The sequence below is a fragment of the Streptomyces sp. NPDC093795 genome, from assembly GCF_044764665.1.
GTDB lineage: Bacteria > Actinomycetota > Actinomycetes > Streptomycetales > Streptomycetaceae > Streptomyces.
Map to the genome: position 1 here is coordinate 209,675 of NZ_JBIWIO010000010.1, position 57,671 is coordinate 267,345.

General features: G+C 71.4%; 46 protein-coding genes (2 of these 46 running past the window's edge). 27 read left to right on the forward strand and 19 right to left on the reverse strand.

Annotation, left to right across the window (positions count from 1 at the left end; genetic code table 11):
- On the reverse strand, positions 1–862 hold the 5' portion of the coding sequence (locus ACIRB7_RS26050) for an aldo/keto reductase (protein ID WP_403603073.1). Its footprint begins 149 nt before the window's first position; the window shows 862 of its 1,011 coding nt (coding positions 1–862); the start codon lies at positions 860–862; its stop codon lies beyond the left edge, outside the window.
- Between the two features lie 75 nt (positions 863–937).
- Between ACIRB7_RS26050 and ACIRB7_RS26055 the strand changes: the two genes are divergently transcribed.
- The 7 genes from ACIRB7_RS26055 (at position 938) to ACIRB7_RS26085 (ending at position 11,686) form a co-directional block, all read left to right on the forward strand.
- Positions 938–1,903, forward strand: coding sequence for a 2-hydroxyacid dehydrogenase (locus ACIRB7_RS26055; protein ID WP_403603075.1), 966 nt, complete (start codon positions 938–940; stop codon positions 1,901–1,903).
- A gap of 682 nt (positions 1,904–2,585) precedes the next feature.
- Positions 2,586–5,426 (forward strand): putative bifunctional diguanylate cyclase/phosphodiesterase, encoded by a 2,841-nt coding sequence (locus ACIRB7_RS26060; RefSeq protein ID WP_403603271.1) that lies wholly within the window; start codon positions 2,586–2,588, stop codon positions 5,424–5,426.
- Between the two features lie 229 nt (positions 5,427–5,655).
- Positions 5,656–7,506 (forward strand): acetolactate synthase large subunit, encoded by a 1,851-nt coding sequence (locus tag ACIRB7_RS26065; protein ID WP_403603077.1) that lies wholly within the window; start codon positions 5,656–5,658, stop codon positions 7,504–7,506.
- A 41-nt stretch (positions 7,507–7,547) separates the two neighbouring features.
- On the forward strand, positions 7,548–8,075 hold the full coding sequence (gene ilvN, locus ACIRB7_RS26070) for an acetolactate synthase small subunit (protein ID WP_030216183.1): 528 nt from the start codon (positions 7,548–7,550) through the stop codon (positions 8,073–8,075).
- Positions 8,076–8,194: 119 nt separating this feature from the next.
- Positions 8,195–9,196 (forward strand): ketol-acid reductoisomerase, encoded by a 1,002-nt coding sequence (gene ilvC, locus ACIRB7_RS26075; RefSeq protein WP_403603079.1) that lies wholly within the window; start codon positions 8,195–8,197, stop codon positions 9,194–9,196.
- Positions 9,197–9,433: 237 nt separating this feature from the next.
- Positions 9,434–11,023, forward strand: coding sequence for a phosphoglycerate dehydrogenase (serA, locus tag ACIRB7_RS26080; protein WP_403603081.1), 1,590 nt, complete (start codon positions 9,434–9,436; stop codon positions 11,021–11,023).
- Between the two features lie 81 nt (positions 11,024–11,104).
- Positions 11,105–11,686, forward strand: coding sequence for a TetR/AcrR family transcriptional regulator (locus ACIRB7_RS26085; protein WP_403603083.1), 582 nt, complete (start codon positions 11,105–11,107; stop codon positions 11,684–11,686).
- 36 nt (positions 11,687–11,722) lie between these two features.
- Here ACIRB7_RS26085 and ACIRB7_RS26090 read toward each other — a convergent pair whose 3' ends face one another.
- From ACIRB7_RS26090 to ACIRB7_RS26100, 3 genes are read right to left on the reverse strand one after another with little or no spacing between them, the layout of a single operon-like run.
- The gene (locus ACIRB7_RS26090; protein WP_403603084.1) at positions 11,723–12,895 is read right to left on the reverse strand and encodes a DUF1266 domain-containing protein; all 1,173 of its coding nucleotides are present in this window, start codon (positions 12,893–12,895) and stop codon (positions 11,723–11,725) included.
- Positions 12,892–14,040 (reverse strand): DUF1266 domain-containing protein, encoded by a 1,149-nt coding sequence (locus ACIRB7_RS26095; RefSeq protein WP_403603086.1) that lies wholly within the window; start codon positions 14,038–14,040, stop codon positions 12,892–12,894. The genes ACIRB7_RS26090 and ACIRB7_RS26095 overlap by 4 nt, the downstream gene beginning before the upstream one ends.
- A 37-nt stretch (positions 14,041–14,077) precedes the next feature.
- A complete protein-coding gene (locus ACIRB7_RS26100; RefSeq protein WP_403603088.1) occupies positions 14,078–15,190 on the reverse strand; it encodes a PucR family transcriptional regulator in 1,113 nt (370 codons plus the stop codon).
- A gap of 183 nt (positions 15,191–15,373) precedes the next feature.
- On the opposite strand from ACIRB7_RS26100, the gene ACIRB7_RS26105 reads away from it, so the two are divergent.
- The 3 genes from ACIRB7_RS26105 to ACIRB7_RS26115 all read left to right on the forward strand — a co-directional run bounded on the left by ACIRB7_RS26105 (position 15,374) and on the right by ACIRB7_RS26115 (position 18,326).
- Positions 15,374–16,300, forward strand: a complete 927-nt coding sequence (locus ACIRB7_RS26105; RefSeq protein WP_403603090.1) for a proline dehydrogenase family protein — start codon at positions 15,374–15,376, stop codon at positions 16,298–16,300.
- A 33-nt stretch (positions 16,301–16,333) separates the two neighbouring features.
- Complete coding sequence (gene pruA, locus ACIRB7_RS26110; RefSeq protein WP_351214999.1) at positions 16,334–17,965, forward strand: L-glutamate gamma-semialdehyde dehydrogenase; 1,632 nt, start codon at positions 16,334–16,336, stop codon at positions 17,963–17,965.
- Positions 17,966–18,089: 124 nt separating this feature from the next.
- Positions 18,090–18,326, forward strand: a complete 237-nt coding sequence (locus ACIRB7_RS26115) for a hypothetical protein (RefSeq protein WP_403603093.1) — start codon at positions 18,090–18,092, stop codon at positions 18,324–18,326.
- Here the strand turns inward: ACIRB7_RS26115 and ACIRB7_RS26120 are convergent.
- On the reverse strand, positions 18,316–19,203 hold the full coding sequence (locus ACIRB7_RS26120; protein ID WP_403603095.1) for an alpha/beta fold hydrolase: 888 nt from the start codon (positions 19,201–19,203) through the stop codon (positions 18,316–18,318). The two genes, ACIRB7_RS26115 and ACIRB7_RS26120, sit on opposite strands and share 11 nt — an antisense overlap.
- 106 nt (positions 19,204–19,309) lie before the next feature.
- On the opposite strand from ACIRB7_RS26120, the gene ACIRB7_RS26125 reads away from it, so the two are divergent.
- Positions 19,310–19,846, forward strand: coding sequence for a GNAT family N-acetyltransferase (locus ACIRB7_RS26125; RefSeq protein WP_403603097.1), 537 nt, complete (start codon positions 19,310–19,312; stop codon positions 19,844–19,846).
- A gap of 7 nt (positions 19,847–19,853) precedes the next feature.
- On the opposite strand, the gene ACIRB7_RS26130 is transcribed toward ACIRB7_RS26125, so the two are convergent.
- Both ACIRB7_RS26130 and ACIRB7_RS26135 read right to left on the reverse strand, forming a co-directional pair.
- Positions 19,854–20,588 (reverse strand): hypothetical protein, encoded by a 735-nt coding sequence (locus tag ACIRB7_RS26130; RefSeq protein ID WP_403603099.1) that lies wholly within the window; start codon positions 20,586–20,588, stop codon positions 19,854–19,856.
- Positions 20,585–20,926, reverse strand: coding sequence for a PadR family transcriptional regulator (locus ACIRB7_RS26135; RefSeq protein ID WP_403603101.1), 342 nt, complete (start codon positions 20,924–20,926; stop codon positions 20,585–20,587). Before ACIRB7_RS26135 ends, ACIRB7_RS26130 begins: the two co-directional genes overlap by 4 nt.
- A 263-nt stretch (positions 20,927–21,189) precedes the next feature.
- Between ACIRB7_RS26135 and ACIRB7_RS26140 the strand changes: the two genes are divergently transcribed.
- The 3 genes from ACIRB7_RS26140 to ACIRB7_RS26150 all read left to right on the forward strand — a co-directional run bounded on the left by ACIRB7_RS26140 (position 21,190) and on the right by ACIRB7_RS26150 (position 23,829).
- The gene (locus ACIRB7_RS26140) at positions 21,190–21,321 is read left to right on the forward strand and encodes a hypothetical protein (RefSeq protein ID WP_256341282.1); all 132 of its coding nucleotides are present in this window, start codon (positions 21,190–21,192) and stop codon (positions 21,319–21,321) included.
- Between the two features lie 104 nt (positions 21,322–21,425).
- A complete protein-coding gene (locus ACIRB7_RS26145) occupies positions 21,426–22,466 on the forward strand; it encodes a 3-isopropylmalate dehydrogenase (protein WP_403603103.1) in 1,041 nt (346 codons plus the stop codon).
- Between the two features lie 256 nt (positions 22,467–22,722).
- Complete coding sequence (locus tag ACIRB7_RS26150) at positions 22,723–23,829, forward strand: branched-chain amino acid aminotransferase (RefSeq protein WP_403603105.1); 1,107 nt, start codon at positions 22,723–22,725, stop codon at positions 23,827–23,829.
- Positions 23,830–23,964: 135 nt separating this feature from the next.
- Here ACIRB7_RS26150 and ACIRB7_RS26155 read toward each other — a convergent pair whose 3' ends face one another.
- The 4 genes from ACIRB7_RS26155 to ACIRB7_RS26170 form a co-directional block, all read right to left on the reverse strand.
- The gene (locus ACIRB7_RS26155; RefSeq protein ID WP_403603107.1) at positions 23,965–24,621 is read right to left on the reverse strand and encodes a response regulator; all 657 of its coding nucleotides are present in this window, start codon (positions 24,619–24,621) and stop codon (positions 23,965–23,967) included.
- Positions 24,618–25,760, reverse strand: coding sequence for a sensor histidine kinase (locus ACIRB7_RS26160; RefSeq protein WP_403603109.1), 1,143 nt, complete (start codon positions 25,758–25,760; stop codon positions 24,618–24,620). The genes ACIRB7_RS26155 and ACIRB7_RS26160 overlap by 4 nt, the downstream gene beginning before the upstream one ends.
- 63 nt (positions 25,761–25,823) lie before the next feature.
- A complete protein-coding gene (locus ACIRB7_RS26165) occupies positions 25,824–27,875 on the reverse strand; it encodes an MMPL family transporter (protein ID WP_403603111.1) in 2,052 nt (683 codons plus the stop codon).
- Between the two features lie 212 nt (positions 27,876–28,087).
- Positions 28,088–29,509 carry a cytosine permease gene (locus tag ACIRB7_RS26170; RefSeq protein WP_403603113.1) on the reverse strand — a complete coding sequence of 474 codons (1,422 nt, stop codon included), beginning with the start codon at positions 29,507–29,509 and terminating at the stop codon, positions 28,088–28,090.
- Positions 29,510–29,643: 134 nt separating this feature from the next.
- Between ACIRB7_RS26170 and ureA the strand changes: the two genes are divergently transcribed.
- The 5 genes from ureA (at position 29,644) to ACIRB7_RS26195 (ending at position 35,127) form a co-directional block, all read left to right on the forward strand.
- The gene (ureA, locus tag ACIRB7_RS26175; RefSeq protein ID WP_403603115.1) at positions 29,644–30,330 is read left to right on the forward strand and encodes an urease subunit gamma; all 687 of its coding nucleotides are present in this window, start codon (positions 29,644–29,646) and stop codon (positions 30,328–30,330) included.
- Positions 30,330–32,012, forward strand: coding sequence for an urease subunit alpha (locus ACIRB7_RS26180; RefSeq protein ID WP_403603117.1), 1,683 nt, complete (start codon positions 30,330–30,332; stop codon positions 32,010–32,012). The genes ureA and ACIRB7_RS26180 overlap by 1 nt, the downstream gene beginning before the upstream one ends.
- Positions 32,013–32,040: 28 nt before the next feature.
- The gene (locus ACIRB7_RS26185) at positions 32,041–33,057 is read left to right on the forward strand and encodes an agmatine/peptidylarginine deiminase (RefSeq protein WP_403603119.1); all 1,017 of its coding nucleotides are present in this window, start codon (positions 32,041–32,043) and stop codon (positions 33,055–33,057) included.
- Positions 33,058–33,171: 114 nt separating this feature from the next.
- Complete coding sequence (locus ACIRB7_RS26190; RefSeq protein ID WP_403603273.1) at positions 33,172–33,717, forward strand: TetR/AcrR family transcriptional regulator; 546 nt, start codon at positions 33,172–33,174, stop codon at positions 33,715–33,717.
- Positions 33,718–33,792: 75 nt separating this feature from the next.
- Entirely contained in the window at positions 33,793–35,127 is a 1,335-nt protein-coding gene (locus ACIRB7_RS26195; RefSeq protein WP_403603121.1) for an MFS transporter, read from the forward strand.
- Positions 35,128–35,137: 10 nt separating this feature from the next.
- Here the strand turns inward: ACIRB7_RS26195 and ACIRB7_RS26200 are convergent, their stop codons facing one another.
- Complete coding sequence (locus tag ACIRB7_RS26200) at positions 35,138–35,845, reverse strand: hypothetical protein (protein WP_403603123.1); 708 nt, start codon at positions 35,843–35,845, stop codon at positions 35,138–35,140.
- A 565-nt stretch (positions 35,846–36,410) separates the two neighbouring features.
- Between ACIRB7_RS26200 and cimA the strand changes: the two genes are divergently transcribed.
- Together cimA and ACIRB7_RS26210 are read left to right on the forward strand one after the other, a co-directional pair.
- Positions 36,411–38,027 carry a citramalate synthase gene (gene cimA, locus ACIRB7_RS26205; RefSeq protein WP_403603125.1) on the forward strand — a complete coding sequence of 539 codons (1,617 nt, stop codon included), beginning with the start codon at positions 36,411–36,413 and terminating at the stop codon, positions 38,025–38,027.
- Between the two features lie 96 nt (positions 38,028–38,123).
- Positions 38,124–39,470, forward strand: coding sequence for a hypothetical protein (locus tag ACIRB7_RS26210; RefSeq protein ID WP_403603127.1), 1,347 nt, complete (start codon positions 38,124–38,126; stop codon positions 39,468–39,470).
- 8 nt (positions 39,471–39,478) lie between these two features.
- Here the strand turns inward: ACIRB7_RS26210 and dnaN are convergent, their stop codons facing one another.
- Complete coding sequence (gene dnaN / locus ACIRB7_RS26215; RefSeq protein WP_403603129.1) at positions 39,479–40,582, reverse strand: DNA polymerase III subunit beta; 1,104 nt, start codon at positions 40,580–40,582, stop codon at positions 39,479–39,481.
- A 140-nt stretch (positions 40,583–40,722) separates the two neighbouring features.
- On the opposite strand from dnaN, the gene ACIRB7_RS26220 reads away from it, so the two are divergent.
- A complete protein-coding gene (locus ACIRB7_RS26220) occupies positions 40,723–41,874 on the forward strand; it encodes a serine hydrolase domain-containing protein (RefSeq protein ID WP_403603131.1) in 1,152 nt (383 codons plus the stop codon).
- Between the two features lie 78 nt (positions 41,875–41,952).
- On the opposite strand, the gene ACIRB7_RS26225 is transcribed toward ACIRB7_RS26220, so the two are convergent.
- Positions 41,953–42,564: a YceI family protein gene (locus ACIRB7_RS26225; RefSeq protein ID WP_403603133.1), complete on the reverse strand. Its 612-nt coding sequence runs from the start codon at positions 42,562–42,564 to the stop codon at positions 41,953–41,955.
- A gap of 246 nt (positions 42,565–42,810) precedes the next feature.
- On the opposite strand from ACIRB7_RS26225, the gene ACIRB7_RS26230 reads away from it, so the two are divergent.
- From ACIRB7_RS26230 to ACIRB7_RS26250, 5 genes are all read left to right on the forward strand, one after another.
- The gene (locus tag ACIRB7_RS26230) at positions 42,811–43,320 is read left to right on the forward strand and encodes a hypothetical protein (RefSeq protein ID WP_403603135.1); all 510 of its coding nucleotides are present in this window, start codon (positions 42,811–42,813) and stop codon (positions 43,318–43,320) included.
- 128 nt (positions 43,321–43,448) lie between these two features.
- On the forward strand, positions 43,449–47,354 hold the full coding sequence (locus ACIRB7_RS26235; RefSeq protein ID WP_403603137.1) for an endo-alpha-N-acetylgalactosaminidase family protein: 3,906 nt from the start codon (positions 43,449–43,451) through the stop codon (positions 47,352–47,354).
- A 144-nt stretch (positions 47,355–47,498) separates the two neighbouring features.
- A complete protein-coding gene (locus tag ACIRB7_RS26240) occupies positions 47,499–49,835 on the forward strand; it encodes a polysaccharide lyase 8 family protein (protein WP_403603275.1) in 2,337 nt (778 codons plus the stop codon).
- A gap of 165 nt (positions 49,836–50,000) precedes the next feature.
- Entirely contained in the window at positions 50,001–51,584 is a 1,584-nt protein-coding gene (locus ACIRB7_RS26245; protein WP_403603139.1) for an acyl-CoA carboxylase subunit beta, read from the forward strand.
- Positions 51,585–51,598: 14 nt separating this feature from the next.
- Positions 51,599–51,793, forward strand: coding sequence for an acyl-CoA carboxylase subunit epsilon (locus tag ACIRB7_RS26250; RefSeq protein ID WP_351214956.1), 195 nt, complete (start codon positions 51,599–51,601; stop codon positions 51,791–51,793).
- 65 nt (positions 51,794–51,858) lie between these two features.
- Here the strand turns inward: ACIRB7_RS26250 and ACIRB7_RS26255 are convergent, their stop codons facing one another.
- The 5 genes from ACIRB7_RS26255 to ACIRB7_RS26275 form a co-directional block, all read right to left on the reverse strand.
- Positions 51,859–52,440 (reverse strand): ATP/GTP-binding protein, encoded by a 582-nt coding sequence (locus ACIRB7_RS26255; RefSeq protein WP_015036414.1) that lies wholly within the window; start codon positions 52,438–52,440, stop codon positions 51,859–51,861.
- A complete protein-coding gene (locus ACIRB7_RS26260; protein ID WP_403603277.1) occupies positions 52,421–52,972 on the reverse strand; it encodes a DUF742 domain-containing protein in 552 nt (183 codons plus the stop codon). Before ACIRB7_RS26260 ends, ACIRB7_RS26255 begins: the two co-directional genes overlap by 20 nt.
- 92 nt (positions 52,973–53,064) lie before the next feature.
- Entirely contained in the window at positions 53,065–53,478 is a 414-nt protein-coding gene (locus tag ACIRB7_RS26265; protein WP_026057603.1) for a roadblock/LC7 domain-containing protein, read from the reverse strand.
- 7 nt (positions 53,479–53,485) lie between these two features.
- Positions 53,486–56,776, reverse strand: coding sequence for a nitrate- and nitrite sensing domain-containing protein (locus tag ACIRB7_RS26270; RefSeq protein ID WP_403603141.1), 3,291 nt, complete (start codon positions 56,774–56,776; stop codon positions 53,486–53,488).
- Positions 56,777–57,115: 339 nt separating this feature from the next.
- Positions 57,116–57,671, reverse strand: partial view of an ATP/GTP-binding protein gene (locus ACIRB7_RS26275; RefSeq protein WP_351214952.1) — the 3' portion only. 26 nt of this gene lie beyond the right edge of the window; 556 of the gene's 582 nt are visible here — the last part of the coding sequence; its start codon lies beyond the right edge, outside the window — the gene reads right to left on this strand; it ends in the stop codon at positions 57,116–57,118.

Here is a 57,671-nt window from a genome sequence, read left to right on the forward strand (position 1 = left end):
GCACCCACGCCAGCGCCACCTGCGCCGGGGTGACGTCCGTCCCGTGCCGCGCGGCCACCCGCCGCAGGCCCGCCACGAGCGGCTGGTTCGCCGCCATCATCTCGGCCGTGAACCGGGGGTGCCGAGCCCGTGGATCGTCCCGCTCGAAGCCGCCGCCCGGCGTCAGCGTCCCCGTGAGGAAACCGTTCCCCAGCGGCATCGCCGCCAGGAACCCGACGCCCCGCGCCGCGCACCACGGCAGCAGCCGGACCAGCGCCTCCTGCGACCACACCGACAGCTCGGCCTGCACCGCCGCCACCGGGAAGACCTGCTGGACCCGCTCCAACTGGCGGATCGTTCCCTCATAGCCGTCGCGGCTCGCGCCCGTCGCACCCCGGCGGGCCGACCGCGCGCCGACGGCGCACAGGCCGAGCGCCCGGACCTTGCCCGCGGAGACCAGCTCGGCCATCGCGCCCCAGGTCTCCTCGACCGGCACCTCGGGGTCCGCGCGGTGCAGCTGGTACAGGTCGATCACATCGGTCTGGAGCCGCCGCAGGGAGGCGTCGCAGGCCCGACGCACGTACCCCGGCCTGCCGTTGGCGACCACGTGCTGGTCGCCGACGAGCAGTCCGCACTTCGTCGAGACGAAGGCCTCCGCCCGTCGCTCCTTCAACGCCCGCCCCACGAGCAGCTCGTTGGTGAAGGGTCCGTACATGTCGGCGGTGTCGAGCAGGCTCACCCCGGCGTCGAGCGCCGCGTGCACGGTCCGCAGCGAGCGGTCCCCCCGCTGTTCCGAACGGCTGTACGCCCAGTTCATCGGCATGCACCCCAGGCCGATCGCACCCACGTCGAGCGCCGTCGCCCCGATTGTCCTGCGCTCCACCTGCCGGTACCCCTCCCTGTGCCGTCCCCCAAAGTAACCAATGGCGCCAGGGATTCTTCGCATAGCCTCCCGGTCATGAGATGCGAAGACACCACCGCTGACGTGTGGCTTCCGATTCCCGCGGACGAGATCGAAGGTCTCCCCGAACCGGGCACGTCGGGCCTGAACTACCGCTTCTGGGACGGCGGACCGGAGTTCCCGGCCGACCCGGCGCACTGCGCCTTCTACGTCGTCCCGTACATGAAGGGCACGGAGATCGCCGTCCGGCCGCTGGCCGCGATGACCTCGGTCCGGGCCGTGCAGACGCTGTCCGCCGGCATCGACCACGTCACGCCCGGCATCCCCTCCCTGCCGCCGGGCGTCGCCCTCTGCAACGCCAAGGGCGTCCACGAGGCCAGCACCGCCGAGCTCACGCTCGCGCTGATCCTGGCGTCGCTGCGGGGCATCCCGGGCTTCGTTCGCGGCCAGGACGCCGAGGAGTGGCGGGCCGGCTTCTACCCGGCCCTCGCCGACAAGTCCGTCCTGATCGTCGGGTACGGGTCGATCGGCGCCGCCATCGAGGACCGGCTCGCGCCCTTCGAGTGCGCGCGGGTGGCGCGCGTCGCGCGCTCCGCGCGCACCACGGCGCGCGGTCAGGTCCACGCCCTGACGGAGCTGCCCGCGCTGCTTCCGGAGGCGGACGTCGTCGTGCTCTCCACCCCGCTCACGCCCGGGACCACGCATCTCGCCGACGCCGGCTTCCTGGCCAGGATGAAGGACGGGGCTCTCCTCGTGAACGTCGCCCGGGGGCCGGTCGTGGACACGGCCGCCCTGCTCAAGGAGGTCGAGAGCGGCCGGATCACGGCGGCGCTGGACGTCACCGACCCGGAACCGCTGCCGGCCGGGCACCCGTTGTGGCACGCTCAAGGTGTCCTGATCAGTCCCCATGTGGGGGGTTCCACCTCGGCCTTCATGCCGCGCGCGAAGCGGCTGATCGCGGGGCAGTTGCGGCGGCTGGTGGCGGGCGAGGAGCTGGCGAACGTCCTCCTCACCACCGACTGAGCGACAGCCGCCCCGCACCACGGCTGACCGACCGCGGCCGCCCGCCCCGGTGTGACGGGAGCGCGCCGGGGAAGGCGGTCGGGAGCGGTCGCGGTTGGGCCGGTCGGGTGGTGCGCGCCCCCGACACGCGCTGCGTACAAGCCTCTGACCGTCACGGAGAGTACTGCGACCCTGTCCCTGAGTGACGGTCCTGGTGTATCGTCCCGGAGCGGGGGGCTGCGTCGAGTACGGGCTGACGCCGGGGAGCACAGTGACGGGTCATCAGATTCCGAGGGGGGCGACGGGTGAAGCACGGCCGGAGGACCGACGAACCGACGTGGCGACGCCGTCACCGGCGAGCCTTCCACGCCTCGCCACCGGCCTCGCGCGTTCCGTGCCGGACCAGGCCGAGCCCCACAGCGCGCCCCGCACCGCCGGACCCCCGGACATCGAGCGGGACTCCGAGCGGGACTCCGAGCCGGGCGCCCTCGCGGCGACCGGCGCCTGCGAGGTCTGCGGTGCCGCCGTACCGGAGTCGGTCCCCGCTGCCGTGCGGGACCACGCCGGCCCCCACGACCACCTCGGCCCCCACGACCACGCCGGCCCCCACGACTGCGACGGGCACGCCCCCGGGCGCACCGACGAGCCGCCGGCGCGCCCGCACGACGCGGCCGGGTGCGGTGGTGCGGTACCGGAGGGCCCGGTGAGCGCCCCCGGGGCGGTCCTCGCGCGCCGCCCCGTCAGCGACGACGGCGGCGACCCCGGCCGCCCCGCCCCCGAGCGCACCGGGGCCGGCGGAGTCGTCGCCCAGATCACCCTGGGGCTGATCTGCGCGGGCTACACGACCGGCGCCTCGCTCGGCTGGGGCTCTCCGGAACTCGCGCTCTTCATGGGCGACTTCGGACTCAGCGCCGCCGCTCTCGCCGCCGCGGTCTCCTGCTTCCTCTACGGTCGCACCCACCGCGGCAGCGCCCGCCCCGCCTGGCTGCTCTTCGCCTTCTCCTCCTTCATGGCCGCCGCGGGCAACGCCGTGTGGGGCTGGTACGAGGTCGTGCTCCGCACGGAGGTGCCCGACTCCTCCGTCGCCGACCTCTTCTTCCTACTCTTCGCACCGCCCGCCATCGTCGGGCTCCTCGTCCTCGCCAAGAAGCCCGTCACCCGGGCCGGCTGGGTCTGCCTGGGGCTCGACGCCTGGCTCATCGGGGGCTCCCTGCTCACGCTCTCCTGGAGCCTCGCCCTCGCCCGCACCGCCCACGTCCAGGACGAGTCCGTCGCCCACTCGGCGCTGTCACTGGCGTACCCGCTGCTCGACATCGTCCTCGTGAGCATGGTCCTGGTCCTGCACTTCCGGCGCTCGCAGGCGAACCGCTCGGCGACCAACACCGCCATAGCCGCCCTCGCCCTGACCGTCCTGTGCGACGCCCTGTTCACCTCGCCGCTGCTCCGCGAGAACTACGCCTCGGGCCAGCTGCTCGACGCCGGCTGGTTCGCCGGCTCCCTGCTGCTCGCCTACGCCCCCTGGGGGGTGCGCAGGCTCCCCGACAGCGCGGCCCCCGCGCGCGGACCGTGGCTCCACAGCCGCCCGGTCGCCGGCTCGCTCGCCGCCCTCACCCCGTACCTCGCCGCGGCGGTCTGCACCCTCGGCATCCTCTACAACGTCGTCGAGGGGCGCAGAGTCGACCGTGTCGTCGTCCTCACCGGCTGCACGGTGGTCCTCGCCCTGGTCGTACGGCAGGGCATCATGCTCCTCGACAACATCGCCCTCACCCATGAACTGGCCCAGAAGGAGAATCACTTCAGGTCACTCGTGCAGGGGTCGAGCGACGTCATCATGATCGCCGCGCCGACCGGCATCCTCCGGTACGTCAGTCCGGCGGCCACCGGCGTGTACGGGCGGGACGCCGAGGAGCTGATCGGTTCCGAGCTCTCCTCGCTCATCCACCCCGAGGACCTCGGCGCCGTCGTCCACGAGGTACGGCGCTTTCTGGCCGCCTCACCCGCCGAGGAGCCCACCACCCGGATCGAGTGCCGTTTCCGCTCGGGCCGCGGAGACTGGCTCAACGTCGAGTCGACCGTGAACCGGCACCAGGGCGGCCTGATCTTCAACAGCCGGGACGTCACCGAACGCGTCCGACTCCAGGCCCAGTTGCAGCACAACGCCGAGCACGACCCGCTCACAGACCTGCCCAACCGGGCGCTCTTCACCCGGCGCGTCCAGCAGGCGCTCGGCGGCCGCCGCGCCTCCGACCCCGGCACCGCCGTGCTCTTCATCGACCTCGACGGCTTCAAGGGGGTCAACGACCGCCTCGGCCACCAGGCGGGTGACGACCTCCTCGTCCAGGCCGCCCGTCGCCTCCACGACTCCGTACGGGCCGGGGACACGGCCGCCCGGCTCGGCGGCGACGAGTTCGCCGCCCTCATCCTCGGCGACGGCGGCCGCGACCAGGCGGCCCGCCGCAGCCAGGTCCAGGAGATCGCCGACCGGCTCCGGCTCACCCTCTCCCGGCCATACCGTCTCGACGGCGGCAACGAGGTGCGGGTCGCCGCCTCCATCGGGGTCGCCTTCGCCGAGCCCGGCATCGAGGCCGGCGACCTCCTGCGCAACGCCGACCTCGCCATGTACCGGGCCAAGGCGGCCGGCAAGGACCGCGTCGAGCTCTACGCACCCCAGATGCAGGCCGAGGTGGTACGCAGGACGGAGCTGGCCGCCCGGCTGCGCACCGCCCTCCACGACGGCGAGTTCGCCCTCCTCCACCAGCCGGTCGTCGACCTCTCCACCGGCCGGATCTCCGCCGTCAGCGCCCAGGCGCGCTGGCGCTCCGCCCAAGGCATCCTCTTCACCCCGGCCGAGTACCTCAGGGTCACCGACGACGGCGACCGCACCGCCGAGCTCGGCCGATGGCTGCTCGAAGCGGCCGTGGAGCAGGCCGCCGAGCGGGCCGGGATCGGCCACCGCGTGCCCGTGTCCATCCGGCTCTCGGCCAGCAGGCTCCTGGACCGCTCGCTGCCGCTCGGCTCGATCGAGTCCCTGCTGACCCGGCACGGCCTGCCGTCCGGCTCGCTGATCATCGAGGTGGGCGACAGCGACCCCCGGATCTCCCTCGACGAGCTGGAACAGCGCCTCATCACCCTGCGACGGCTCGGGGTGCGGATCGCGCTCGACGGATTCGGCAGCGGACATGTGGCGATCAACGCGCTGCGACGGCTTCCCGTCGACATACTGAAGCTGGACCGGGCCCTCGTCGAGGGCGTGGTCGAGTCGGCGCGGCTCCGCAAGATCACCCGCGGGGTGCTCCGTATCGCCGGTGAGCTCGGCATGCAGACCGTCGCCGAGGGCGTCGACGTACCGGAGCAGGTCATCGCCCTGCGGGCGATGGGCTGCAGCCACGCCCAGGGCATGGCCTTCTCGGGCCCGCTGGACGAGTACCGGCTGCGCAGAGCCCTGGTCAGGGACGAGTACCCGCTGCCCGGCGGGGTCCCCGTACGGGTCGGAAACCGTCCCCCGTTTCGCTCAAATACTGAGACGCCCGTCCCACCCACTTGACAGTGATGAGGCCTGAGAGGGAGGGTCAGTGCCATGCGCACCCGAATTCTCGTACTTGGAAAGCGCGTCGGCTGAAGCAGGGCCCCCCTCCGGACCCCGCTGAAAAGCACCCGACGCGCTCCCCTCGCTTGCCTCACGGCACGAGGGGTTTTTTGTTGCACCGGCTCCCCTCAAAGTCGACGCAAACCCTCGTAAAACACCTCGCAAAAACCCTCTGCTTCGAGAAGAGATGCTGATGACCGACCAGGCCACCGGGCACCATCCGCAGCCGCGGCCCCGTAGCGGCGCGCAGCCCGCCACCACCGTCGAGCACGTCACGGGTGCGCAGTCCCTCATCCGTTCTCTCGAGGAAGTGGGCGCCGACACCGTCTTCGGCATCCCCGGCGGCGCGATCCTCCCGGCCTACGACCCGATGATGGACTCGCAGCGGGTGCGCCACATCCTGGTCCGCCACGAGCAGGGCGCGGGACACGCGGCCACCGGCTACGCCCAGGCGACCGGCAAGGTCGGCGTCTGCATGGCGACCTCGGGGCCCGGTGCGACCAACCTCGTCACCCCGATCGCCGACGCGCACATGGACTCCGTCCCGCTCGTCGCGATCACCGGCCAGGTCGCCTCGAAGGCGATCGGCACGGACGCCTTCCAGGAGGCGGACATCTGCGGCATCACGATGCCGATCACCAAGCACAACTTCCTCGTCACCAAGGCCGAGGACATCCCGCGGACGATCGCCGAGGCCTTCCACATCGCCTCCACCGGCCGCCCGGGCCCGGTCCTGGTCGACATCGCCAAGGACGCCCTCCAGGCGAAGACGACGTTCAGCTGGCCGCCGCAGACCGACCTGCCCGGCTACCGCCCGGTGACCAAGCCGCACGCCAAGCAGATCCGCGAGGCCGCCAAGCTGATCAGCGCGGCCAAGCGCCCCGTCCTGTACGTCGGCGGCGGTGTCCTCAAGGCCGGCGCCACCGGCGAGCTGAAGATCCTCGCCGAGCTGACCGGTGCCCCGGTCACCACCACCCTGATGGCCCTCGGCGCCTTCCCCGACAGCCACCCGCTGCATGTGGGCATGCCCGGTATGCACGGTGCCGTCACCGCCGTCACCGCGCTGCAGAAGGCCGACCTGATCGTCGCCCTCGGCGCCCGCTTCGACGACCGCGTCACCGGCAAGCTCGACAGCTTCGCCCCGTACGCCAAGATCGTCCACGCGGACATCGACCCGGCCGAGATCGGCAAGAACCGCGCCGCCGACGTCCCGATCGTCGGTGACGCCCGCGAGGTCATCGCCGACCTGATCCAGGCCGTCCAGGCCGAGCACAGCGAGGGCAACAAGGGCGACTACACCGCCTGGTGGAGCGACCTGAGCCGCTGGCGCGAGACCTACCCGCTCGGCTACGACCTGCCGGAGGACGGCAGTCTCTCGCCGCAGCAGGTCATCCAGCGCATCGGGCAGCTCGCCCCCGAGGGCACGATCTTCGCCGCGGGCGTCGGCCAGCACCAGATGTGGGCCGCCCACTTCATCGACTACGAGCAGCCGGCCACCTGGCTGAACTCCGGCGGCCTCGGCACGATGGGCTACGCGGTCCCGGCCGCGATGGGCGCCAAGGCCGGCATGCCCGAGCGCACGGTCTGGGCGGTCGACGGCGACGGCTGCTTCCAGATGACCAATCAGGAGCTCACCACCTGCGCCCTGAACAACATCCCGATCAAGGTCGCCATCATCAACAACGGCGCTCTCGGGATGGTCCGCCAGTGGCAGACCCTCTTCTACAACCAGCGTTACTCCAACACCGTCCTGCACTCCGGACCGGACGACGTCCAGGCGAACAAGGGCACCCGCGTCCCCGACTTCGTCAAGCTGTCCGAGGCCATGGGCTGTGTCGCCCTGCGCTGTGAGAACCCGGCCGACCTGGACAAGGTCATCGCCGAGGCCAACGCCATCAACGACCGGCCGGTCGTCGTCGACTTCATCGTCCACGAGGATGCCCAGGTCTGGCCGATGGTCGCCGCCGGCACCTCGAACGACGAGGTCATGGCCGCCCGGGGCGTCCGCCCCGACTTCGGCGACGGCGAAGACGACTGAAGCGCGGAACGAAGCAGAGCGAAAAGGAAGAGACCCAGACCATGTCCACCAAGCACACGCTCTCCGTTCTCGTCGAGAACACGCCCGGCATCCTCGCCCGGATCGCCGCCCTGTTCTCCCGCCGCGGCTTCAACATCGACTCCCTCGCCGTCGGCATCACCGAGCACCCCGACATCTCCCGCATCACCATCGTGGTCAATGTCGAGGACCTGCCCCTCGAGCAGGTGACCAAGCAGCTCAACAAGCTGGTCAACGTCCTGAAGATCGTCGAACTCGAGCCCAGCGCCGCGATCCAGCGCGAGCTCGTCCTGGTGAAGGTCCGCGCCGACAACGAGACCCGCTCCCAGATCGTCGAGATCGTGCAGCTGTTCCGCGCCAAGACCGTGGACGTCTCGCCCGAGGCGGTCACCATCGAGGCCACCGGTTCGAGTGACAAGCTCGACGCCATGCTCAAGATGCTGGAGCAGTTCGGCGTCAAGGAGCTCGTGCAATCCGGCACGATCGCCATAGGGCGTGGTTCCCGGTCCATCACGGACCGGTCCCTGCGGGCCCTCGACCGCAGCGCCTGAGAGTCGTCGACGGTCGACCGCCGGTCCATCCGGCGGTCCGACTGACGAGACCCGAAAACCTTCCTCCCGCTCCCCGCCGTACGGTGGGACGCACCACCAGCACCTCAAGGAGATTCCCAGTGGCCGAGCTGTTCTACGACGACGACGCCGACCTGTCCATCATCCAGGGCCGCAAGGTCGCGGTGATCGGATACGGCAGCCAGGGCCACGCCCACGCGCTGTCGCTCCGTGACTCCGGTGTCGACGTCCGCGTCGGTCTCCAGGAGGGCTCGAAGTCCAAGGCCAAGGCCGAGGAGCAGGGTCTGCGCGTCGTCTCCGTGGCCGAGGCGGCGGCCGAGGCCGACCTCATCATGATCCTCACGCCGGACCCGATCCAGGCCCAGGTCTACGAGGAGTCCATCAAGGACAACCTGAAGGAGGGCGACGCGCTCTTCTTCGGCCACGGCCTCAACGTGCGCTACGGCTTCATCAAGGTGCCCGAGGGCATCGACGTCGCCCTGGTCGCCCCGAAGGGCCCGGGCCACCTGGTCCGCCGTCAGTACGAGGAGGGCCGCGGCGTTCCGTGCATCGCCGCCGTCGAGCAGGACGCGACGGGCAACGCCTTCGCGCTGGCGCTCTCGTACGCCAAGGGCATCGGCGGCACCCGCGCCGGCGTCATCAAGACGACCTTCACCGAGGAGACCGAGACCGACCTCTTCGGCGAGCAGGCCGTTCTCTGCGGTGGCACCGCGGCGCTGGTCAAGGCGGGCTTCGAGGTCCTGACCGAGGCCGGGTACCAGCCGGAGATCGCGTACTTCGAGTGCCTCCACGAGCTGAAGCTCATCGTCGACCTCATGTACGAGGGCGGCCTGGAGAAGATGCGCTGGTCGGTCTCCGAGACCGCCGAGTGGGGCGACTACGTCACCGGCCCGCGGATCATCACCGACGCCACCAAGGCCGAGATGAAGAAGGTCCTCGCGGAGATCCAGGACGGCACCTTCGCCAAGGAGTGGATGGCCGAGTACCACGGCGGTCTGAAGAAGTACAACGAGTACAAGACCCAGGACGAGAACCACCTCCTGGAGACCACCGGCAAGGAGCTGCGCAAGCTCATGAGCTGGGTGAACGACGAGGAGGCGTAAGCCTTCAGGGCCGGGGCCGGACACTGTGTCCGGCCCCTTCCCGCATCGTTGGACACCCCGTCCAACCACGGACGGGTGATCCTTCCAACGAGGCGCATGAACCGCGCCCGAGCACCACTACACTTTCAACAACATTCGCGTTCAGGCCCACAGCGTCGTGCGCTTTCACGCGGCAAGCCCCCTCCACCGCCTGCGGCCGTCGGGACGGCCGTCCGCACTGGATCTGTGAGGACTCACGTGAGCTCGAAACCTGTCGTACTCATCGCTGAAGAGCTGTCGCCCGCCACCGTCGACGCGCTGGGCCCGGACTTCGAGATCCGGCACTGCAACGGCGCCGACCGCGCCGAGCTGATCCCCGCCATCGCCGATGTGGACGCGATCCTGGTCCGTTCCGCGACCAAGGTCGACGCCGAGGCCATCGCCGCCGCCGGGAAGCTGCGGGTCGTGGCCCGTGCCGGTGTCGGTCTGGACAACGTGGACGTCTCCGCCGCCACCAAGGCCGGCGTGATGGTCGTCAACGCTCCGACGTCGAACATCGTCACCGCCGCCGAGCTCGCCTGCGGCCTGCTCGTCGCCACCGCGCGCAACATCCCGCAGGCCAACACCGCGCTGAAGAACGGCGAGTGGAAGCGGAACAAGTACACCGGCGTCGAGCTGAGCGAGAAGACCCTCGGTGTCGTCGGCCTCGGCCGCATCGGTGTCCTGGTCGCGCAGCGCATGTCCGCCTTCGGCATGAAGATCGTCGCGTACGACCCCTACGTGCAGCCCGCCCGCGCCGCCCAGATGGGGGTGAAGCTGCTGGCCCTGGACGAGCTCCTCGAGGTCGCCGACTTCATCACCGTCCACCTGCCGAAGACCCCGGAGACCCTCGGTCTCATCGGCGACGAGGCGCTGCACAAGGTCAAGCCCTCCGTCCGCATCGTGAACGCCGCGCGCGGCGGGATCGTCGACGAGGCGGCGCTGTACACCGCCCTCAAGGAGGGCCGGGTCGCCGGCGCCGGCCTCGACGTGTACGCGAAGGAGCCCTGCACGGACTCCCCGCTGTTCGAGCTCGACCAGGTCGTCTGCACCCCGCACCTCGGCGCCTCCACGGACGAGGCCCAGGAGAAGGCCGGTATCGCCGTCGCCCGCTCGGTGCGTCTCGCGCTCGCCGGTGAGCTCGTGCCGGACGCGGTCAACGTCCAGGGCGGTGTCATCGCGGAGGACGTCAAGCCGGGTCTGCCGCTCGCCGAGAAGCTCGGCCGGATCTTCACCGCGCTCGCGGGCGAGGTCGCTGCCCGTCTCGACGTCGAGGTGTACGGCGAGATCACCCAGCACGATGTCAAGGTGCTCGAACTCTCCGCGCTCAAGGGCGTGTTCGAGGACGTGGTCGACGAGACCGTGTCGTACGTCAACGCCCCGCTGTTCGCGCAGGAGCGCGGCGTCGAGGTCCGGCTGACGACGAGCTCCGAGTCGCCCGACCACCGCAACGTCGTCACCGTGCGCGGCACCCTTTCGAGCGGCGAGGAGGTCGCGGTCTCCGGCACGCTCGCCGGCCCGAAGCACCTTCAGAAGATCGTCGCGGTCGGTGACTACGACGTGGACCTGGCGCTCGCCGACCACATGGTCGTGCTGCGGTACGAGGACCGCCCGGGTGTCGTCGGCACGGTCGGCCGGATCCTCGGCGAGGCCGGTCTGAACATCGCCGGGATGCAGGTCTCCCGCGCGGAGGAGGGCGGCGAGGCGCTCGTCGTGCTCACCGTCGACGACACGCTTCCGGTGCCCGTGCTCGCGGAGATCGCGGAGGAGATCGGCGCCACGTCGGCCCGTTCCGTCAACCTGATCTGACGCGGGCTCGCCCGTAGCCCCGTACCCGGTCATTAGACGCTCGTCTTACACAAGCGTCTGGCGGCCGGGTACGGTGCTGTCATGGGACACAAGGAAGACCTCCTCGAAGGCGCCAAGCGCTGCCTCCTGGAGAAGGGGTACGGGCGCACCACCGCCCGCGACATCGTCGCCGCGTCCGGCACCAACCTCGCCTCCATCGGCTACCACTACGGCTCCAAGGACGCCCTGCTCCAGCAGGCGTTCCTGGCGCTCACCGAGGAGTGGGGCGAGCGGGTCGGCCCCACCGGCACGGGCGAGGAGAAGCGGGAGCTGCCGGCCGAGCCGTACGCGCGCTTCCACGCCGTCTGGGAGCAGGTGATCGCGGCGGCCGAGGCCAGCCGGCCCCTCTGGAAGCTCCAGACGGAGGTCGTCACCCGGCTCGACGACGACGAGAAGCTGCGCGAGGCCATCAAGGAACCGCGGCGGGAGGGCCGGCTCGGCATCGCCGAGGGCATGCTCGGCATCGACCCGGAGGCGGACCCCGAGAAGGCCCGGGTGGCCGGACTGCTCTGCCAGGCCCTGGCGACCGGCGTGATGATCCAGTGGATGGTCGACCCGGACACGGCACCGAGCGCCGACGACCTCACGGAGGGGCTCAAGGTTCTGATGGGGGACGGGGCCTGACGGTTCGTCGGCCCTTCCCGGGGTCCACGCCCCGGCTCAGCGCCAGGGGATGTTCCGCCAGGGGCTGCCCTCGTGCTCCGTCAGGACGCGGTGCGCGGCCACGTTCTCCTCGTGGTACGGGCCGTACTCCTCCCCGTCGAACCGCAGCACCCGCCCCAGTGCGTACCCCGTCGAGTAGTCCTGCCACGATCCGTAGGCCGAGCGGGCCAGCGCCCCCGCGTGAACGATCGCCTGTTCTGCCTCGGGGGGCGTGCAGAACCGGGCCGAGAGGCCCCAGCGGGCCATGTTCACCGCACGGCCGTAGTCGTACGCGACGGTCTTCCGCACCCGCCCCTCCGGCGGGAGCAGCCCTTCGGCCCGGAACCGGGACTCGTAGCGCAGGATGCGGCGCACCAGCTCCTCGATGTGCCGCACCGACGAAGGGCTCGCGCCCAGGTCCTGGGCGTGCCCGGCGGCCGTCTCGCGCCACTCGTCGGCCGAAGGCACCGCGCCTCGGGCGATCCTCAGCTCCTCGCGGACCTTCAGGGCGAAGTCCGGCTCCGGCGGACTGTTCCGCCCGTCGAGCAGCGCGTCCAGCTGCTTCCGCCAGCCCGCCCGGTCCGTGACGCCCCAGCCGTCGCTGAGGGTGTCGAGGATGATGGTGTACCCCATGTAGGCCGAACCGACGTCGTTCCACGGGACGCCGTTGCCGAACGCCAGATGGGCGCCGCAGGCGAGGCCGAAGGCGAGCGGGCCGTGCAGCGGCCCGTGGCGGAGAGCGGTGAAACGGCCGTCACGACCCCGGCCGTGCTCGGCGTACACCCGCAGCCACCCCGCCCGGTGCTCGGGTGTGGCGGGCAGCAGCACCTGGCCCGGGGTGCCGCCGTTGACCGCGAGGAGCACCCGGGGGTCGGTCCACCGGACCTCGGCGGCCCACCTGAGGGTGACCTGGTGGAACACCCAGTCCGGATGCCACGGCGGCAGCATCCCCCGGGTGAGGACCTGCCGGACGACGAGCCCCTTCGCGATCTGCTGGGGTCGCCAGTGGACGTCGTCCGGCTCGGCGTCCACCTCGGCCTTGGGGGCGCCGATGAAGAGCTCGGCACCGGCGAGGACACGGACCTGTTCCGCGACGTCGCCGCGGAGCGTCGCCTCCTGCAGCAGCTGCTCGGTCTCGGACGGCGGGACCCACGGCACGGCGCGGGAGTCGGGGCGGGGGCTGGGGCTCATGACCACGGGATGTTCCGGTAGGGGCTCGAAGGGTCCTGGGTGAGGAGGCGGTGGATGGTCACGGACTCCTGGTACATCGGCTCGGGGTCGCCCTCGTCGAAGTGGATCAGCCGGGCGAGCAGGTACCCGAGTGAGAACGCCTCCCAGGAGTCGTACGCCTGCCGGGCGGGTCCGAGGACCCTCAGGACGGACTCCTCGGCCTCCTGCGGATCGCAGTACCGCGCGCCGAGCGCGAGCCGTACGACGTTCACGGCGCGGCCGTGGTCGAAGGCGGCGAGGGTGTCGATCCGGCCGCCCGGCGGGAGCAGCCCGTCGGCGCGGAACCGCTCCTCGTAGTGGGTGATCCGGCGCAGGAACTCCACCGCCTCGGCCGCATCGTCCCCGTAGGGGTCGTCCCGCTCGAAATTCACGGTGACCATCGAGGCCCACTGCTCGTCGGTCGGCGGGTGGCCGAGGCGTGCGGCGAGACGGCGCCGCATCCCCAGGACGGACTCGGGGACCCGGCCGACCAGCCGGGTGGCGATCAGGGTCCGCAGCTTGTCCCGGAAGTCCGCCCGGTGGTGGACGGCCCAGGGCCGGTGCAGCCGGGAGACGTCGGTGGGGTAGTCCTCGTACTGGGCGCCGAGCCCGTTCCATACGAGACCGTTGAGCACGGCGAGGTGCGCGCCGAGCGCGAGGGCGTGCGCGACAGGACCGTGCAGCGGCCCGCCGGCGTGGGTGAGCAGGCGGAGCCGCGCCGGTCCGCCGCCCCGGGTGCCGGCCTCCTCCCAGGCCCGCCGGTCGGCGGCCCGGGCGGGGAGCGCGGCCTCGAACGGGGTGTCCGGGTTGACCGCGAGCCACCACCGGTCGTTCGGCCAGGCCGCGGCGAGCCGGGCGAGGGTGGTCTGCTTGAACACCCAGTCCGGGTGCCACGCCGGCAGCATGCCCTCGGTCAGCACCGGTACGACGGTGCGCCGGGCGGTCGTGGCGCGCTGGGAGGGGAGGGGCGGGATGTAGCCGGGCGCGTCCGCGTGCACCCGTGCCTGGAGCACGTAGAGCCGTGTCCGCCCGAGGACGTCCAGGACGGCCGCCCGGTCGTCGCGCGCCCCCGCCTCGTACAGCAGCCGCTCGGTGTACGTAGGCGGCGCCCAACTCCCCGTCATCATAGGGTGATCCTACAAAGCGGCCCGGAGGGGTCGCTGCTCAGAGTCGCGCCGACTTCAGGGACATGTGGAGCAGCAGGCGGTCCTCGCCGTCGTCCAGGTCGAGGCCCGTGAGCTGTTCGACCCGGGACAGCCGGTAGTAGAGGGTCTGGCGGTGGATGCCCAGGGCCGCCGCCGTGCGGCCCGCCTGGCCCGCGTTGTCGAGGAACACCTCGGCGGTGCGGGCCAGTTCGGCGTGGCCGGGGGCGAGCAGGGGTGCGACGACGGGGTCGATCTCGGGGTGGTAGAGCGCCGCGAGCAGGCGGTACGGGCCGATCCCGGCCCACTCGGCGACGGGTCCGAGTGTCGGCTGCGCCGTGGCGGCACGGGCCGCCGTGTTGGCCTCGCGCCAGGCCGCCGCGAGCTCGGTGAGGCCCCGGCGGGGGGTCGCCACACCGGCCGGGGTCGTGCCGCGCAGCCGGTCCGCGGCCGTGTGGGCGGGGGAGAGGTCCTCGGCCGTGCGCAGCCGTACGAGGACGGCGAGGGACTCGCTCTCCGGGAGCGTGGCGACTGCCGCCGCGCCCGGGACCGCCCGGATCGAAGGGGCCTCGCCCTGCCAGGGGGTCACGCAGACGACGGTGTGGAGGCCGTCCGCGCTGGGGCCGAGGGCCGCCCGGAGCGCCGCGACGGCCATGTCGCTCTGCCAGCCGCGCCCGCTGGTCAGGACCGCGGCGAACTCGCGCGAGAGGTCGGTGTCCGCGCGCTCCTCGTCGGCGAGGAGGTCGCCGATCCGGGTGGCGACCTCCATCGCGGCCGTGAGCTGGGCGGGCGCGGGGCCGGGCTCGGCGTCGAGCAGCCAGACGTACCCGAGGACGACGCCCCGGTGGCGTACGGGCAGGCAGAGGCGGTCCCGGAACACCCCGGCGTCCGGGGCGGCCGGGATACGGACCGGGCCCGTCGCCCGGGTGATGCCGAAGCCCTCGAACCAGGCGCGGACCGCCGGGGTGGACTTCCGGGTCAGGATGGACCGCGTCCGGACCGGGTCCATCGCGGTGTCGTCGTCGCTGTCGTGGGCGCCGAAGGCGATCAGACCGAAATCGCGGTTCTCCAGCGTCGCCGGGGCGCCGAGGAGCGCCGAGATCTCGTCCACCAGTTCTTGGTAATCGCCCTTCACGGCGCCATTCTCGCACTCTCTCAGACATGTGTATGAGACGCCGTGCACGGATGCGTGACAGCTGTAGATGGCGGACGATCGGAGCGATCCATAGGTTTCACGGTGGTTCTTCGTGCTGTTCCCGCATTCTTACGAATGAGCGGGTACGGCATCCTTCGTCACCCTGTCCTTCTGGAGGTCCCCGTGCTGGGTCCCGTGATCCTCGCCGCGTCGCGCAGCGACAAGATGCGCCGTTTCGTGTCGGCCGCCCCCGGGACCAAGCAGGTCGTCGCCCGCTTCATCGCCGGTGAGACGGTCGACGACGTCGTCCCGATCGTCCAGGAGCTGAGCGACCGCGGCCTTGAGGTCACCCTCGACGTCGTCGGTGAGGACATCACAGGCGTCGAGCAGTCGTACGCCGCCCGGGACGCCTACCTGGAGCTCATCGGCCGTCTCAAGGAGCTGGGCCTCGGCGAGCGCGCCGAGATGTCCGTCAAGCTGTCGATGTTCGGCCAGTCCCTGGAGGGCGGCCACGAGCTGGCCCTGGCGAACGTCCGCCCGGTCGTCGCGGCCGCCGCCGAGATCGGTACGACCGTCACCCTGGACGCCGAGGACCACACCACCCTCGACTCGATGTTCGCCATCCACGAGGAGCTGCGGAAGGACTTCCCGCAGACCGGCTGCGTCATCCAGGCGTACCTCTTCCGCACCGAGGACGACGCCCGCCGCCTCGCCGAGAACGGCTCCCGCGTCCGGATCGTGAAGGGCGCCTACAAGGAGCCCGCCTCCGTCGCCATCCAGGACAAGCCCGGCATCGACAAGGCGTACGTCCGGATCATGAAGATCCTGATGGACGGCGAGGGCTACCCGATGATCGGTTCCCACGACCCGCGCCTCATCTCCGTCGGCCAGGAGCTCGCCCGCCGCGCCGGGCGCAAACTGGACGAGTACGAGTTCCAGATGCTGTACGGCATCCGGAGCGAGGAGCAGCACCGCCTCGCCGCCGAGGGACACCGCATGCGCGTGTACACCGCGTACGGCACCGACTGGTACGGCTACTTCATGCGGCGCCTCGCGGAGAAGCCGGCCAACCTCCTCTTCTTCGTCCGCTCCATCCTCACCAAGGGCTGAGCCCACCACCTCTCACAAGGAGTAACGCGACCCATGGACGCTGTCACCCAGGTCCCCGCTCCGGTCAACGAGCCGGTGCACAGCTACGCCCCCGGCTCCCCCGAGCGCCTCCGTCTGGAGACCAAGCTCAAGGAGCTGGCCGAGAACCCGCGCGAGCTGCCGATGACCATCGGTGGCGTCAAGCGCATGGGCGGCGGCGACGAGTTCAAGGTCGTCCAGCCGCACAACCACAAGGCCGTCATCGGCACCTTCCGCGGCGCCACCACGCAGGACGCCCAGGACGCGATCGACGCCGCCCTGGCCGCCGCCCCGGCCTGGCGCGCGATGGCCTTCGACGACCGTGCCGCGATCATCCTGCGCGCCGCCGAGCTGCTCGCCGGCCCGTGGCGCGAGACGCTGGCCGCGTCCACCATGCTCGGCCAGTCGAAGACCGCCCAGCAGGCCGAGATCGACACCCCGTGCGAGCTCGTCGACTTCTGGCGCTTCAACGTGGCGTACGCCCGCCAGATCCTGGCCGAGCAGCCGCCGGCGAACTCCCCGGGCGTGTGGAACCGTCTGGACCACCGCCCGCTCGAGGGCTTCGTCTACGCGATCACGCCGTTCAACTTCACGGCCATCGCGGGCAACCTGCCCACCGCCCCCGCCCTCATGGGCAACGTGGTGGTCTGGAAGCCGTCCCCGACGCAGACCCACTCCGCCGTGCTCCTCATGGAGCTCCTGGAGGAGGCCGGCCTGCCGAAGGGCGTCATCAACCTGGTGACCGGCGACGGCATCGCCGTCTCCGAGGTCGCCCTGAACCACCGCGACCTGGCCGGCATCCACTTCACCGGCTCGACCAAGACCTTCCAGCACCTGTGGAAGACGGTCGGCAACAACATCGAGAACTACCGCTCGTACCCGCGGATCGTCGGCGAGACCGGCGGCAAGGACTTCGTCGTCGCCCACCCGAGCGCCGACCGGGCCATCCTGAAGACCGCGCTGACCCGCGGCTCCTTCGAGTACCAGGGCCAGAAGTGCTCCGCGTCCTCCCGCGCGTACGTCCCGGCGTCCATCTGGAACGACGGCTTCAAGGAGGAGTTCGCGGCCGAGGTCGACGGCATCACCATGGGTGACGTCACCGACCTGTCGAACTTCGTCGGCGCCGTCATCGACGAGCGGTCGTTCGCCAAGAACAAGGCGGCGATCGACCGTGCCGCGGCCGACCCGAGCTGCACGATCATCGCCGGCGGCACGTACGACGACTCGGTGGGCTACTTCGTGCGCCCGACCGTCATCGCCTGCACCGACCCGGAGAACGAGGTCTTCACGACCGAGTACTTCGGCCCGATCCTCGCGGTCCACGTCTACGAGGACGAGAACTACGACGAGATGCTGACCCAGATGGAGTCGGCCTCGGACTACGCCCTCACCGGCGCGGTCATCTCCGGCGACCGCGCGGCCGCCGCGTACACGATGGAGAAGCTCCGCTTCGCCGCGGGCAACTTCTACATCAACGACAAGTCGACCGGCGCCGTCGTCGGCCAGCAGCCCTTCGGCGGCGGCCGCGCCTCGGGTACGAACGACAAGGCCGGCGCCCCGCAGAACCTGATGCGCTGGACGCTGACCCGCGCCATCAAGGAGACGCTGGTCCCGCCGACCGAGTACGGCTACCCGCACATGGGCTGACCCGCCCGCCGCGTGAGCGGCCCCTGATCACCGCCCCCCTCCCCGGTCCCCCAACCGAGGACGGGGGCGGTTCTCATGCGGGGGGCTTACGCTGCTGGGAGGGGACTCGGTGAGGAGGTACGTCATGCCTGGTTCGACGACCATCGGCCCCGGGCACGGGGTCGACGGGATCGAGCACCTCGACGCGCTGCGGATGACGACCCTGATGAAGGAGCTGCACCGGCTGCTGACCGGGTCGGGACCCGACCGGATCACGGACGCGCAGATCGCCGCCCTGCGCGGGCGGGAGGGCCCCCAGCGAGAACCCTTCACCGACTGGGTGGAGCGCATGGCCCGCGACCTGGAGAAGGCTACGGCCTGAGGGGGACGCGCCGCGCGAGGAAGTCACCGATCAGCTCGGCGATCCGCGGGGCGTGGGTCTCCAGGGCGAAGTGGCCCGTCGGCAGGAGGTGGATCTCCGCGTCGGGGAGGTCGCGGCGGAAGGCCTCGGCGCCCGCCGGGACGAAGACCTCGTCGCCCTCGCCCCAGACCGCGAGCAGGGGGATCCGGCTCGTGCGGAAGTACTCCTGGAAGGCGGGGTACAGGGCGAAGTTCGAGCCGTAGTCGGCGATGAGGGACAGCTGGATCTCGTCCTGGCCCTCGCGGGCCATCAGGGCCGCGTCGTGGTGCCAGGCGTCGGGGCTGAGGAGGTCGAGGTGTGCGGCGGGGACGCCCGTCTCGTACTGCCAGCGGATGCCGTCGAGCGAGCGGATGGCGCGGACCGGGGCCTCGGTCTCGGGGGTGCGCTTCTCGATCAGGGCGAGGACCGGTGCCCAGGCCGCGGCGCCGAGGCCCTCCTCGTACGCGTTGCCGTTCTGGCTGATGATCGCGGTGACTCGCTCGGGGTGGGCGAGGGCGAGGCGCAGGCCGATGGGGGAGCCGTAGTCCTGGACGTAGAGCGCGAACCGTTCCAGGCCCAGCGCCTCGGTGAACTCGACGGTGAGCGCGGCCAGTTCCGCGAACGTGTAGTCGAAGTCGGAGGCCGGGGGAGTGGCGCTGCGGCCGAAGCCGAGGTGGTCGGGGGCGATCAGCCGGTAGTCGTCGGCGAGCAGGGGGATCAGGTCGCGGAACATGTGCGAGCTGGTGGGGAACCCGTGCAGCAGGAGGAGCACGGGGGCGTGGACCGGGCCTGCCTCGCGGTACGCGATCTCATGACCCCGGACGGTGGCGGTGCGGTGGCGAGTCGGCAGCACGGTCATGGCACTAACCCCTTATGTGGAAGTAGCTGGTTAGGTGACTCAAGCACTCTGTCTCTAACCTGTCAACTCCCGATGAAGGGTTAGGTGAGTATGGGAGTCTGGGCCCATGACCGTGAGGACCGCGCCCACCCATGACGTCGGGGCCGCCCGGCTCCGCTCCGTACGCGAGCTGCTCGACGCCGCCTTCGACGGCGACTTCACCGACGACGACTGGGACCACACCCTCGGCGGCGTCCACGCCTGGACCGAGGACGAGCGGGGCGTCACCGCGCACGGCGCCGTCGTGATGCGCCGCGCCCTCCACCGCGGTCGCTCGTACCGCGTCGGTTACGTCGAAGGGGTCGCCGTCCGCGCCGACCGCAGGCGCCAGGGGCTCGGCGGGGCCGTGATGGCCGAGCTGGAGCGGGTCATCGACGGGGCGTACCTCTTCGGGGCGCTCGGTGCCTCGGACGACGGGGCCGCGCTCTACCGGGCGCGCGGCTGGCGCGTCTGGGAGGGGCGCCTCGAGGCCATGGGGCCCGAGGGGGTCGTCCGGCTCGCGGAGGAGGAGGGGTACGTCTATCTGCGCCCGGCGGCCGGCCGGGCGCTGCCCGATCCCGCCGCCGCCCTCGTCTTCGACTGGCGGGACGGCGACGTGATGTGAGGGTGCGTCAGGGGGTGGGCGGGTTCTCCGTCGTGCGCCCCTTGGCCGAGTCGAGGTGCGCGGTGTACAAGGCGGAGAACGTGGAGGCGAGGGCGATGGAGATCGCGAATCCGCCCATGCCGAGCGTCCCCGTGAAGCACGCCGTCATCGCGCCGCCGACCAGTACGAGCCACACCGCGAGCGCCGCCTTGCCGCGGCGGCTCAGGAACAGCCACCGGTACGGGGCGGCCGGCGGAGCCTCCAGGGCGCCCGCGGGCCCCGCCGTCGCCGCGAGGGGCCGCTTGAAGTAGCCGTACACCAGCCACTCGCCGCACAGCTCCCAGCCCTCGGGCTCCAGCTCGGCCAGGACCTTCGCGCGGCGCCGGGCGCCGATGACCTCCCGGCGGTACTCCCAGCGCAGTGCGGCCCCCGGCGTCCGGCGGCAGACGAACCGGCCGAGCGCGTCGAGCGACTCCACCTCCCAGCCCTGGTCGCCGTGGACCGTGAGCATCCGGCGGTCGTTGAACAGGTCGGCGGTCCAGGTCCAGGTCTCCGCCCGCTCGTCCGGTTCGCCGGGCGTCGGAGCGAGCCCGCCGAGTCGCGCGGCGAACTCGTCGGCCGGTCCGAACTCCTCCCGCGGGTCCGTCCCGGTCTCCGCGAGGTGGGCGCGGAGGTCCTCGACGGTGGCGGTGATCTGCGCGTCCGGTACGCCGGCTGCGCGCAGCGCGCCGGAGAGTTCGGTGAAGTAGGCGTCGGCGGTCATGGTGTCGTCCCCCCTGGGCTGAGCATCGTCCGTACGGTGTGGTGGAAGTCCAGCCAGGCGCCGCTCTCGGCGGCGAGCAGCTCGCGGCCGGGCTCGGTGAGCCGGTAGTAGCGGCGCCCCGGGCCGCGCTCGGCGGCGCGGAACTCGGCCTCCACCAGGCCGCCCTCCTCCAGGCGGTTCAGGACGGGATAGAGCGTCCCGCCCTTGATCTCTCCGAGCCCCGCCTCGGCGAGTGCCTTGGCGATCTCGTACCCGTAGCTCTCGCCGTCGGTCAGGCGGGAGAGGACGAGCAGGTCGAGGACTCCCTTGAGCCAGCTGGATCTGCGGTCTGCGGCCATAGGTGCATTGGATCACCAGCTAGGTAGGAATGCAAACTAGATAGGAACGCCCGGCCGACGGTGCCGTCTCAGATAGTAGGAAGTCCGAGTAACTGTGGAGACAGATGCGGCCGGCTGTCCTAGCTTTGTAGGAGCCGAACGTCTCGCTCCATCAGCGAATGGCGGCCGAGAGCGCGATGCCCTGTGCAGGCAACCCCTGCGGCGGCGCTCCCCGCCCCTTCCGGCGCCTTCGATCACCACTGATCTCAAGGAGTCGATCCCTCATGGCCGCTCAGACCGCCCGCCGCGTCCGTCACTCCGCCAACCGTCCCAGCGACGAGGCCCGCCAGAACGCCGCCGCCGCCCTCCAGCGCGCCCTCGACCGCCGTGACAACGGCGGCTCCACCGGCCACTGACACCGCCCCCGCCACTGACACGCGCTGTTCCCGTCCGACATGGCGGTTCGTCCACATGGTGGACGACGCGTGTCAGACGATGGGACGAAGAGTAGGGTGCCGACATGTCTCACAGCATCAATCTCGCAGTCATTCCCGGCGACGGCATCGGCCAGGAGGTCGTGGCCGAGGGCCTCAAGATCCTCGCGGCCGTCCTTCCCCAGGACGTGAAGCTGGAGACCGAGGAGTACGACTTCGGCGCCAAGCGCTACCACGCCACCGGTGAGACCCTCACCGACGCCGACCTCGACTCCCTCAAGAAGCACGACGCCATCCTGCTGGGCGCCATCGGCGACCCGTCGGTGCCCTCCGGCGTCCTGGAGCGCGGCTTCCTGCTGAAGCTCCGCTTCGCCTTCGACCACCACGTGAACCTGCGTCCCTCGAAGCTGCTCCCCGGCGTCGCGACCCCGCTCGCCGGGCAGCCCGAGATCGACTTCGTCGTGGTCCGTGAGGGCACCGAGGGCCCGTACACCGGCAACGGCGGCACCATCCGCAAGGGCACCCCGCACGAGGTCGCCACCGAGGTCTCGGTCAACACCGCCTTCGGTGTGGAGCGAGTCGTCCGGGACGCCTTCGCCCGCGCCCAGGCCCGCCCGCGCAAGAAGCTGACGCTGGTCCACAAGAACAACGTGCTGACCTTCGCCGGCCACCTCTGGACGAACATCTTCGAGAAGGTCGCCCAGGAGTTCCCCGAGGTCACCACCGACTACCTGCACGTCGACGCCGCGACGATCTTCCTCGTCACCGACCCGGCCCGCTTCGACGTGATCGTCACCGACAACCTCTTCGGCGACATCATCACCGACCTCGCCGCGGCCGTCTCCGGCGGCATCGGCGTCGCCGCCTCCGGCAACATCAACCCGAGCGGCGAGTTCCCCTCGATGTTCGAGCCGGTCCACGGCTCAGCGCCGGACATCGCGGGTCAGGGCAAGGCCGACCCCACGGCCACCGTCCTCTCCGTCGCCCTCCTGCTGCGCCACCTCGGCTACGAGACCGAGGCCGCCCGGGTCGAGAAGGCCGTCGCGGCCGACCTCACCGAGCGTGGCAGCACCGTCCGCACCACGGACGAGATCGGCGACGCGCTCGCCGCGCGAGTAGCGAGCTGACCCGCGCCGACTGACTTCTGACAGCAGCCGCCGGGTCGCACCTGCACCCGGCGGCTGTACCTGTGCGGTCACCGGGTGCCACCATCGAATCCTGGACCGCGTTCACCCGTTTCGTACACCGGTCCCCGCGAGCGATAATCGGACGTGGGGCCGCGGCGCGCGGGCATGCTCGGACGTCCACACCGTCATGGACCTCGGTCGATGACCGGGGCGTGAGCGCGGTCCTCCCCACACAACCGGTGAAGGACACGCACTCATGACGACGCCCACGATCGAGCTCAAGCCCTCCTCCAGCCCGCTGTCCGACGCGGAGCGCGAAGCGATCCTGGCCAACCCGGGATTCGGCCGCCACTTCACCGACCACATGGTCACCATCCGGTGGACCGAGGGCCGTGGGTGGCACGACGGCCAGCTCGTGCCGTACGGCCCGCTGCAGCTGGACCCGGCGACGAACGTCCTGCACTACGCGCAGGAGATCTTCGAAGGCCTCAAGGCCTACCGCCGCCCCGACGGCTCGGTCGCCAGCTTCCGCCCGGACGCCAACGCGCGCCGCTTCCAGACCTCCGCCCGCCGGCTCGCCATGCCGGAACTGCCCGTCGAGACCTTCGTCAAGGCCTGTGACGTGCTCGTCCAGCAGGACAAGGCGTGGGTCCCGGAGCACGGCGGCGAGGCCTCGCTCTACCTGCGCCCGTTCATGATCGCGACCGAGGTCGGCCTCGGGGTCCGCCCGGCCAACGAGTACCTCTTCGTGGTCATCGCCTCCCCGGCCGGCCCGTACTTCCCCGGCGGCGTGAAGCCCGTCTCCATCTGGCTCTCCGAGAACCGCGTCCGCGCGGTCCCCGGCGGCATGGGCGACGCCAAGACCGGCGGCAACTACGCCGCCTCGCTGCTCGCGCAGGCCGAGGCCATCGAGAAGGGCTGCGACCAGGTCGCCTACCTCGACGCCGTGGAGCACAAGTGGGTCGAGGAACTCGGCGGCATGAACCTGTACTTCGTGTACGGTGCCGAGTCCAATCAGAAGCCCAAGCTCGTCACCCCGACGCTCACCGGTTCGCTGCTCGCCGGCATCACCCGTGACTCGCTGCTCAAGCTGGCGGCGGACCTCGGTCTCGAGCCGGTGGAGGGCCGCGTCTCCATCGACCAGTGGCAGACCGACACCGAGAACGGCACCCTGACCGAGGTCTTCGCCTGCGGCACCGCCGCCGTCATCACCCCGGTCGGCACGGTCAAGTCCGAGCGGGGCGAGTGGCAGCAGTCGGGCGGCGAGCCCGGCGAGGTCACGATGAAGCTGCGCGAGGCGCTGCTCGCCGTCCAGACCGGCAAGGCCGAGGACGTCCACGGCTGGATGCACGAGCTGGGCTAGGGGCAGATGGCCGAGTGGGAACGGCGGCGCCGTTCCCACTCGGCCATGCGCAGCGGCCCGTCCCCGTGCGCCCGTCGGGCCGGCCGGGGTGTGAGGCCGTGCGTTCCAGTCCGGGCGGGCCGCTCCAGCGGACCCTCATCCGCCCGGGGCCACCAGGCCCGACTCGTACGCGATGATGACCAGTTGGGCCCGGTCCCGTGCTGACAACTTCCCCATGATCCGGCTGACATGGGTCTTCGCCGTGAGGGGCGAGAGCCGCAGAGCTTCCGCGATCTCCGTGTTGTTCAGGCCCCGGGCCGCCAGTGACAGAACCTGACGTTCGCGATCGGACAACCCTTCCGGGCCGCCCGCCGCCGGGGCCCGTGGGAGCGTCAGCACCCGGGCGATCAGCCGGGACGTCGGACCCGGCGACAGCAAGGCCTCCCCCGCTGCCACGGTACGGATCGCGGTCAGAAGTTCGGCGGGGCGGATGTCCTTGACCACGAAGCCGGAAGCGCCCGCCCGCAGTGCCTCCACCACGTGCTCGTCCGTGTCGTACGTCGTCAGGACCAGCACCTTCACCCCCGCCAGATCCTCGTCGGCGGCGATGAGCCGTGTCGCGCCGATCCCGTCGAGCTCCGGCATCCGCACATCCATGACTACCACGTCCGCCCGCGCCGAACGGGCCTGCTCCACCGCCTCCTTGCCGTTCGCCGCCTGGCCCACGACCTCCATGTCCGGCGCGGAATCGACGAGCATCGCGAACGATGCCCTGACAAGCGTCTGGTCATCCGCCAGCAGCACCCGGATCACGCCGCCACCTCTTTCGCGGCGAACGGCAGCACCGCCGTGACCTCGAACCCCCCGCCGTCTCGCGGACCCGCGCTCAGCGTGCCGCCCACGCTCCTGGCCCGCTCCCGCATCCCGAGGATCCCGTACCCACGATCACTCGTGCCGAGGGAAGCGACACCGCCGTTGGTCACCCGCACCGTCAACGCCTCTTCCACCACCCCGACATCGACCCGCACGTCGACATCCGGCCCCCCATGCCGCACAGCGTTGGTCAGAGACTCCTGCACGATCCTGTACGCCGCCGCGCCCACCGCCGCCGGGACCCTCGCCTCTCCCGTCCACACCGCCAGGTCTGCCCCCGAGGACCGCACGAGATCGGGCAGCGAGGCCAGATCCGGCAACGGGCCCTCCGGAGCGGCCCGCAGCACGTCCAGGGTCGTGCGTACCTCGCCGCGGGCCTCCCGGCAGGTCTCGGCTATCTGGTCGAGCGACCGAGCGAGCGTCTCCCGATCCAGCCGGTCGGGATCGGCCACGAGTATGTGCGCGGCGACCGACGTCTGCACGCCGATGAGCGTGATCGAATGCGCGAGAAGGTCGTGCAGGTCCCTGGCTATCCGCAGCCGCTCCTCGGTGACCTTCCGCTCCGCTTCGCGCTCCGCCCGCTCCACGACCCCCGCCACCAACTGCCGATGGAGCCTGATGCTCGCGCCGAAGACGAGCATTGCGATCACCCAGCCGGAAACCCGCAGCAGCTCCACCAGCTCGTGCGGGTTGACGAAGAGCTGCATCGTGAGCGTGATGGACGTGACCGCTGACCCCACGATCACCGTGCGCTTCGGGCGGCCGGTGGAAGCGACCGTGTACAGCGCGGTCATCGAGGCCGGTATCGGCGCCAGGTGCATGAAGTCCAGTGCGTGGTACGGGGCGACGCACGCCACCACGGCGATCAGCACCGGCATCGGCGCCTTGCGCCGCCAGGCCAGCGGAATGTGCGCGGCGAGCAGTAGCGCCCAGCCGAGAAGGTCCGGCCGGCGCCCGTCATCGACCGTCAGCGCGAGCGCGACCGAGAGCACCGCGAAGACCGCGGCGGCTGTCGCATCGCACCGCACCGGGTACGGCGCCGCCTGTGGGTCACGGGTGAAAGCCGCTGCGAAGTCCATGGTGCTCATCCTCCCCGCGAGTGGGGGCTCCTGACAGCCCAGAGAGCCCCCACTCGCCCCTGATCAGACCCGTACGGGCTCCCGCTCGGACCCTGAACCGGCCGTCGACGCGGGCTTCCTGGCCAGCGGCCCCGGCCACCAGACCTTCCGGCCGAGCAGCACACTCGCGCTGGTGACGAGATACGTGCGCACCAGGAAGGTGTCGAGCAGCACGCCGACAGCGATCACGAACCCGAGCTCGGCCAGCTGCACCATCGGCAGGTTGACCAGCACCGCGAACGTGGCGGCGAGCACGAGCCCCGCCGAGGCGATCACCCCACCGGTCGTCCGCAGCGAGGTCAGCGCCGCGGCGCCGGGCTCGACACCCTTCAGGCACTCCTCGCGCATCCGATGCATGAGGAAGATGCCGTAGTCGACGCCGAGGGCGACGAGGAAGACGAAGGAGAGCAGGGACAGGCCCGGATCGGTCCCCTCGAAGCCGAAGAGGGACTCGAACACGAAACCGCCGATGCCGAGAGCCGCGAACCAGACGGCGACGACCGCGGCGACCAGGATCAACGGTGCGACGAGGCTTCGCAGCAGTACCACCAGCACAATCAGCACCACGACGAGGACGAGCGGGACGACGATGTTCCGGTCACCTGCGCTGGTGTCGGTCATGTCCAACTGCTCGGCACTGGGCCCACCGACGTACACACCGTCACCCAGCGCGGAGCGCAGCTCCCGGATCGTCGCGGTCTCGGCCGCGGACTGCGGCGGGTGCGCGGCGATCACGGAGATCTCGGTCCAGCCGCCGTCGCTGCGGCCGGGCTCGGCCGTCGCGACTCCCTCGGTCGCCCGCGCGACCTCCAGCACACGGGAGGCAGCGGCCACCGGGGCGACGACGGTGAGGGGCTGGGTCCCCATCTCCGGGTACGCGGCGGCCAGCGTCTTCATCGCGGCGACCGCCTCGGGGGCGGAGCTGAAGGAGTCCTCCTGCTTCAGAGCTCCGGGCAGGTTCAGCGAGCCGAGCGACAGGGCGGCCAGGGCGGCGGCGCCCGCGATCAGGACAGCGAGAGGTCGTCGGCCGGCCGAGGAGCCCATCGCCGCGAAGAGGGAACGGCGGGTGGCCTTGGGCGTGCTTCCGTACGCCGGGATCAGGGGCCAGAACACCCGCCGGCCGAGGACTACGAGCAGAGCGGGTAGCAGGGTCAGCATCGCGACCAGTGCGCACAGCACTCCGACGGCGGCCGTGGGCCCCATGCCCCGGCTGCTGTTCATGTCGGCGGCGAGCAGGCAGAGCATGCCGAGAGCGACGGTCCCGGAAGACGCGAGCACAGCGGGGCCGCAGCCGCGCAGGGCAGCGACCATGGCGTCGTACGGGCGCGGGACGCGGCGCAGTTCCTCGCGGTACCGGGAGACCAGCAGCAGCGCGTAATCGGTGCCCGCACCGAAGACGAGGATCGTCATCACGCCAGTGCTCTGACCGGAGACGCTGATGTCGAAGCCCTGGTGGAGGGCGTAGGTGACGGCCATCGAGAGGTAGTCGGCGACACCGGCGACGACCAGCGGGACGAGCCAGAGGAAAGGACTGCGGTAAATGACGATCAGGAGAATCGCCACGACGGCGACGGTCGTGTAGAGGAGCGGGCCGTCCAGCGAGTTGTAGACCTCACTCGCGTCCGTGGCGAGGGCGCCGGGGCCGCCGACCTCGCCGCTCACGGTCTCGCGGACGTCGTGGACGAAGACGTCCCTGGCCACTTCGTCCGTACCGGGCTCAGTACTGGACACGGCGTACATCAGGGTGGTGCCGTCCTCGGAAGGGACGGACCGCGGGGGCAAGGTGAGCGGGTGCTCGGCCGCGACCTTCTCCACCTCCCTTGCGGCGGTGGCCTTGTCGGCGGTGGTCAGTCCGCTCTCGCGGTGATAGACGAGCACGAGGTCGGTGGAGTCTCCACCGGGCATCTGCTCGGTGATCTTCGCGACCTGGGTCGAGTCGGCGCTCGCGGGCAGATAGTCCACGGCACGGTCGCGCTGCACGTCGCCGAGCTTTCCGGCGAGGGGTGCGGCGAGGGCGATCACGATCACCCACAGGGCCAGCACCCCCCAGCCGACGGTCCGCATACGGCCCTTCATCGGGCTCCCTCCATCGGTCCTCTTCGGGTCGATCCCAGAGTCCCGCCGCTCGGAGGGGAATTCATCGCACCGCAGGCGGAGTGGGCACCTACCACCGGGGGTGGCTCTCAGCCGTGACTACTCCCGAGGGAGTACGGCAGGGCGCACGACCCGCGGCAACCGCCTGGACGACGAGCCGACGGGCCGCTCCGGAGGCCGCTGCTCCGCCCGGGCTACTCGGCCTGTGCCAGGGCTTCCGGGGCCGTCACGGCCGCGGGAGCCCTGTTCGGCGTCAGTACGGCGTACAGCGCGCCGCCCACGATCCCCGACAGCACGAAGCTGCAGTCGATCCCGCCCGTCAGGGCGAGCAGCGGCCCCTCGTAGAGGGGTGTCGACACCGAGGCCAGGCCGGCCGCCGCGCCGATCGCCCAGGAGGCGGTGGCGCGCGGGTGCCAGCCCGCCGCGTACCAGTAGATCCCGCCGCGCGCACGGCGGTTGTAGACCTGGAGGGCCTCCGGGTCGTACGTCCCGCCGCACCGGGCGTGGCCGATCAGCGTGATCACCGCCCAGGGCGTGCCGATGGCCGTGAGCAGCAGGACGAACGAGGTCATCGCCGTCTGCGCGTCCGAGGCGAAGTGGCCGAGGAAGACGAAGGCGGTCGCCACCACCGCGACCACGAGGGTGGCACGCGCGCGGGTGGCCTTCGGCAGGATCGCGTCCAGGTCGAGCCCCATCGAGTACAGCATCAGGCCGGCGTTGCCGACGGATCCCGCCGTGGCCGCGATGAGCAGCGGGACCAGGTACCAGACGGGGGAGGCGGCGACGAGCGGCCCCGCGTAGTCGAGCGATCCGCGGGCCGCGAGCGCCGTGAACGTACCGAAGAGCTGGGGGATCAGCAGCCCGACGACCAGGCCGAGACAGGTGGCCCGCCAGACCTTCGCCGGGCTGTGCCGCTCGGGGGAGACGTACCGGGTGTAGTCGCCGAGCAGGGTGATGAAGGCGACCGGTCCGCTGAGTCCGGCGGCCACCGCGGCGAGCAGCCAGGTCGGCCAGAAGGAGCCGAGCAGGTACGGGGTGTCCGGGACCGCCGCCGCCGTGAAGTCCCCGGCGTAGGCGAAGAGGCCCACGGCGAGGAGGACGGTCATGCCGACGGCGAGGGCCTTGCTCAGCTTGAGCAGGAGCCGGTAGCCGTACACCGCGGCGACCACGGTGCAGGCGGCGAGCAGCGCGTAGACGGCGGCGTGGGTGGCGCCGCCGGTCGGCAGGCCGACCAGCCGGGCGAGCGTGCCCACCATGACGTCCCCGCCGATCCAGAGGGTCAGCGCGGTGTAGCCGAGCGAGAGCAGCAGGCCGACCACCGAGCCGACGAGCCGGCCGCGGACGCCGAAGAAGGCGCCTGACGAGGTGGAGAGGTTGGTCGCGGTACGGAGCGACACCAGCGCGAGCGGCGCGGTGACGGCGACTCCGACGAGGGTGCCGACGAGGACGGAGGTCACCGAGCCCCACAGGTCGAGGCCGAAGGAGACGGGGAGCCAGCCGAAGACGATCACCCCCAGGCAGAGGTTGGATCCGAGCAGGATCGCGACGAGATCGCGGGGGCCGCTGGTGCGTTCGGCCTCGGGGATGGTGTCGACTCCGCGCTGTTCTATCGGCATGGGGTCTCCTGGGGACGGGAGCGGGGACGATTTAGAGTGACGCTCAATGTGACCTGTGGCCATACCTCGCGTCAATGCTTGGAACCGAGCGTCTCAACATTTAGAGTGTCGCTCAAACAGGAGGTGTTTCGGACGTGCGACTGACCCCCACGGAACGCGACCGGCTGCTGCTCTTCGGTGCCGCCGAGCTCGCCCGTGCCCGCCGGGCCCGGGGCCTGCGGCTCAATGTCCCCGAGGCGACCGCGCTCATCGCGGACACGGTCTGCGAGGCGGCCCGCGACGGCAAGCGACTCGCTGAGGCGATCGAGGCCGCCCGCTCGGTCCTCGGCCCCGACGACGTGCTCCCCGGCGTCGCCGACGTGGTGACCGAGATCCATGTCGAGGCGGTGTTCGACGACGGCTCGCGGCTCGCGGTCGTCTCCGACCCGATCGGAGGCGGCGGCCTGGGAGAGGCGGCGCCCGGCGCGCTGCTGCCCGGCCCCGGGCACCCGGAGACCGAGCCCACGCTCACCCTCCCCGTGCGGAACACGGCCACCGTCCCGGTGAGCGTCACCTCCCACTTCCACTTCTTCGAGGTCAACCCGCGCCTCGACTTCGACCGCGCCGCCGCCTACGGCATGCGGCTCGCCATCCCGGCCGGAGCCTCCTTCCGCTTCGACCCGGGCGGCGCCGCGGAGGTCGGGCTCGTGCCGATCGGGGGCGCCCGCGTCGCCATCGGCTTCGCGGGCCTGGTCGACGGCCCGCTGGACGCGCCCGGCGTGCGGGAAGAGGCCCTGCGCAGGGCGCGGGCATGCGGCTACCTGGGAATCGAGGACGAGTGATGGACCCGTACGAGTACGCATCCGTGCACGGCCCGCGCGCCGGCGACCGAGTCGTCCTGGGCGACTCCGGGCTCGTCGTCCGGGTCGAGTCGGACTCCCAGAAGCCCGGCGACGAGTTCCTGGCCGGCTTCGGCAAGACGGCCCGCGACGGACTGCACCTGAAGGCCGCCGCCGTCCGTGAGACCTGCGACGTCGTCATCAGCAACGTCCTCGTGATCGACGCCGTCCTGGGCATCCGCAAGGTGTCCATCGGCATCCGCGAGGGCCGCATCCACGCGATCGGCCGGGCCGGCAACCCCGACACCCTCGACGGCGTCGACGTCGTCGTCGGCACCGGCACCTCGATCGTCTCCGGCGAGGGCCTCATCGCCACCGCCGGAGCCGTCGACACCCACGTCCACCTGCTCTCGCCCCGGATCATGGAGGCCTCGCTCGCCAGCGGCGTCACCACCGTCATCGGGCAGGAGTTCGGCCCGGTGTGGGGCGTCGGCGTCAACTCGCCCTGGGCCCTGCGCCACGCCTTCAACTCCTTCGACGCCTGGCCGGTCAACATCGGCTTCCTGGCCCGCGGCTCGTCCTCCGACCCGGCGCCGCTGGTCGAGGCGCTCGCCGAGGGCGGGGCCTCCGGCTTCAAGGTCCACGAGGACATGGGCGCCCACACCCGCGCCCTCGACACCGCGCTCCGGGTCGCCGAGGAGCACGACGTGCAGGTCGCCCTCCACAGTGACGGCCTCAACGAGTGCCTGTCCGTGGAGGACACCCTCAGCGTCCTGGCGGGCCGTACGATCCACGCCTTCCACATCGAGGGCTGCGGCGGCGGACACGTACCCAACGTCCTCAAGATGGCGGGCGTGCCGAACGTCATCGGCTCCTCCACCAACCCCACCCTGCCCTTCGGCCGCGACGCGGTCGCCGAGCACTACGGGATGATCGTCTCCGTCCACGACCTGAAGACCGACCTCCCCGGCGACGCCGCCATGGCGCGCGACCGGATCCGGGCCGGGACGATGGGCGCGGAGGACGTCCTGCACGACCTCGGCGCGATCGGGATCACCTCCTCCGACGCGCAGGGGATGGGAAGGGCCGGCGAGACCGTACGCCGGACCTTCGCCATGGCCGGGAAGATGAAGGCCGAGCTCGGACCCATGGAGGGCGACGGCGCGCACGACGACAACGCGCGCGTGCTGCGCTACCTGGCCAAGCTCACCATCAACCCGGCGATCGCCCACGGCCTCGCCCACGAGATCGGTTCGATCGAGGCCGGGAAGCTGGCCGACATCGTGCTGTGGCGGCCGGAGTTCTTCGGCGCCAAGCCGCAGCTGGTGCTCAAGTCCGGCTTCCCCGCGTGGGGGGTCGTGGGCGATCCCAACGCCGCCACCGACACCTGCGAACCCCTCGTCCTCGGGCCGTTGTTCGGCGGGCACGGCGCCACGGCCGCCGACCTCTCGGTCGCGTTCGTCGCCCAGGCCGCCGTCGACCTCGGCGCCGACAAGATGCCGACCCGGCGCCGCCGCGTCCCCGTGCGCGGCACCCGCGGCATCGGCCCCGCGGACCTGCTCCTCAACTCCCGGGTCGGAGACGTCCAGGTCGACGACCGTACGGGTCTCGTCTCCCTCGACGGCTCGCCGATCCGCTCCGAGGCGGTCGACTCCGTCTCCCTCAACCGCCTCTACTTCCTCTGAATACTCCTGAGACTCCTAGGACTCCTCGATGACCTACCGCATGCCCGCCGAGTGGATGCCGCACGAGCGCACCTGGATGGCCTGGCCCAGCCCCAACCCCACCTTCACGAACGAGGACGAACTCGCCGAGGCCCGCGAGGCCTGGGCGTCGGTGGCCCGCGCCGTCCGCCGCTTCGAGCCGGTCACGCTTGTCGTCGCCCCCGGCGACGCCGAGTCGGCCCGCGCCCTCGTCGGCTCCGACGTCGACCTGGTCGAGCGGGACCTCGACGACGCCTGGATGCGGGACATCGGCCCCACCTTCGTCACCAACGGCACCGAACTCGCCGCCGTGGACTGGGTGTTCAACGGCTGGGGCGCCCAGGACTGGGCCCGCTGGGAGCACGACTCCAAGATCGCCCGCCATGTCGCCGACCTCGCGGAGGTCCCCGTACTCTCGTCCTCCCTCGTCAACGAGGGCGGCGCCATCCACGTCGACGGCGAGGGCACGGTCCTCCTCACCGACACCGTCCAGCTCGGCGCCGGCCGCAACCCCGAGTGGACCCGCGAGCAGGTCGAGGCCGAGATCCACGCCAAGCTCGGCACCACGAAGGCGATCTGGCTCCCCAACGGCCTCACCGGCGACTACGGCCTCTACGGCACCCAGGGCCACGTCGACATCGTCGCCGCCTTCGTCCGCCCCGGCACGGTCCTCGTCCACAGCCAGCAGGACCCGGCCCACCCCGACTACGAGCGCTCCCGGATGTACGTGAACATCCTCCGCGGACAGACGGACGCCCAGGGCCGCCCCCTGGAGGTCGTCGAGATCCCGGCCCCGACCGTCCTCAAGGACGAGGAGGGCGACTGGGTCGACTACTCCTACATCAACCACTACCTGTGCAACGACGGCGTGGTCCTCTGCGCCTTCGACGACCCCCACGACGAGCTCGCCGCGGAGATCTTCCGCCGCCTCTTCCCCGAGCGCGAGGTCGTCCTCGTCGACGCGCGGGCGATCTTCGCAGGTGGGGGCGGCATCCACTGCATCACCCAGCAGCAGCCGAGGGTCTGAGCCGCGGCGGGCATGCGGTAGAACGTACGAGTGAGTCAGAGCAGCAGCCCCGTGCCCCCCAGCCGCCGGCGCAACCAGGCCGCCCCACCCCGCGAGGACGTGCTCGCCGCCGCCATGGGCACGATCGCCGAGCGGGGGCTCGACGGGCTGACCATGGCCGGCCTGGGGCGGCAGGTCGGGATGAGCAGTGGGCACCTCCTCTACTACTTCCGCACCAAGGACGAGCTGCTGCTCCGGACCCTGGAGTGGAGCGAGGGGCGGCTCGGGGCCGAGCGGAGCGCGCTGCTCTCCGGCCCCGGCACCGCGCGCGAGCGGCTCGACGGGTACGTCGACGTGTACGTGCCCGAAGGGCCGCGCGACCCGCACTGGACGCTGTGGCTGGAGGTCTGGAACCGCTCGCAGAACGCCGACGCCGACGCCCGCGCCCGGCAGGCCGCCATCGAGGGCGCCTGGCACCGGGACCTCGTCGCGATCCTCGCCGAGGGGGTCTCGCGCGGGGAGTTCAGGCCGGTCGACCCCGACCGGTTCGCGGCCCGGATGCGGGCCCTCCTCGACGGCTTCAGCGTGCACGTCGCCGTCGGCATCCCGGGCACCGGGCGGGAGCAAGTCATCGCCCATGTGCGGGAGTTCATCGCCGAAACCCTGATCTCGCGACCGTAACGCACGCAAGTACTCCCGATCGTTGCCCGCGGTGACCTTGTGAGGCGTGGAGCGGGTCCGGCACGGTTCCGGACCATGGGACGAGAGCACTGGAAGAAGATCTGGGTAGGTTCGGCCGGCAACATGGTCGAGTGGTTCGACTGGTTCGTCTACGCGAGCTTCGCCACCTACTTCGCGGGGGCCTTCTTCCCCGAGGGCAACGACACCGCCAAACTCATGAACACCGCGGGCATCTTCGCCGTCGGCTTCTTCATGCGGCCCGTCGGCGGCTGGCTCCTCGGCCGGGTCGGCGACCGCAAGGGGCGCAAAGCCGCCCTCACCCTCACCGTCACCCTGATGTCCGCCTCCGCGCTCCTCATCGCGGTCGCCCCCACCTACGCCGTCGCCGGATACGGCGGCGCCGCCGTCCTCCTGGTCGCCCGCCTCCTCCAGGGGCTCTCCGTCGGCGGCGAGTACGCCGCCAGCGCCACCTACCTCACCGAGGCCTCGGCCCCGCAGCACCGCGGGTTCGCCTCCAGCTTCCAGTACGTCTCCATGACCGCGGGCCAGATCCTCGGACTCGGCCTGCTGCTCATCCTCCAGCACACCCTGTCCAGCGAGGCCCTGCACAGCTGGGGCTGGCGCATCCCCTTCGTCATCGGCGCGCTCGGCGCGGCCGTCGTCTTCTACCTGCGCCGCACCATGCTGGAGACCGAGGTGTACGAGGAGACCGCCGACGGCGCCGTCGCGGGCGACCAGAAGGGCACCCTCAAGGCCCTCTGGGCGCACCGGCGCGAGGCCTTCCTCGTCGTCGCGCTCACCATGGGCGGGACCGTGGCCTACTACACGTACACCACCTACCTCACCAAGTACCTCTCCAACTCCGCCGGGCTCCCCAAGCAGACCGCCACCCTGGTCTCCTTCTGCGCCCTGATCGTCTTCGCCTGCCTCCAGCCGCTGGCCGGACGCCTCTCCGACCGGATCGGCCGCCGCCCGCTCCTCATCACCTTCGCCGTCGGCTCCACGCTGCTCACCGTGCCGATCATGACGATGCTGAGGCACGCGGGCTCCTTCTGGCCGGCCCTCGGGCTCTCCCTCCTCGCGCTCGTCGTCATCACCGGCTACACCTCGATCAACGCCTGCGTGAAGGCCGAGCTCTTCCCCACCGGCATCCGCGCCCTCGGCGTCGCCCTGCCGTACGCCGTCGCCAACGCCCTCTTCGGCGGCACCGCCGAGTACGTGGCCCTCTGGTTCAAGGACGCCGGCATCGAGTCGGGCTTCTTCTGGTACGTGGCAGGCTGCGCGGCCGTCTCCCTGATCGTCTACCTCACGATGCGGGAGACCCGTGACATCGACCTCGGCCGGGTGGGCCGGGCGGAGAGGCCGGAAGGGGCCGGCGAACAGGAGAAGGCGTCAGCCCCCGCCGTCTGACTCGTCCCGTTCACGGGCTCGCACTCGCGCGGGCGCTCTCCACCCGCTGCTGGAGCTTCTGGAGGAGGCCCTGGGCCCGCGGGCCCAGGGCGGCGGCGTCGGCACGGGTCTCGTAGACGATCACGCTCACCACGGTGTCGCCCGTCCGGCCGGTGTACACGACGTAGGGGAAATCGGTCTTGGCGCCGGCGGCGTCCGCCGTCTGCGTCCCCTCCTCGGCCATCGCCTGGTCGAGCCCGGTCACCTCGGGCGCCGCGGCCTGGCGGACCGAGGACCAGCGCGACTTGTCGAACTGCTGGGTCGGACAGCGGCGCGTGGTGTCCTCGGCGCTCTCGACGAACGACTCGGCCGTCTCCGCGTCCACGAAGACCCGGACGTCGGTGGTCGAGTAGAGATTCGACCGACTGTTCAGCACGGTGCGGCTGACCGCGGCCAGGGTGCCCGACCTGGCCGCCTGCTCGAAGCCCTTGCAGTCCTGCCCCACCTCGTACTCGCCCGCCGGGTCCCGCTCGTACGGGTCGCCCTTCGTGTAGCCGGCCCCCCAGTCCTCCGGTGTCATGGCCACGCGCTCGGCGAGGGCGTGCGCCCGCGCACGGGAGGCGGAGGAGTCGGGGGGCGGGCTGGACACCGCCGGGCTCGACGGGCCCGCCGCCGCGGGGCTGTCGTCGTCGCCCCCGCCGAGGAGGGCGACCAGGCCGACGCCAAGCGCAGCCGCCACCAGTACTCCGCCGGCGGCCATCAGGGCGACGCGGCGACGGCCGTCCCCTCCTCCGGGGGAGGGCGGGGGCTGCGCGGTGGAGCCGGAGTCCGGGCCCGTGGCGTGGCCGGCCCCGGAGTCGCGCCGGGGGCCGCGCTCGGGGTCGGGCTCCGGCGAGGACGGGTGGAGTGGTCCGGAAGGCGGCCCCGAGGGAGGTCCGGAAGGTGGTCCCGAGGGCGGCCCGGAAGGCGGTGGAGTGTTCACGCGGATGATCCGTACCACCGGCACGCCGCCCGCATCCTGAGACTGCGCTGCTGTCACCCGCGCGGCTGTGCCAGAATTCCGGCGTGCTCGCTACCACGATGATTATCGGCAGCAGCGCGCCGGTCCTCAGTGGCCACTGAACCGCGGAACGACCCCCGCGGCAGTGGACACCGTGCCCCAGACCCGCGCGCAGACCTCTCGCACCCGCGAGGGGTTTTTTCGTTTTCCGGCCCCACCCATGCCGGAAGCGGACGACGCGTGAGAATGGGGGCAAGTGGATCCAGACCTTCCGGAGCCACATCCGACAGGAGCCATCACAGTCATGACCACGGAGAACGCCGAGAGCTCGCGCCTCGACGACAGCTTCCATGTCTTCGACACGACGCTGCGCGACGGGGCGCAGCGTGAGGGCATCAACCTCACCGTCGCGGACAAGCTGACCATCGCCCGGCACCTCGACGAGTTCGGGGTGGGCTTCATCGAGGGCGGCTGGCCCGGCGCCAACCCCCGCGACACGGAGTTCTTCGCCCGCGCCACGCAGGAGATCGCGTTCAAGAACGCGCAGCTCGTCGCCTTCGGCGCCACCCGCCGCGCCGGCGGCAAGGCCGCCGAGGACCCGCAGGTCAAGGCCCTCCTCGACTCCGGCGCCCCGGTCATCACCCTGGTCGCCAAGTCGCACGACCGGCATGTCGAACTCGCCCTGCGCACCACCCTCGACGAGAACCTGGAGATGGTCCGCGACACCGTCGCCCATCTGCGCTCCCAGGGCCGCCGCGTCTTCGTCGACTGCGAGCACTTCTTCGACGGGTACAAGGCCAACCCCGACTACGCCAAGGCCGTCGTCCGCGCCGCGCACGAGGCCGGCGCCGACGTCGTCATCCTCTGCGACACCAACGGCGGCATGCTGCCCGCCCAGATCCAGGCCGTCGTCGCCACCGTCATCGCCGACACCGGGGCCCGCCTCGGCATCCACGCCCAGGACGACACCGGCTGCGCCGTCGCCAACACCCTCGCCGCCGTCGACGCCGGCGCCACCCACGTGCAGTGCACCGCCAACGGCTACGGCGAGCGTGTCGGCAACGCCAACCTCTTCCCCGTCGTCGCGGCCCTGGAGCTCAAGTACGGCAAGAAGGTGCTGCCCGACGGCGCCCTCGCCGAGATGACCCGGATCTCGCACGCCATCGCCGAGGTCGTCAACCTCACCCCCTCCACCCACCAGCCGTACGTCGGCGTCTCCGCCTTCGCCCACAAGGCCGGACTCCACGCCTCCGCGATCAAGGTGGACCCCGACCTCTACCAGCACATCGACCCCGAGCTGGTCGGCAACACCATGCGGATGCTCGTCTCCGACATGGCCGGCCGCGCCTCCATCGAGCTCAAGGGCAAGGAACTCGGCGTCGACCTCGGCGGTGACCGCGACCTCGTCGCCCGGGTCGTCGAGCGGGTCAAGGAGCGCGAGCTCCAGGGCTACACGTACGAGGCCGCCGACGCCTCCTTCGAGTTGCTCCTGCGCGAGGAGGTCGAGGGCCGCGCCCGCCGCTACTTCCGTACGGAGTCCTGGCGCGCGATCGTCGAGGACCGCCCCGACGGCACCCACGCCAACGAGGCCACCGTCAAGCTCTGGGCCAAGGGCGAGCGGATCGTCGCCACCGCGGAGGGCAACGGCCCGGTCAACGCGCTCGACCGCGCGATGCGGCTCGCCCTGGAGCGGATCTACCCGCAGCTCGCCAAATTCGAGCTGGTCGACTACAAGGTCCGCATCCTGGAGGGCCGCCACGGCACCGAGTCCACGACCCGCGTCCTGATCACCACCGGCGACGGCAACGGCGAGTGGTCGACGGTCGGCGTCGGCGAGAACGTGATCGCCGCCTCCTGGCAGGCCCTGGAGGACGCCTTCACGTACGGGGTGCTCCGGGCCGGGATCGACCCGTCCGAATAGATCGACCTGTCTGAACAGGCGGGCCGTCCGAACAGATCGATCTGTCCGAATGATCCGACTATGTCTAGTTCGGCGTCGTTCGGGTAGCGTCGAACCATGAGGATGAGGCCGCTGTCCGTACTGTCGGCCCTCGCCGGGCTGATACTGCTCCTGCTCCTGGCCCTGGTCCCCTCCGCGGGCGCCAGGGCCACGGGGATACCCGACGCCGCCGCCGCCCTGAAACAGGGCCCGGTGTACGTCGACCCGGGCGCCGCCGGCCAGCTGTCGAAGGCCGAAGCCGACGCCCTCGCCCAGAAGATCAAGGACGCGGACAAGCCGCTCTTCGTGGCCGTCCTCCCGGCGAACGCCCAGTTCCCGCCGACGGGCCTCATCGACAACCTGCGCGCGCAGACGGGCGCCGCCGGCCTGTACGCGGTACGCCTCGGCGACCGATTCGACGCGGGCGTCGACCCCTCCGTGGCGTCCCCCTCCGCCATCCAGAACCTCGTCACCTCGGTACGCCAGCCGAACGTCGACGCGGCCACCGAGCTCAACAACTTCGTCGACCAGGCCCTGCCCACCCTGCGCGGCTCCGCCCCCTCCACCTGGGGTTCCGTCGACACCGACTCCGGCGTCCCCGTCGCCGGCCTTGTGACCCTCGGGGCCGTCGTGGCCGTCGGCGGCGCGAGCGCCTACGCGGTCGTCCGCCGCAACCGGCTCCGCAAGGAGGCCGAGGAGCGGGCGGCCCTCGACAAGCTGCGGGTCGTCGTCGACGAGGACATCACCGCGTTCGGCGAGGAACTCGAACGCCTCGACTTCCACCCCTCCGAGCCCGGCGCCGACGACGCCATGCGCGGCGACTACGAACACGCCCTCGACTCGTACGACAAGGCCAAATCGCTCATGGCCTCGGCCGGGCGCCCCCACGACGTCCGCCCGGTCACCGAGGCCCTGGAGGACGGCCGCTACTCCCTCGCCGTCCTCGCCGCCCGCCGCGAGTCCCGCCCGCTCCCCGAGCGTCGCGCTCCCTGCTTCTTCGACCCGCGCCACGGCCCCTCCGCCGAGGACCGCACCTGGACCCCGGCCGGCGGCGCCGCCCGCCAGGTCCCGGTCTGCGCCGCCGACGCGACCCGCCTCGACGAGGGCCTCGACCCGATGGCCCGCACGGTCGACGCGGACGGCGTGCGCCGCCCCTACTGGGAGGCGGGCCCGGCCTACGGCCCCTGGGCCGGCGGCTATTTCGGCGGCGGCATCCTCCCGGGCCTCCTGATGGGCACGCTCCTCGGCTCGATGCTCGCCACCCCGGCCTACGCCTCCGAGTACGGCGGCGGCGACTTCTCGGGCTCCGACTTCAGCTCCGGCGACTTCGGATCGAGCGACTTCGGCGGCGGCGACTCGGGCGGCTTCGGCGGCGGTGACTTCGGCGGCGGCGGAGGGTTCGACGGCGGGGGCGGCGGCTTCTAGGCGGCTCCTCAGACCAGCGGCTTCACCGACATCAGCAGGTGCCGGTGGGCCGCGCCCGGGCCGTCGGTGAGCAGGGCGCGCTGCCCGGGGCCCAGCAGGTGGAAGTGGACCTCGGGGGAGTCCAGGGTGGCGAGGGCGTCGAGCAGGTACCCCGGGTTGAAGGCGACCGTCAGCGTCTCCGTACCGCTCAGGGTCGACGGGAGGCGCTGGGAGGCGATGTCGTCCTCGTACCCCGCCTGGAGGTGGATCGAGGTGGGGGTGAAGGTCAGCTGGACGGGGCTGTCGCCCTCCGCGACGACCGCCACCCGCTTCACGGCCTCGGTCAGCGGAGCCCGCTCGGTGACCGCGAGGGCGGGGTCGCCGAGCGTGAAGAGCTTGTCGTGGCGGGGGAGGCGCCCGTCGAGCAGCCGGGTCGTGGTGCGCAGGCCGTCGCTCTCGAAGCCGATCGAGCCGCCGTCGAGGGCGAGCCGCGCCGGTCCCGCGCCCGCGAGGGAGCGGGCGATCTCGGTCAGGCGGCGCGCGGGCACGACGACATCCGCGTCCTCCCCGGCGGCGCCGGCCTCCGGCTTCCACTCCAGGGTGCGGACGGCGTAGCGGTAGCGGTCGGTGGCCGCCAGGGTCATGGTCGTCCCGTCCAGGGCGAGCCGTATCCCGGTCAGGACCGGCAGCGAGTCGTCCCGGCCCGCCGCCACCGCCACCTGGCCGACCGCCGCGGCGAAGGCGTCCCCGTCCACCAGGCCGCGGACCTCGGGCAGTACGGGCGGGGTCGGGTAGTCGTCGAGCGGCAGCAGGGAGAGACCGAAGCGGGCGTCACCGGAGGTCACCGAGAGCCGGGCACCCTCCACGGCGAGCTCCGTGCGGCCCCGGGGCAGCACCTTGCAGATGTCGAGCAGCCGCCGGCCAAGCACCAGCGCCCGCCCCTCGACGTCCGTGTCGGCCTCGACCTCGATGCGGGCGGAGGCCTCGTGGTCGAGGCCGGAGACCCGCAGCCGGCCGTCCGCCGCCTCCAGGAGCAAGCCGCCGAGGACGGGCATGGGGGAGCGGGCCGGCAGGACGCGCGCGGCCCAGGCCACGGCGTCGGTCAACACACCGCTGTCGATACGGAATTCCATGCCACCGACGCTAGCGGCCCCCACTGACAACGCCGTTGACCTGCGAGTTCGGGCGTCCCAGGGCAACGCGGGAAGAAAGCCCACTCCTTGATCGTTCCAGCCTTCGAACACGTCGGAAGGCACCCAGGGGGAGTAGCACCATGAGCGACGTCCACGGCACGGTGGAGCCCGGATTCGAGTCCGTACGGGAGGAGTTCGCCACGGTGGTGGCGGACGAGGCGCGTGACGGCGGCGCCCAGCTCGCCGTCCACCACCACGGCCGTCTCGTCGTGGACCTCTGGGGCGGCGACGGGGTCGACGGGGACTCGCTGCTCGGCCTCTACTCCTCCTCCAAGGGTGCCATGGCCCTGGTCACCGCCCTCCTCGTCCAGGACGGCGTCCTCGACCTGGACCGCACCGTCGCCTCCTGGTGGCCCGAGTTCGCCGCCGAGGGCAAGGGGGAGGTCACCCTGCGCCAGCTGCTCGCCCACCGGGCCGGTGCGATCGGCGTCGACGGCGGTTTCAGCGCCGACGAGATCGCGGACGACCGGGCGATCGCCGCGCGGATCGCCGGGCACCGCCCCTTCTGGGAGCCGGGCACCGGCCACGGCTACCACGGCTTCGTGATCGGCGCCCTGGTCGGTGAGGTGGTTCTGCGGGCCACCGGCCGGACGATCCGGGAGCTGTTCGAGGAGCGGGTCCGCGCCCCGTACGCGCTCGACTACTACCTGGGCCTGCCCGAAGAGCTCGAACCCCGTTTCCGTACGGCCCTGCCGATGCTGCCCACCCCCGCCGAGCAGGCGATCCTCGACGAGAACCCGGTCGCGCCCGACAGCCGCCTGGCCGTCGCGTTCAACTTCAACGCGAACCCGCCGTTCGACATCGTCGAGCACGCCAACTCGCGCAAGGTCCGGGCGCAGTCGCCGGTCTCCGCCGGCGGTATCGGCTCCGCGCGCGGGCTCTCCCGGATGTACGCGGCGGTCGCCGGCGAGCTCGACGGGCGCCCCCCGCTCCTGAAGCCGGACACCCTGGCCGAGGTGGCCCGGATCCACTCCAGGGGCACGGACCTGGTGACGGGCGAGGAGAACGCCTTCGGCCTCGGCTTCGTCCCGCTCGCCACCCGCTACCCGGCCCTGAGCGCGTCCGCCATCGGCCACAGCGGGGCCCCCGGCACCCAGTCCTTCGCCGACCCGGCGACCGGCGTCGCCTACAGCTACGCCCGCCGCCGCTTCGCCTTCGGCGGCGGCCCCGGCGCCGCCGAGAACGCCCGCCTGATCCCGGCGGTGGTCGAGGCGGCCGCCCGCCAGGCCTGAACCCCCAACGCCGAGCGCCCGCCTTCCGCTGCTGCGGAGGGCGGGCGCGCTCGTGTGTGCCAGGGGGGAAGGCCGAGGTCAGGCGGCGTTCTTGATGGCGGAGATGTCGAAGTTCAGCTTGACCTTGTCGCTGACCATCACGCCACCGGTCTCCAGGGCGGCGTTCCAGGTCAGGCCCCACGCGGAGCGCAGGATCTCGGCGGAGCCCTCGAAACCGACGCGCTCGTTGCCGTAGACGTCGGTGGCCGTGCCGTTGAACTCCAGGTCGATGGAGAGCGGCTTGGTGACGTCCTTGATGGTCAGGTCGCCGGTGATCCGGTACATGTCGCCGCCCAGCTGCTCGGCCTGCGTGGAGCGGAAGCTCATCAGCGGGAACTGCTCGGCGTCGAAGAAGTCTCCGCTGCGGAGGTGGCCGTCGCGGTCACCGATGCCCGTGTCGACGGAGGCGATCTTGACGTCGATGGAGGCGGAGGAGGAGGCCGGGTTCGCGCCGTCGAGCTTCAGTGCGCCCTCGTGCTCGCCGAAGGTGCCGCGCACGTTGGTGACCATGGCGTGGCGGACGGTGAAGCCGATGCTGCTGTGCGCCGGGTCGATGGTGTAGTCGCCGGTCAGGGCGGCCAGGGCCGGGTCGACCGGGAGGGTGGCGGTGGCGACGGCGGACTCGTTGCTCTTGCGGTTGAAGAGACCCATGACATTGCTCCTTGTCGGTGTTTGTTGAAGCTTCAACGAGAATGACTGTAACTCCATTCCGTTCAACATTCAACATCTGGGTGGGGTCGGGGGGAGATGTTCACCCGCACGGCGTCACGCGGACGCGTACGCCCTCTGGCGGACGCGCGTAGAACTGCGGCATCATCCCCGTGCGAGACGAGCACCAGAACCACCTGCATCCCCAAGGCCACCCCCCGTCACGGTCACCAGCAGGAGGCACTCCCGATGAAGCTCCGCTCCGTCCTCACCGCCCTCGCCCTCGTCCTCGGCGCGCTCTTCGCGCCGGGCTTCGGCGTCCTCGCCGCCCCGGGCGAGGCCCACGCGGTCACCAAGATCAGCCACGCCACCGCGACCTCGATGTTCCGGTCCTCCGGCATCACCTGGTCCTCGTCCGGCGGCTGCTCCACCCGCTCCAACCCGACCTGTACGTCCTTCGAGCAGCTCAACCTCGCCACCGCCCAGGGCGCCCAGACCCTCAAGAGCGCCAGCGGCTGCGCCCTCAACATCACCGGCGGCACCGAGACCGGCCACGCGAGCGGCACGTACTCGCACTGGAACGGCTACAAGCTCGACTTCAGCAAGTACACCTGCCTCGGCAACTACATCAAGAACACCTTCACCTACATCGGGGTGCGCGGCGACGGAGCCCCGCAGTGGAAGTCCGGCGCCGGCAACATCTACGCCGACGAGGGCAACCACTGGGACGTGACCTTCTACAACTGCGGCGGCTGCTGACCGCTCGCCGAGCCCGACGAGCCCCCTCCGGTGGTCACTTGGACTAACCGAAGGGGGTTCTTGGACTGGAGGGGCCCGCGCGGCGCGATCTCGTTGACGGTGCTGCCGGGGCGGGGCCAACTAGGCGCATGCCCCTCTCCCGTTCGCGAAGAATCCGTGCCGCCTGCGCGCTCGTCGCAGCCTCGTCAGCCGTGTTCGCCCTGGCCGGGCCCGCTCTGGCCGGGCCTGTTCCGGCCGGGCCCGCTCCGGCGGAGGGCGGCGGCGCGGCGGCCCCGGCGTCGCTCGCCGGGACCGCCACGGCCGCCGCCGTCATCGCCTCCCCGCAGCTCTCCGTCGCCGTCGCCGAGGACTTCCCCCGCGTCCTCTCGTACACCGACCGCGCGAGCGGCGCCCGCCTCCTCGGCAGTACGGCCCCGGTCACGCGGGTCGTCCTCAACGGCACCGCCCGCTCCGTCCAGGCCAAGGGCGCCCCCGTCCTGACCGCGTCCTCCGCCGCGTACACCCTCACCTTCCCCGAGCTGCCCGGCGTCGAGATCGACGCGAGCCTGAGCGTCGACGGGCGGACCACCACCTTCCGGGTGACCGCCGTCCGCGACACCGAGGGCTTCCGGGTCGGCACGCTCGACATACCCGGCCACGACCTGGTCTCCGTCGGCTCGTCGGATCCCGGCGCCGCCACCGCCTTCACCCGGCTCGACCCGGACTCCACCCGTACCGCCGACGTCTTCGCGCAGGTCACCGACGCGACCGCCGCCGAGGCCAACCCGGTGGGCGCGACCTACGCCCTCGTCAACACCGGCCGCCTCGCCGCCGCCGTCGAGTCCAACTCCAGCTACGACAGGCCCTCGGGAGCCTCGGCCCGCGACGGTGCCCGCTTCTGGCACCAGGCCCGCAAGAGCGGCACCGAGACCCGCGTCGGCGTCTGGTCCGGCCAGTGGACCTACCGCGGCGAGGGCGCCCCGAAGCCCGCGAGCGGCGACGGCCTGCCCTGGGCCAAGGTCGTCGTCACCCCCGACGCCAACGCCGACGGCGCCACCGACTGGCAGGACGGCGCCGTCGCCTTCCGGACGATCGGGATCAAGGCTCCCGGCAGCGAGCAGACCCCCGGCCGGGTCGTCGCCCACATCCCGTTCAACTTCGCCTCCCAGGCCACCCACCCCTTCCTGCGCACCCTCGACGACGTCAAGCGGATCTCGCTCTCCACCGACGGACTCGGCCAGTTCGCCCTGCTCAAGGGGTACGGCTCCGAGGGCCACGACTCCGCCCACCCCGACTACGGCGGCAACTACAACAAGCGGGCCGGCGGCCTCGCCGACCTCAACGTCCTCCTCGAGGAGGGCGGCAAGTGGGGCGCGGACTTCGGCGTCCACGTCAACGCCACCGAGTCGTACCCCGAGGCGAGGAACTTCAGCGAGACCCTCGTCGACAGGACGAAGCCCGGCTGGAACTGGCTGAACCAGAGCTACTACATCGACCAGCGCCGCGACATCAACAGCGGTGACCTCGCCCGCCGCTTCCAGCAGCTCCGCGACGAGACCGACCTTCGCCTCTCCACGCTCTACATCGACGTCTACTACACCCACGGCTGGATCGCCGACGAGACCGTACGGGCCGTCCAGGCGCAGGGCTGGAACGTCGCCACGGAGTGGTCCGACAAGTTCGAGCGGTCCTCCCTCTGGTCCCACTGGGCCAACGACCTCGACTACGGCGGCGCCACCAACAAGGGCCTCAACTCGCAGATCATCCGCTTCATCCGCAACGGCGAGAAGGACATCTGGAACAACCACCCGGTCCTCGGCCAGACCGCGCTCGTCGACTTCGAGGGCTGGACCGGCGAGACCGACTGGAACGACTTCACGGCCAACATCTGGCAGCGGAACCTGCCCGCCAAGTACCTCCAGCAGCAGCGGATCACCCGCTGGACCGGCAACGACCTCACCTTCACCGGCGGAGTCCGCGGCACCGTCGAGAACGGCCGCCGCACCTTCTACGACCACGGCCGCAAGGTCCTCGACGGCGAGCACTATCTGCTCCCCTGGGACGGCGGGAAGAAGCTCTACCACTACAACAAGGCCGGTGGCACGACCAGTTGGGACGTCCCGGCCGGCGTCGGCTCGTACTCCGTGTACAAGCTCACCGACAACGGCCGCGTGAAGACCGCCACCGTGCGGCCCGTGGGCGGGAAGATCACCCTCGACGCAGTCGCGGGGCAGCCGTACGTGCTCCACCCCGATCGGGCGCCGGACCCGCGCGCCCCCCAGTGGGGCCAGGGCACCCCGGTCAAGGACCCCGGTTTCAACGACGCGAAGCTCACCGGCTGGACCAAGTCCGGCGCCGTCGCCCGTGACACCGACGACCAGGGCCGCAACAGCGCGAAGCTCTCCGGCGCCGCAGCCGCCTCCGTCCGCCAGCAGATCACCGACCTCACCCCCGGCGCGCGGTACACCGCCTCGGCCCTGATCGAGGTACAGCCGGGCGCGACCCGGCCCACCACCCTCTCCGTCGGCGGCCGGTCCGTCACCGTCGAACGGTCCACGCTCCAGGACCGGGTCGCCGCCTCCGACTGGAACGGCACCCGCTTCCAGCGCGCCAAGGTCACCTTCACCGCCCCCGCCGGCGGCACCACCCCGCTGAGGATCCAGGCCGCCGCCGACGGCTCCGCGGCAGGCGCCGCCGCCACCGTCCGGATCGACGACGTCCGGATCGTCGCCAACGCCCCCGCCACCAAGGCCGGAACCCTGGTGTACGAGGACTTCGAGGCCGTCGACCAGGGCTGGGGCCCCTTCCTCAAGGGCGACTCCGGCGGTACGACCGACCCGCGCACCCACATCGCCCAGCTCCACGCCCCGTACACCCAGGCCGGCTGGAACGGGAAGCTGATCGACGACGTCATCGGCGGCGCCGAGTCCCTCAAGTCCCACGACGAGAACAGCGGACTCGTCTACCGCACCGCGCCCTGGACCGTCCCCATGAAGGACGGCCGCACCTACCGCGTGGAGTACGCCTACCAGTCCAGCCACGCGGGCGCGTACGAGTGGGTCACCGGCTACGACCGCGCGAACGGCACCTCGGTGGAGACCCGCCGCACCCCCCTCGGACAGCAGAGGACCAGCGGGCACTTCTCGGAGACCGTCACCGCCGGCTGCGGCGACACCTGGACCGGCCTGCGCAAGCGCGCCGACGCCCCCGACGGCGCCGACTTCGTCCTCGACGCCTTCACCGTCACCGACCTCGGCCCGGCCGCCGAGCGCGCCGCCTGCGGCACGCTCACCGTCGCCGCGCCCGACACCCTGGAGCCCGGCCGACCGAACCAGGTCACGGCCACCTTCGGCAACGACGAGACCACCGAGGTCACCGGCGCCCGTGCCGTTCTCGCCCTCCCGGCGGGCTGGACCGCCGAACCGGCCGCGCCCGTCACCCTGGGCACGGTCGCGGCGGGCGGGAAGGCCACCGCCACCTGGCAGGTGACCCCGCCGGTCGACGCGGCCTACCAGCCGTACACCCTCGGCGCCTCGCTCACGTACGCCCTCGGAGGAGAGGAGCGGAAGCTCACCGCCGCCACCACCGCCCGCACCCTGCCCCCGCCGCCCACCGCCGACAGCTGGGCCAGCGACCTGGACTGGACCTCCGCCACCAACGGCTGGGGACCCGTCGAGCGCGACCTCTCCAACGGCGAGACCGGCACCGGCGACGGCTCCCCGCTGCGGATCGGGGGAGTGACGTACGCCAAGGGCCTGGGCAGCCACGCGCCCGCCAAGGTCCGCTACTACCTGGGCGGCCGCTGCACCTCGCTCACCGCCCAGGTCGGCGTCGACGACGTCCAGACCGCCCGGGGCAGCGTCCGGTTCAGCGTCCTCGCGGACGGCGTCGAGAAGGCGCAGTCCCCGGTCCTCAGGGCCACGGACCCGGCCTGGGCGCTCACCGCCGACGTCACCGGCGCCTCCTACGTCGACCTGGTGGTCGGCGACGGCGGCGACGGCAACGGCAACGACCACGCGGACTGGGGCGCCGCCCGCTTCCACTGCGGAGGCTGACCCTCCACGAGCGGGACAGAGGGGCGGCACCCGGTGGAAAGCGCTTCCGCCGGGTGCCGCCGTGCTCATTGATTGCGTCGGAGACGCGGTGTTACACCAGGCCCACCGGTCTCCACCACTTCCCCCCGGGAGGCTCTCGTGCCCCTGCCCCACTGGTCCCGCCGCACCTTCCTGACCGCCGCGACCACCACGGCCGCCGTCCTCGCGCTGCCGCTGCCCGCCGCCCACGCGGCGGACACGGCCGCCACCGAGTTCGAGGCGCTACGGCTCCGCTGGCTCGACCTCCAGCTCGGCTCCGGCTTCGACGCCGCGGCCGAGCCCTACGCCGCCCGCCTCGCCGAGACCGGCACGCTCGCGCGTACCTTCCGCTCGGCCATGACCCCCGCCGCCGGCTCCCTCTGGCCCGACGCCCCCTTCGACCCGCCGGCCGGCATCTCGCAGAGCTACAGCCGCCTGTGGACCATGACCCAGGCGTACGTACAGCCCGGCACCGGACTCACCGGCGACACGGGCCTGCTCGCCGACGTCCTGCGCGGCCTCGACCACCTCTCCGCCACCGTCTACAAGGCCGGCGCCCCGCGCTACGGCAACTGGTGGGAGTGGCAGATCGGCAGCCCCCGCCTCCTCATGGACATCGTGGCCGCGCTCCACCCCCACCTCGGCGCCGAACGGATCGCCGCCGCCTGCGCCGCCGTCGACCACTTCGTCCCCGACGCGGTCCTGGAGAAGTACACCGGCACCTCCACCGGCGCCAACCGCGTCGACCTGTGCCGCTCGGTCGCCCTGCGCGGGGTCCTCGGCGCGAACCCCGCCAAGGTCGCCCTCGCCCGCGACGCCCTCTCGCCCGTCTTCCCGTACGTCACGAAGGGCGACGGCCTCTACGCCGACGGCTCCTTCGTCCAGCACACCTGGGTCGCCTACTCCGGCACCTACGGGCAGGTCATGCTCGACGGCCTGGGGAAGCTGTTCTCCCTCCTCGCCGGATCCACCTGGGCCGTCACCGACCCGAACCGGCAGATCGTCCTCGACAGCGTCGAGAAGGCCTATGCGCCCCTCATCTACGACGGCCTGATGATGGACAGCGTCAACGGCCGCGCCATCAGCCGCGGCTACCTCAAGAACGACGACCGCCGGATCATGCGCTCCGACCACTTCCACGGCCAGGGCGTCATCGCCGCCATCGCCCTCCTCGCGGGCGGGGCCTCCGCCGCCGAGCGGGACCGCTGGCACGCGCGCGTGAAGGGCTGGATCGAGCGCGACACCGTCTCCCCGATCCTGGCCGCCCGCCAGTTCGGTGTCGCCGACCTCGCCCGGCTGCACGCCGTGGCCGCCGCCCCCGCCCCGGCCGCCCCCGAACCCACCGGCCATCGCCTCTTCACCGCCATGGACCGGGCCGTCCACCGCCGGCCCGGCTGGGCCGCCAACATCGCCATGGCCTCGGACCGGATCTCGTACTACGAGTGCGGCAACGGCGAGAACCCGCGCGGCTGGCACACCGGCGCCGGAATGCTCTCCTGGTGGACCCCGGCCCTCGGTGACCAGTACACCGACTGGTTCTGGCCCACCGTCGACCCGTACCGCCTCCCCGGCACCACCGTCTCCACCAAGCGCCTCCCCGACCGGGCGGGCGGCGAGTGGGGTGCGCCCAAGCCGGCCGTGCGCTGGGTCGGCGGGGCCACCGACGGCGAGTACGCGGCCGTCGGGCAGCACCTGAAGGGCCTCGGCTCCACCCTGGACGCCCGCAAGTCCTGGTTCTGCGCGGCGGACGCGGTCATCTGCCTCGGCGCCGGGATCACCGCGACCGACGGCGTGCCCGTCGAGACGGTCGTGGACAACCGGCTCCTGGGGGAGGGCGGCACCCAGGCCTTCACCACCGGAGAGCGCTGGGCGCACCTGGAGGGCCACGGCGGCTGGGTCTTCCCGCAAGCCCCACAGGGCACCGGAAACCTCCGCACCCTGCGCGAGGACCGCACCGGGGCCTGGAGCGACATCAACACGACCAGCTCCACCGAGCGCCGCACCCGCCGCTACCAGACCCTCTGGTTCGACCACGGCACGGACCCGGTCGCCGCCTCGTACGCGTACCTCCTGATGCCGGGCGCCTCCCGGCGTACCCTCGCGGCCCGCGCCGCCGACCCCGGCTGGCTGCGCGTTCTCGACAACACCGCCGAGCGGCAGGCGATCGCCGTCCCGTCCCTGGGGCTGACCGCCGCGAACCTCTGGCAGGCCGGTACGGTGGGGGCCCTCACGGCCACCGCTCCGGCGAGCGTCCTCGTCCGGCGCCGCCGCTCCGTACTCGACCTGAGGGTCTCCGAACCGCTCCGCACCGGGCAGCCGCTCGAAGTGACCTGGAACGGGCCGGTCCGCCGGGTGCTCGCGCACGACCCCTCGGTGGAGGTGCTCGGTACCGGCCGCTCGCTGCGGCTGCGGATCACTCCCGGTACGGCGGGCGCCACCCACCGGTGCGAGGTCCTGCTCTAGGCCGTGACCGAGGTCTATGTCGATTCCCTACAAACACGAGGGGTACCTGGCTGTTGACTCGGGCTGGACAGGTGACGGTTCTGTCCAGCCCCACCAGGATTCGACACGGGAGACTGTACGGAGTGGACGGCGGGGTTTTCTTGTCCGGCTTCGTAGGGTCGGTACATGACCGTTGTGGACCAGATCCCGAGCGAGCCCGCTGACGCCCGTGGCCGTGTGGCCGAGCTGCACGTCCTGCGCGAGCAGGCCCTCCGCGGCCCGAGTGACCGGGCGACCGAGGCCCAGCACGCGAAGGGCAAGCTGACCGCGCGCGAGCGCATCGAGCTGCTCCTCGACCCTGGTTCCTTCAGCGAGGTGGAGCAGCTCCGCCGGCACCGCGCGCAGGGCTTCGGCCTGGAGTCGAAGAAGCCGTACACCGACGGTGTGATCACCGGGTGGGGCACGGTGGAGGGCCGGACGGTCTTCGTGTACGCGCACGATTTCCGGATCTTCGGCGGCGCGCTCGGTGAGGCGCACGCGACGAAGATCCACAAGATCATGGACATGGCCATCGCGGCCGGTGCTCCGCTGGTCTCCCTGAACGACGGCGCGGGCGCCCGTATCCAGGAGGGCGTCTCGGCGCTCGCCGGGTACGGCGGCATCTTCCAGCGCAACACGCGCGCCTCGGGTGTCATCCCGCAGATCTCGGTGATGCTCGGCCCGTGCGCCGGCGGCGCCGCGTACTCGCCCGCCCTGACGGACTTCGTGTTCATGGTCCGTGAGACCTCGCAGATGTTCATCACGGGTCCTGACGTCGTCAAGGCGGTCACCGGCGAGGAGATCACCCAGAACGGCCTCGGCGGCGCCGACGTCCACGCGGGCGTCTCCGGCGTCTCCCACTTCGCGTACGACGACGAGGAGACCTGCATCGCGGAGGTCCGCTACCTCCTGTCGATGCTCCCGCAGAACAACCGCGAGAACCCGCCGACCGTCGCCTCCGAGGACCCGGCGGACCGCCGCTCCGATGTCCTGCTCGACCTGGTGCCGGCCGACGGCAACCGCCCGTACGACATGCACAAGGTCATCGAGGAGCTCGTCGACGACGGCGACTACCTGGAGATCCACGAGCGCTGGGCCCGCAACATCATCTGCGCCCTGGCCCGGCTCGACGGCCAGGTCGTCGGCCTCGTCGCCAACCAGCCCCAGACGCTGGCCGGTGTCCTCGACATCGAGGCCTCCGAGAAGGCCGCCCGCTTCGTGCAGATGTGCGATGCCTTCAATATTCCGATCATCACTCTTCTGGACGTACCCGGCTTCCTCCCGGGCGTCGACCAGGAGCACGGTGGGATCATCAGGCACGGCGCCAAGCTGCTCTACGCGTACTGCAACGCGACCGTGCCCCGGATCTCCCTGATCCTGCGCAAGGCCTACGGCGGCGCTTACATCGTCATGGACTCCCAGTCCATCGGCGCCGACCTGACGTACGCCTGGCCCACCAACGAAATCGCGGTCATGGGCGCCGAGGGCGCCGCCAACGTGATCTTCCGCAAGCAGATCGCGGAGGCCGAGGACCCCGAGGCCATGCGGACCCGCATGGTCAAGGAGTACAAGGCGGAACTGATGCACCCGTACTACGCGGCCGAGCGCGGCCTGGTCGACGACGTCATCGACCCCGCCGAGACCCGCCAGGTGCTCATCAGGTCCCTCGCGATGCTCCGCACCAAGCACGCCGACCTGCCGTCCCGCAAGCACGGCAACCCGCCTCAGTAAGAGGAGTCATCCACGTGACCACCCCTGCCAACCTTCTCCGCGTCGAGAAGGGCCACGCCGGCCCCGAGGAGCTCGCCGCCATCACGGCGGTGCTGCTCGCCCGCGCGGCCGCCCAGCCCGAGCAGACGGACCACCACGGCCGCACCACGGCCGGCTGGCGCCGTCTGGAGCGCGAGCACGGCTTCCGCGCGCCGCACAGCTGGCGCTGACGGCGCCCGTACGACGAAGGCCCCCGCTCCTGATGGAGCGGGGGCCTTCGTCGTACTGCCGGGACTTACCGCAGTCGGGCCATGAGGGCGTGCTCGACGAGCGTGATGAGGGCGCTCTTGGCGTCGGCGCGGTGGCGGGCGTCGGTGGTGATGATGGGGGTGTCGGGCCCGATCTGGAGGGCCTCGCGGACTTCCTCGGGCTGGTAGGGCTGGTTTCCGTCGAAGCCGTTGAGGGCGATGACGAAGGGCAGGCCGCTGTTCTCGAAGTAGTCGACGGCGGGGAAGCAGTCGGCGAGACGACGGGTGTCGACGAGGACGACGGCGCCGATGGCGCCGCGCACCAGGTCGTCCCACATGAACCAGAAACGGTCCTGCCCGGGGGTGCCGAACAGGTACAGGATCAGGTCCTGGTCCAGGGTGATGCGGCCGAAGTCCATGGCGACGGTCGTCGTCGTCTTGTCGCCGGTGTGCGTGAGGTCGTCGATGCCCGCGGACGCAGACGTCATCACCGCCTCGGTACGCAGCGGGTTGATCTCCGAGACGGCACCGACGAACGTGGTCTTGCCCACGCCGAAGCCGCCCGCCACCACGATCTTCGCGCTGGTGGTTGAGCGGGCTGCACCGCCGCTAGAGCTTGCGAAGTCCACTGAGCACCCTTTCGAGCAGTGTCACGGCTGGCTGGCCGCCGGCGGCCTCGTCGCCGCCTGGCTGGTGGATGGCGACAAGTCCGGCCTCCGCCAGGTCGGCGACGAGGATCCGGGCGACGCCGAGAGGAATGGAGAGAAGAGCCGAGATCTCGGCGACCGACTTGATCTCGATGCACAGCCGGCAGATCCGCTGGTGCTCGGGCAACTGCCCCTGCAGCCGGGCCGGATCGGCCGTCGTGCTCACCAGCGCCTCGATGGCGAGCTGGTAGCGCGGCCTGGTCCGGCCGCCGGTCATCGCGTACGGGCGCACCAGCGGGTTGTGCCCGCCCGAGCTGCTGGAACCGGCGGCGGACGGAGCGCGCGAGGCGCCGTGCGCGCCCGCGGACGGTCCCTGAGGCTGCCGATAGGGCTGCGCGGAACCCTGTCTGCTCGGCGTGGAGGGAAAGTTGAACCGGTTCTGCGCGGGGTCGCCGAGCGGCGCCTGGTGCGCGTCATAACCGTTGTAGGGGCTCGCGCCCGGTGGTGTTCCCACGTTCTCCTCCTCGACTGCCTCGCGGTCCATGTCCCGTGGAACCGCGACACCGCACCCTACGGTGCGGTGGCACGAAACGCACTGTCTGTCTGTTAGTTGAGAAGACTTCCCTGAAGCTCCGCCCGGAGGTCAGGAGTCAGTACGGTGCCCGCGCGGTCCACGAGCAGGGCCATCTCGTAGCCCACCAGGCCGATGTCGGCCTCGGGGTGGGCCAGCACGGCCAGCGAGGAGCCGTCCGAGATCGACATGATGAAGAGGAAGCCGCGCTCCATCTCCACCACGGTCTGGTTGACCGCACCGCCCTCGAAGATCCGGGACGCGCCCGCGGTCAGCGAGGTCAGTCCGGAGGCGACGGCCGCCAGCTGGTCGGCGCGGTCACGGGGGAACCCCTCGGACATCGCCAGCAGGAGTCCGTCGGCGGAGACCACCACCGTGTGCGACACCCCGGGGGTGTTGTCCACGAAGTTGGTGATCAACCAGTTCAGATTCTGCGCCGCCTGGCTCATGCTCACACTAACGCTCCTGGTTGTAGGTACTGCCCGGGCCGAGGCCCGATCCGTTCGTGTCCGTTCCCGCGCTGCGTCCCTGCTGGACGCCCCGGCGCAGGTTGCTCAACCTGCCCCGTACGTCCTCGGGGGCGCGGGAGACCTGGGGGCCGCCCTGCGGGGTCTGCTCAGCCGTGCCCTCGACCAGGTTGGCCTTCGGGACCCGGCGGGGGAGACCGGACGAGGTGACCCCGCCGGCCTTCGGGTCCTTGAGCTTCCCGGCCCGCTGCCAGCGCTCGTCGTTGGTCGAGCGCCAGTCGTCGGGGCCTTCGGCTTCGTTCTGCTGCTGCTCCTGCGCCGGCTGCGCGGGCTTCGCCTGCTGCGGTGCCCGCTGCTGCGGCGCCTGCTGGCCCTGCGAGGCGACGCTGCCGCGGCGCGGCAGACCGGCGTCGGTCAGCGCGTGACCGGCATCCGGGGCGGCACTCGGGGTCGGACCCGGACGGTCGAAGCCTACGCGCTCGGGGGCCTGTTCGGGAGCGGCCGGAGCAGATTCCGTTTCTGCTCCGTACTGCTGCTGCCAACCACTGCCGTAGGCGTTCTGATCCTGCCACTCTGCCTGCTGAGGCTGGGGATCGAACGTATTGCCGTACTGCTGGTGTTCGGCTTCCGGGGTCTCGTACGAGGCTTCCGCATAGCCGGGCTGCTGGTACGCCTCGTACCCCTGCTCCGGGTACGCGTAGCCCTCCTGCTGCGGGAATCCGGCCCCGTACTCCTGGCCGTACCCCTGCGCCTGCTGGGGCTGCTGCCCGTACTCCTGCGCCGGGGCGTACTGCTCCGACGCGTACTCCTGCCCCTGCTGCGGCCCGTACTCCTGGCCCTGGGCGTACTCCTGGCCCTGGTGCCCGTAGGCGTCGGCCTGCTGCGGCTGCTCGGCCTGCTCCGCCTCGTCGCGGAAGAGCGGCCGGTCACCGCCCTGCGCCTGGGCCTCCAGGGCGGCACGCCGCCCCTCGCGCTTCAGCGAGCGGTCGACCGGGTCGAGCGGGTGCTCCTCCTCGGCCGGCTGGTCGTAGCGCGAGTCGTCGAAACCGAGGTCGGCGGCGGTCAGCATCTGCTGCTGCTGCGGAGGGGCCTCGAAGGCGTTCTGCTGCTGCTGCGGAATGATCTGCGAGACCGTGAAGTCGTCCTGCATCGGCTGCTCGCCACCACCACCGTGGGTGATCGCGTCCGGCAGCATGACGAGCGAGGTCGTACCGGCCTGCTCGCCCGAGGGCCGGAGCTGGACCCGGATGCTGTGGCGGTCGGCGAGGCGGCCGACCACGAACAGGCCCATGCGCTGCGAGACGGCGGCGTCGACGGTCGGCGGGTTGGCCAGCTTGTGGTTGATGTCCGCGAAGTCCTCGGCGGTGAGGCCGATGCCCTTGTCGTGGATCTCGACCATCACGCGGCCGTCGGGGAGACGGGTCGCGGTGACGCGGACCTTGGTCTGCGGGGAGGAGAACGTGGTCGCGTTCTCCAGGAGCTCGGCGAGCAGGTGCACGAGGTCGGTCACGGCCTGGCCGTGGATCTCGGCCTCAGGGACGCCCGCGAGCTCGATGCGCTCGTACTGCTCCACCTCGGAGGAGGCGGCGCGCATGACGTCGACCAGCGGGACCGGCTGGTCCCAGCGGCGGCCGGGCTCCTCGCCGGCGAGGACGAGGAGGTTCTCGCCGTTGCGGCGCATACGGGTGGCCAGGTGGTCCAGCTTGAAGAGGTTCTCCAGCTGGTCCGGGTCGGCCTCGTTGTTCTCCAGGTCCGTGATGAGGGTCAGCTGGCCCTCGATCAGGGACTGGTTGCGGCGCGAGAGGTTCGTGAAGATCGCGTTGACGTTGCCCCGGAGCATGGCCTGCTCGGCGGCGAGCCGGACGGCCTCGCGGTGCACCTGGTCGAAGGCGCGGGCGACCTCGCCGATCTCGTCCTGCGAGTCGATCGGGATGGGCTGGACGCGGGTGTCGACGCGGCCCGGCTCGGTACGGGAGAGCTGGTCGACCAGCATCGGCAGGCGCTGCTCGGCGATGCCGAAGGCGGCGGTGCGCAGCTGCTGCATCGCGCGGCTCATCTGGCGGGCCATCATCCCGGCCAGGATGAAGGCGGCGAGCAGGGCGACGACGACGATGCCACCGATGACCCACGCGTCCGTCTTGGCCTCGTCGGAGATCTTCACGGCCTCGTTCACGGCCTTGTCGACGAGGGCCTTCTCGACCTCGGAGTAGCCGTCGAACTTGGCGGTGGCGACGGCCATCCAGGACTCGGCCGTGATGCCCTTGGACTTGAGGGCCGCGAGACCCTCGGGGCTCTTGGCGGTGCCGATCGCGGAGGCCGCGCCGGAGTAGACGGAGCCGTCCTTGCCCTTGGGCAGCTCGATGCCGGCGGCCCGCATCTGCTTGGCGCCCTCGGCGGCCTTGCCGGCCATGACCTTCTTGAGCAGCTCGACGTCCTCGGGCATACCACCGGAGGAGAACTCGCCGAGGGCGATCTGCTCCAGGTAGTTGTACGAGTTGAACGCCACGGACTGCTGGGCGAAGACGGCCTCGGTCTGGCTGGGCCGGACCAGGAGCTGGGTGCCGATCGAGCGCTGGAGGGACTCGGCGCCCTTGGCCAGCTGGATGGCGTAGACGCTGCGGCCGTAGGCGGTGACGTTGCCGGTGCCGAGACCGAGCTCGTTGGAGAACTCGGTGAGGTAGTGCTGGACGCCGGTGTACCCGAGCTGGGTGTTCACCGGGTCGAGGGAGCGGGTGTACGCGGCCTTGCGCAGCGCCTCGAGCTTCGGCTCCTCGTCCTTGAAGAGCTTGATGCGGCGCTCGAGGCCCTGACCCGAAGGCAGGTTCTTGGCGGCCTCGTCGAACTTCATCCGGGCGGCGTCGGTCGCGGCGTACGCCTGCTTCACCTCGTCGCTGTCGCGTCCCTTCCCGCTCAGCAGCGGGGCCGCGGTGAGGTCCCGCTCGTTGAGCAGGGCGGTGCTGTACTCCGAGGCGGCGCGCACGATGAGCGCCGTCTTCTCGGCGTCCTGCGCCTCCTGCCAGGTGTCGATCGCTCCCTTGACCTGGAAGCCGCCCATGACGAGGCCGACGAGCACGGGTATGAGGAGGATCGCGTTCAGACGGGTGGGCACCCGCCAGTTACGGGGCGACAGCTTGCTGGAGCTTCCCTTGCCCGTGGCCGCGCTGGGCGGCGGTGTCACGGGCATGTCCGCGGGCGACACGGCATAGCGCGGCGGCGGCGTGAAGTTGCCCCGCGTGCCCCGCGTGTCCTGCTCCGCGGGGCTTTCCTTGCTTCGCCTCACTCGACCAACAACCTCTCGGCGTCGGCACCTACGTTGTGCCGGTGTTTCGTTCAGGGCCGTACTACTCGGGAGTTCATGAATTGCAGCACGTGAAGGGGGTCCGTTCCAAACAGTGGGATACGGCGGCCTCCCGTGGTCCAGACCTCGCATAAAACGGGCATAAAGAGCGAGCCCCGCCAAATGGCGGGGCTCATGTGAGCGCAGTGACACCGATCGGATGCGTCGTGTGTCCGAAGCGCTCCAATTCTCTGTCGAAACGTTATGAACGCCCGGGCGGCCGTGTCGAAGGACACAGACCGCCCCTGGCAGCGGCATATGACAACCGCCCTGACCGATCCGCTACTTGAGCCGGGCCATGAGGGCGTGCTCGACGAGCGTGATGAGGGCGCTCTTGGCGTCGGAGCGGTGACGGGCGTCGGTGACGATGATGGGGGTGTCGGGCCCGATCTGGAGGGCCTCGCGGACCTCCTCGGGCTGGTAGGGCTGGTATCCGTCGAAGCCGTTGAGGGCGACGACGAAGGGCAGGCCGCTGTTCTCGAAGTAGTCGACGGCCGGGAAGCAGTCGGCGAGACGCCGGGTGTCGACCAGGACCACGGCGCCGATCGCGCCGCGCACCAGGTCGTCCCACATGAACCAGAACCGGTCCTGGCCCGGCGTACCGAACAGGTACAGGATCAGGTCCTGGTCCAGGGTGATGCGGCCGAAGTCCATGGCGACGGTCGTCGTCGTCTTGCCACCGGTGTGCGTGAGGTCGTCGATGCCCGCCGAAGCCGACGTCATCACCGCCTCGGTACGCAGCGGGTCGATCTCGGAGACGGCGCCGACGAACGTGGTCTTGCCCACGCCGAAGCCACCCGCCACCACGATCTTCGCGCTGGTGGTTGAACGGGCCGCG

Coding starts and splice junctions, on each gene's coding strand:
- ACIRB7_RS26055 (WP_403603075.1), top strand. CDS start 938: ATGAGATGCGAAGACACCACCGCTGACGTGTGGCTTCCGATTCCCGCG.
- ACIRB7_RS26065 (WP_403603077.1), top strand. CDS start 5,656: ATGCTGATGACCGACCAGGCCACCGGGCACCATCCGCAGCCGCGGCCC.
- ilvN (WP_030216183.1), top strand. CDS start 7,548: ATGTCCACCAAGCACACGCTCTCCGTTCTCGTCGAGAACACGCCCGGC.
- ACIRB7_RS26085 (WP_403603083.1), top strand. CDS start 11,105: ATGGGACACAAGGAAGACCTCCTCGAAGGCGCCAAGCGCTGCCTCCTG.
- ACIRB7_RS26090 (WP_403603084.1), bottom strand. CDS start 12,895: ATGAGCCCCAGCCCCCGCCCCGACTCCCGCGCCGTGCCGTGGGTCCCG.
- ACIRB7_RS26095 (WP_403603086.1), bottom strand. CDS start 14,040: ATGATGACGGGGAGTTGGGCGCCGCCTACGTACACCGAGCGGCTGCTG.
- pruA (WP_351214999.1), top strand. CDS start 16,334: ATGGACGCTGTCACCCAGGTCCCCGCTCCGGTCAACGAGCCGGTGCAC.
- ACIRB7_RS26115 (WP_403603093.1), top strand. CDS start 18,090: ATGCCTGGTTCGACGACCATCGGCCCCGGGCACGGGGTCGACGGGATC.
- ACIRB7_RS26120 (WP_403603095.1), bottom strand. CDS start 19,203: ATGACCGTGCTGCCGACTCGCCACCGCACCGCCACCGTCCGGGGTCAT.
- ACIRB7_RS26125 (WP_403603097.1), top strand. CDS start 19,310: ATGACCGTGAGGACCGCGCCCACCCATGACGTCGGGGCCGCCCGGCTC.
- ACIRB7_RS26130 (WP_403603099.1), bottom strand. CDS start 20,588: ATGACCGCCGACGCCTACTTCACCGAACTCTCCGGCGCGCTGCGCGCA.
- ACIRB7_RS26135 (WP_403603101.1), bottom strand. CDS start 20,926: ATGGCCGCAGACCGCAGATCCAGCTGGCTCAAGGGAGTCCTCGACCTG.
- ACIRB7_RS26140 (WP_256341282.1), top strand. CDS start 21,190: ATGGCCGCTCAGACCGCCCGCCGCGTCCGTCACTCCGCCAACCGTCCC.
- ACIRB7_RS26145 (WP_403603103.1), top strand. CDS start 21,426: ATGTCTCACAGCATCAATCTCGCAGTCATTCCCGGCGACGGCATCGGC.
- ACIRB7_RS26150 (WP_403603105.1), top strand. CDS start 22,723: ATGACGACGCCCACGATCGAGCTCAAGCCCTCCTCCAGCCCGCTGTCC.
- ACIRB7_RS26160 (WP_403603109.1), bottom strand. CDS start 25,760: ATGGACTTCGCAGCGGCTTTCACCCGTGACCCACAGGCGGCGCCGTAC.
- ACIRB7_RS26165 (WP_403603111.1), bottom strand. CDS start 27,875: ATGAAGGGCCGTATGCGGACCGTCGGCTGGGGGGTGCTGGCCCTGTGG.
- ACIRB7_RS26170 (WP_403603113.1), bottom strand. CDS start 29,509: ATGCCGATAGAACAGCGCGGAGTCGACACCATCCCCGAGGCCGAACGC.
- ACIRB7_RS26180 (WP_403603117.1), top strand. CDS start 30,330: ATGGACCCGTACGAGTACGCATCCGTGCACGGCCCGCGCGCCGGCGAC.
- ACIRB7_RS26185 (WP_403603119.1), top strand. CDS start 32,041: ATGACCTACCGCATGCCCGCCGAGTGGATGCCGCACGAGCGCACCTGG.
- ACIRB7_RS26190 (WP_403603273.1), top strand. CDS start 33,172: ATGGGCACGATCGCCGAGCGGGGGCTCGACGGGCTGACCATGGCCGGC.
- ACIRB7_RS26195 (WP_403603121.1), top strand. CDS start 33,793: ATGGGACGAGAGCACTGGAAGAAGATCTGGGTAGGTTCGGCCGGCAAC.
- cimA (WP_403603125.1), top strand. CDS start 36,411: ATGACCACGGAGAACGCCGAGAGCTCGCGCCTCGACGACAGCTTCCAT.
- ACIRB7_RS26210 (WP_403603127.1), top strand. CDS start 38,124: ATGAGGATGAGGCCGCTGTCCGTACTGTCGGCCCTCGCCGGGCTGATA.
- dnaN (WP_403603129.1), bottom strand. CDS start 40,582: ATGGAATTCCGTATCGACAGCGGTGTGTTGACCGACGCCGTGGCCTGG.
- ACIRB7_RS26220 (WP_403603131.1), top strand. CDS start 40,723: ATGAGCGACGTCCACGGCACGGTGGAGCCCGGATTCGAGTCCGTACGG.
- ACIRB7_RS26225 (WP_403603133.1), bottom strand. CDS start 42,564: ATGGGTCTCTTCAACCGCAAGAGCAACGAGTCCGCCGTCGCCACCGCC.
- ACIRB7_RS26230 (WP_403603135.1), top strand. CDS start 42,811: ATGAAGCTCCGCTCCGTCCTCACCGCCCTCGCCCTCGTCCTCGGCGCG.
- ACIRB7_RS26235 (WP_403603137.1), top strand. CDS start 43,449: ATGCCCCTCTCCCGTTCGCGAAGAATCCGTGCCGCCTGCGCGCTCGTC.
- ACIRB7_RS26245 (WP_403603139.1), top strand. CDS start 50,001: ATGACCGTTGTGGACCAGATCCCGAGCGAGCCCGCTGACGCCCGTGGC.
- ACIRB7_RS26265 (WP_026057603.1), bottom strand. CDS start 53,478: ATGAGCCAGGCGGCGCAGAATCTGAACTGGTTGATCACCAACTTCGTG.